This window comes from Lentzea terrae, from assembly GCF_003265345.1.
Classification (GTDB): Bacteria; Actinomycetota; Actinomycetes; order Mycobacteriales; family Pseudonocardiaceae; genus Lentzea; species Lentzea terrae.
This window is the reverse complement of the sequence record NZ_QFWW01000007.1, coordinates 84,036-140,580: the sequence shown is the minus strand read 5'-3', so window position 1 is coordinate 140,580 and position 56,545 is coordinate 84,036. Positions and strand designations below refer to the sequence as shown.

57 protein-coding genes and 2 pseudogenes (1 of these 59 running past the window's edge) are annotated in these 56,545 nt (G+C 68.0%); 35 read left to right on the top strand and 24 right to left on the bottom strand.

The window, feature by feature from the left end; translation table 11 throughout:
• Positions 1-37, top strand: the end of a protein-coding gene (locus DI276_RS12600) for a hypothetical protein (protein WP_157984673.1). Its footprint begins 428 nt before the window's first position; only the last 37 of its 465 coding nucleotides appear in the window; the start codon falls outside the window, past its left edge; the stop codon is at positions 35-37.
• A gap of 46 nt (positions 38-83) precedes the next feature.
• Here DI276_RS12600 and DI276_RS12595 read toward each other — a convergent pair whose 3' ends face one another.
• The 4 genes from DI276_RS12595 to DI276_RS12580 all read right to left on the bottom strand — a co-directional run bounded on the left by DI276_RS12595 (position 84) and on the right by DI276_RS12580 (position 3,325).
• Positions 84-941: an amino acid ABC transporter permease gene (locus DI276_RS12595; protein ID WP_112263485.1), complete on the bottom strand. Its 858-nt coding sequence runs from the start codon at positions 939-941 to the stop codon at positions 84-86.
• A complete protein-coding gene (locus DI276_RS12590; protein ID WP_112263484.1) occupies positions 938-1,585 on the bottom strand; it encodes an amino acid ABC transporter permease in 648 nt (215 codons plus the stop codon). The genes DI276_RS12595 and DI276_RS12590 overlap by 4 nt, the downstream gene beginning before the upstream one ends.
• Positions 1,586-1,663: 78 nt before the next feature.
• A complete protein-coding gene (locus DI276_RS12585; protein ID WP_112263483.1) occupies positions 1,664-2,557 on the bottom strand; it encodes a glutamate ABC transporter substrate-binding protein in 894 nt (297 codons plus the stop codon).
• A 39-nt stretch (positions 2,558-2,596) separates the two neighbouring features.
• The gene (locus tag DI276_RS12580; protein ID WP_198680630.1) at positions 2,597-3,325 is read right to left on the bottom strand and encodes an amino acid ABC transporter ATP-binding protein; all 729 of its coding nucleotides are present in this window, start codon (positions 3,323-3,325) and stop codon (positions 2,597-2,599) included.
• Positions 3,326-3,484: 159 nt separating this feature from the next.
• Here DI276_RS12580 and DI276_RS12575 point away from each other — a divergent pair, with 159 nt between their 5' ends.
• Together DI276_RS12575 and DI276_RS12570 are read left to right on the top strand one after the other, a co-directional pair.
• Positions 3,485-4,159: a response regulator transcription factor gene (locus tag DI276_RS12575; RefSeq protein WP_112263482.1), complete on the top strand. Its 675-nt coding sequence runs from the start codon at positions 3,485-3,487 to the stop codon at positions 4,157-4,159.
• A gap of 54 nt (positions 4,160-4,213) precedes the next feature.
• The gene (locus tag DI276_RS12570) at positions 4,214-5,599 is read left to right on the top strand and encodes a sensor histidine kinase (RefSeq protein ID WP_112263481.1); all 1,386 of its coding nucleotides are present in this window, start codon (positions 4,214-4,216) and stop codon (positions 5,597-5,599) included.
• A gap of 23 nt (positions 5,600-5,622) precedes the next feature.
• Here DI276_RS12570 and DI276_RS12565 read toward each other — a convergent pair whose 3' ends face one another.
• On the bottom strand, positions 5,623-6,537 hold the full coding sequence (locus tag DI276_RS12565; RefSeq protein ID WP_232836620.1) for a TAXI family TRAP transporter solute-binding subunit: 915 nt from the start codon (positions 6,535-6,537) through the stop codon (positions 5,623-5,625).
• A gap of 57 nt (positions 6,538-6,594) precedes the next feature.
• Here DI276_RS12565 and miaB point away from each other — a divergent pair, with 57 nt between their 5' ends.
• Both miaB and DI276_RS51955 read left to right on the top strand, forming a co-directional pair.
• The gene (gene miaB / locus DI276_RS12560) at positions 6,595-8,061 is read left to right on the top strand and encodes a tRNA (N6-isopentenyl adenosine(37)-C2)-methylthiotransferase MiaB (protein ID WP_112263479.1); all 1,467 of its coding nucleotides are present in this window, start codon (positions 6,595-6,597) and stop codon (positions 8,059-8,061) included.
• Positions 8,058-8,525 carry an Rv2732c family membrane protein gene (locus DI276_RS51955; RefSeq protein ID WP_232836619.1) on the top strand — a complete coding sequence of 156 codons (468 nt, stop codon included), beginning with the start codon at positions 8,058-8,060 and terminating at the stop codon, positions 8,523-8,525. Before miaB ends, DI276_RS51955 begins: the two co-directional genes overlap by 4 nt.
• Before the next feature lie 96 nt (positions 8,526-8,621).
• Here the strand turns inward: DI276_RS51955 and DI276_RS51950 are convergent.
• The 3 genes and pseudogenes from DI276_RS51950 to DI276_RS53380 all read right to left on the bottom strand — a co-directional run.
• Positions 8,622-9,188 (bottom strand): annotated as a pseudogene (locus DI276_RS51950) (tetratricopeptide repeat protein); the annotation flags it as partial.
• Positions 9,189-10,163: 975 nt separating this feature from the next.
• Positions 10,164-10,607, bottom strand: coding sequence for an AAA family ATPase (locus tag DI276_RS12545; protein ID WP_232836618.1), 444 nt, complete (start codon positions 10,605-10,607; stop codon positions 10,164-10,166).
• Positions 10,608-10,624: 17 nt separating this feature from the next.
• A pseudogene (locus tag DI276_RS53380) lies at positions 10,625-10,807 on the bottom strand (helix-turn-helix domain-containing protein); the annotation flags it as partial.
• Between the two features lie 118 nt (positions 10,808-10,925).
• Here DI276_RS53380 and DI276_RS12540 point away from each other — a divergent pair.
• A complete protein-coding gene (locus DI276_RS12540; protein ID WP_112263475.1) occupies positions 10,926-11,402 on the top strand; it encodes a DUF2690 domain-containing protein in 477 nt (158 codons plus the stop codon).
• A gap of 46 nt (positions 11,403-11,448) precedes the next feature.
• On the opposite strand, the gene DI276_RS12535 is transcribed toward DI276_RS12540, so the two are convergent.
• A complete protein-coding gene (locus DI276_RS12535) occupies positions 11,449-12,783 on the bottom strand; it encodes a DUF349 domain-containing protein (RefSeq protein WP_112263474.1) in 1,335 nt (444 codons plus the stop codon).
• A 170-nt stretch (positions 12,784-12,953) separates the two neighbouring features.
• On the opposite strand from DI276_RS12535, the gene DI276_RS12530 reads away from it, so the two are divergent.
• From DI276_RS12530 to dapF, 3 genes are read left to right on the top strand one after another with little or no spacing between them, the layout of a single operon-like run.
• On the top strand, positions 12,954-13,634 hold the full coding sequence (locus tag DI276_RS12530; RefSeq protein ID WP_112263473.1) for a class III extradiol dioxygenase subunit B-like domain-containing protein: 681 nt from the start codon (positions 12,954-12,956) through the stop codon (positions 13,632-13,634).
• On the top strand, positions 13,631-14,539 hold the full coding sequence (miaA, locus tag DI276_RS12525; RefSeq protein WP_198680600.1) for a tRNA (adenosine(37)-N6)-dimethylallyltransferase MiaA: 909 nt from the start codon (positions 13,631-13,633) through the stop codon (positions 14,537-14,539). Before DI276_RS12530 ends, miaA begins: the two co-directional genes overlap by 4 nt.
• Positions 14,527-15,321: a diaminopimelate epimerase gene (gene dapF, locus DI276_RS12520; protein WP_112263472.1), complete on the top strand. Its 795-nt coding sequence runs from the start codon at positions 14,527-14,529 to the stop codon at positions 15,319-15,321. Before miaA ends, dapF begins: the two co-directional genes overlap by 13 nt.
• Positions 15,322-15,336: 15 nt before the next feature.
• Here dapF and DI276_RS12515 read toward each other — a convergent pair whose 3' ends face one another.
• Entirely contained in the window at positions 15,337-16,575 is a 1,239-nt protein-coding gene (locus tag DI276_RS12515) for an MFS transporter (RefSeq protein WP_112263471.1), read from the bottom strand.
• Between the two features lie 54 nt (positions 16,576-16,629).
• Between DI276_RS12515 and DI276_RS12510 the strand changes: the two genes are divergently transcribed.
• The 3 genes from DI276_RS12510 to DI276_RS12500 are packed head-to-tail and all read left to right on the top strand — an operon-like array spanning position 16,630 to position 19,566.
• Complete coding sequence (locus tag DI276_RS12510) at positions 16,630-17,130, top strand: ArsR/SmtB family transcription factor (protein WP_269814254.1); 501 nt, start codon at positions 16,630-16,632, stop codon at positions 17,128-17,130.
• 25 nt (positions 17,131-17,155) lie between these two features.
• The gene (gene hflX, locus DI276_RS12505; RefSeq protein ID WP_112263469.1) at positions 17,156-18,616 is read left to right on the top strand and encodes a GTPase HflX; all 1,461 of its coding nucleotides are present in this window, start codon (positions 17,156-17,158) and stop codon (positions 18,614-18,616) included.
• Positions 18,617-18,651: 35 nt separating this feature from the next.
• Positions 18,652-19,566, top strand: a complete 915-nt coding sequence (locus DI276_RS12500) for an SdiA-regulated/phytase-like domain-containing protein (protein WP_232836617.1) — start codon at positions 18,652-18,654, stop codon at positions 19,564-19,566.
• 282 nt (positions 19,567-19,848) lie between these two features.
• Here DI276_RS12500 and DI276_RS12495 read toward each other — a convergent pair whose 3' ends face one another.
• Entirely contained in the window at positions 19,849-20,958 is a 1,110-nt protein-coding gene (locus tag DI276_RS12495) for a cytochrome P450 (protein ID WP_232836616.1), read from the bottom strand.
• Positions 20,959-21,067: 109 nt separating this feature from the next.
• Between DI276_RS12495 and DI276_RS12490 the strand changes: the two genes are divergently transcribed.
• Positions 21,068-21,805, top strand: a complete 738-nt coding sequence (locus DI276_RS12490) for a GbsR/MarR family transcriptional regulator (protein ID WP_198680598.1) — start codon at positions 21,068-21,070, stop codon at positions 21,803-21,805.
• Here the strand turns inward: DI276_RS12490 and lexA are convergent.
• On the bottom strand, positions 21,780-22,457 hold the full coding sequence (gene lexA, locus DI276_RS12485; RefSeq protein WP_408610539.1) for a transcriptional repressor LexA: 678 nt from the start codon (positions 22,455-22,457) through the stop codon (positions 21,780-21,782). The genes DI276_RS12490 and lexA overlap by 26 nt on opposite strands.
• A gap of 234 nt (positions 22,458-22,691) precedes the next feature.
• Here lexA and DI276_RS12480 point away from each other — a divergent pair, with 234 nt between their 5' ends.
• The 5 genes from DI276_RS12480 (at position 22,692) to DI276_RS12460 (ending at position 27,745) form a co-directional block, all read left to right on the top strand.
• Complete coding sequence (locus tag DI276_RS12480) at positions 22,692-22,964, top strand: hypothetical protein (RefSeq protein WP_157984670.1); 273 nt, start codon at positions 22,692-22,694, stop codon at positions 22,962-22,964.
• 260 nt (positions 22,965-23,224) lie between these two features.
• Positions 23,225-23,695: a transcriptional regulator NrdR gene (gene nrdR, locus DI276_RS12475; protein WP_030464916.1), complete on the top strand. Its 471-nt coding sequence runs from the start codon at positions 23,225-23,227 to the stop codon at positions 23,693-23,695.
• A 64-nt stretch (positions 23,696-23,759) separates the two neighbouring features.
• The gene (locus tag DI276_RS12470) at positions 23,760-26,579 is read left to right on the top strand and encodes a vitamin B12-dependent ribonucleotide reductase (RefSeq protein WP_112263465.1); all 2,820 of its coding nucleotides are present in this window, start codon (positions 23,760-23,762) and stop codon (positions 26,577-26,579) included.
• A gap of 69 nt (positions 26,580-26,648) precedes the next feature.
• Positions 26,649-27,176, top strand: a complete 528-nt coding sequence (locus DI276_RS12465) for a hypothetical protein (protein ID WP_112263464.1) — start codon at positions 26,649-26,651, stop codon at positions 27,174-27,176.
• A 17-nt stretch (positions 27,177-27,193) separates the two neighbouring features.
• Entirely contained in the window at positions 27,194-27,745 is a 552-nt protein-coding gene (locus tag DI276_RS12460) for a hypothetical protein (RefSeq protein WP_112263463.1), read from the top strand.
• Here DI276_RS12460 and DI276_RS12455 read toward each other — a convergent pair.
• The gene (locus DI276_RS12455) at positions 27,720-28,508 is read right to left on the bottom strand and encodes a LysR family transcriptional regulator (RefSeq protein ID WP_112263462.1); all 789 of its coding nucleotides are present in this window, start codon (positions 28,506-28,508) and stop codon (positions 27,720-27,722) included. The two genes, DI276_RS12460 and DI276_RS12455, sit on opposite strands and share 26 nt — an antisense overlap.
• Before the next feature lie 70 nt (positions 28,509-28,578).
• Between DI276_RS12455 and DI276_RS12450 the strand changes: the two genes are divergently transcribed.
• Both DI276_RS12450 and DI276_RS12445 read left to right on the top strand, forming a co-directional pair.
• Positions 28,579-29,256 (top strand): SDR family oxidoreductase, encoded by a 678-nt coding sequence (locus DI276_RS12450; RefSeq protein WP_112263461.1) that lies wholly within the window; start codon positions 28,579-28,581, stop codon positions 29,254-29,256.
• 33 nt (positions 29,257-29,289) lie between these two features.
• Entirely contained in the window at positions 29,290-30,171 is an 882-nt protein-coding gene (locus DI276_RS12445; protein WP_112263460.1) for an ADP-ribosylglycohydrolase family protein, read from the top strand.
• On the opposite strand, the gene DI276_RS12440 is transcribed toward DI276_RS12445, so the two are convergent.
• Entirely contained in the window at positions 30,168-30,626 is a 459-nt protein-coding gene (locus tag DI276_RS12440; protein WP_157984669.1) for a CGNR zinc finger domain-containing protein, read from the bottom strand. The two genes, DI276_RS12445 and DI276_RS12440, sit on opposite strands and share 4 nt — an antisense overlap.
• 45 nt (positions 30,627-30,671) lie before the next feature.
• Here DI276_RS12440 and DI276_RS12435 point away from each other — a divergent pair, with 45 nt between their 5' ends.
• Genes DI276_RS12435 through DI276_RS12425 form a run of 3 tightly spaced genes read left to right on the top strand, consistent with a single transcriptional unit; the run spans position 30,672 to position 34,713 of the window.
• On the top strand, positions 30,672-31,508 hold the full coding sequence (locus tag DI276_RS12435; RefSeq protein ID WP_112263458.1) for an alpha/beta fold hydrolase: 837 nt from the start codon (positions 30,672-30,674) through the stop codon (positions 31,506-31,508).
• Positions 31,509-31,559: 51 nt separating this feature from the next.
• Positions 31,560-34,046 carry a PEP/pyruvate-binding domain-containing protein gene (locus DI276_RS12430; RefSeq protein WP_112263457.1) on the top strand — a complete coding sequence of 829 codons (2,487 nt, stop codon included), beginning with the start codon at positions 31,560-31,562 and terminating at the stop codon, positions 34,044-34,046.
• A gap of 10 nt (positions 34,047-34,056) precedes the next feature.
• Positions 34,057-34,713, top strand: coding sequence for an EcsC family protein (locus DI276_RS12425; RefSeq protein WP_112263456.1), 657 nt, complete (start codon positions 34,057-34,059; stop codon positions 34,711-34,713).
• On the opposite strand, the gene DI276_RS12420 is transcribed toward DI276_RS12425, so the two are convergent.
• Entirely contained in the window at positions 34,710-35,468 is a 759-nt protein-coding gene (locus tag DI276_RS12420; protein WP_112263455.1) for a bestrophin-like domain, read from the bottom strand. The genes DI276_RS12425 and DI276_RS12420 overlap by 4 nt on opposite strands.
• Positions 35,469-35,782: 314 nt before the next feature.
• Here DI276_RS12420 and DI276_RS50850 point away from each other — a divergent pair, with 314 nt between their 5' ends.
• The 3 genes from DI276_RS50850 (at position 35,783) to DI276_RS12410 (ending at position 37,659) form a co-directional block, all read left to right on the top strand.
• The gene (locus tag DI276_RS50850) at positions 35,783-36,736 is read left to right on the top strand and encodes a DUF6923 family protein (RefSeq protein WP_198680597.1); all 954 of its coding nucleotides are present in this window, start codon (positions 35,783-35,785) and stop codon (positions 36,734-36,736) included.
• A gap of 189 nt (positions 36,737-36,925) precedes the next feature.
• A complete protein-coding gene (locus DI276_RS49880) occupies positions 36,926-37,087 on the top strand; it encodes a hypothetical protein (protein WP_157984668.1) in 162 nt (53 codons plus the stop codon).
• A 143-nt stretch (positions 37,088-37,230) separates the two neighbouring features.
• A complete protein-coding gene (locus DI276_RS12410) occupies positions 37,231-37,659 on the top strand; it encodes a CBS domain-containing protein (RefSeq protein ID WP_112263454.1) in 429 nt (142 codons plus the stop codon).
• A 201-nt stretch (positions 37,660-37,860) separates the two neighbouring features.
• On the opposite strand, the gene DI276_RS12405 is transcribed toward DI276_RS12410, so the two are convergent.
• Complete coding sequence (locus DI276_RS12405) at positions 37,861-38,397, bottom strand: SRPBCC domain-containing protein (protein ID WP_157984667.1); 537 nt, start codon at positions 38,395-38,397, stop codon at positions 37,861-37,863.
• Positions 38,390-38,737 carry an ArsR/SmtB family transcription factor gene (locus DI276_RS12400; RefSeq protein WP_332874639.1) on the bottom strand — a complete coding sequence of 116 codons (348 nt, stop codon included), beginning with the start codon at positions 38,735-38,737 and terminating at the stop codon, positions 38,390-38,392. Before DI276_RS12400 ends, DI276_RS12405 begins: the two co-directional genes overlap by 8 nt.
• Positions 38,738-38,904: 167 nt before the next feature.
• Here DI276_RS12400 and DI276_RS12395 point away from each other — a divergent pair, with 167 nt between their 5' ends.
• Genes DI276_RS12395 through DI276_RS12385 form a run of 3 tightly spaced genes read left to right on the top strand, consistent with a single transcriptional unit; the run spans position 38,905 to position 41,277 of the window.
• Positions 38,905-39,675, top strand: a complete 771-nt coding sequence (locus DI276_RS12395) for a Tat pathway signal sequence domain protein (protein ID WP_112263452.1) — start codon at positions 38,905-38,907, stop codon at positions 39,673-39,675.
• Positions 39,675-40,640, top strand: a complete 966-nt coding sequence (locus DI276_RS12390; protein WP_112263451.1) for a DUF3500 domain-containing protein — start codon at positions 39,675-39,677, stop codon at positions 40,638-40,640. Before DI276_RS12395 ends, DI276_RS12390 begins: the two co-directional genes overlap by 1 nt.
• Entirely contained in the window at positions 40,618-41,277 is a 660-nt protein-coding gene (locus DI276_RS12385; protein ID WP_232836615.1) for an endonuclease V, read from the top strand. Before DI276_RS12390 ends, DI276_RS12385 begins: the two co-directional genes overlap by 23 nt.
• Here the strand turns inward: DI276_RS12385 and lspA are convergent.
• From lspA to DI276_RS12360, 5 genes are read right to left on the bottom strand one after another with little or no spacing between them, the layout of a single operon-like run.
• Positions 41,243-41,728, bottom strand: a complete 486-nt coding sequence (lspA, locus tag DI276_RS12380; RefSeq protein ID WP_112263450.1) for a signal peptidase II — start codon at positions 41,726-41,728, stop codon at positions 41,243-41,245. The genes DI276_RS12385 and lspA overlap by 35 nt on opposite strands.
• 39 nt (positions 41,729-41,767) lie before the next feature.
• Complete coding sequence (locus tag DI276_RS12375) at positions 41,768-42,238, bottom strand: YybH family protein (protein WP_157984666.1); 471 nt, start codon at positions 42,236-42,238, stop codon at positions 41,768-41,770.
• Between the two features lie 37 nt (positions 42,239-42,275).
• Positions 42,276-45,269: an alpha-mannosidase gene (locus tag DI276_RS12370; protein ID WP_112263448.1), complete on the bottom strand. Its 2,994-nt coding sequence runs from the start codon at positions 45,267-45,269 to the stop codon at positions 42,276-42,278.
• Positions 45,259-46,554, bottom strand: coding sequence for a 6-phospho-beta-glucosidase (locus tag DI276_RS12365; RefSeq protein ID WP_112263447.1), 1,296 nt, complete (start codon positions 46,552-46,554; stop codon positions 45,259-45,261). Before DI276_RS12365 ends, DI276_RS12370 begins: the two co-directional genes overlap by 11 nt.
• Entirely contained in the window at positions 46,551-47,309 is a 759-nt protein-coding gene (locus DI276_RS12360) for a DeoR/GlpR family DNA-binding transcription regulator (RefSeq protein WP_112263792.1), read from the bottom strand. The genes DI276_RS12365 and DI276_RS12360 overlap by 4 nt, the downstream gene beginning before the upstream one ends.
• A 99-nt stretch (positions 47,310-47,408) precedes the next feature.
• On the opposite strand from DI276_RS12360, the gene DI276_RS12355 reads away from it, so the two are divergent.
• The 5 genes from DI276_RS12355 to DI276_RS12335 all read left to right on the top strand — a co-directional run bounded on the left by DI276_RS12355 (position 47,409) and on the right by DI276_RS12335 (position 53,253).
• Complete coding sequence (locus DI276_RS12355; protein WP_112263446.1) at positions 47,409-48,284, top strand: carbohydrate kinase family protein; 876 nt, start codon at positions 47,409-47,411, stop codon at positions 48,282-48,284.
• Positions 48,281-49,486, top strand: coding sequence for an ABC transporter substrate-binding protein (locus tag DI276_RS12350; protein ID WP_112263445.1), 1,206 nt, complete (start codon positions 48,281-48,283; stop codon positions 49,484-49,486). The genes DI276_RS12355 and DI276_RS12350 overlap by 4 nt, the downstream gene beginning before the upstream one ends.
• Complete coding sequence (locus DI276_RS12345) at positions 49,483-50,349, top strand: carbohydrate ABC transporter permease (protein ID WP_112263444.1); 867 nt, start codon at positions 49,483-49,485, stop codon at positions 50,347-50,349. The genes DI276_RS12350 and DI276_RS12345 overlap by 4 nt, the downstream gene beginning before the upstream one ends.
• The gene (locus DI276_RS12340; protein ID WP_198680596.1) at positions 50,346-51,149 is read left to right on the top strand and encodes a carbohydrate ABC transporter permease; all 804 of its coding nucleotides are present in this window, start codon (positions 50,346-50,348) and stop codon (positions 51,147-51,149) included. Before DI276_RS12345 ends, DI276_RS12340 begins: the two co-directional genes overlap by 4 nt.
• Before the next feature lie 79 nt (positions 51,150-51,228).
• Positions 51,229-53,253 carry a helicase gene (locus tag DI276_RS12335; RefSeq protein WP_332874638.1) on the top strand — a complete coding sequence of 675 codons (2,025 nt, stop codon included), beginning with the start codon at positions 51,229-51,231 and terminating at the stop codon, positions 53,251-53,253.
• Here the strand turns inward: DI276_RS12335 and cutA are convergent.
• Together cutA and add are read right to left on the bottom strand one after the other, a co-directional pair.
• The gene (cutA, locus tag DI276_RS12330; RefSeq protein WP_112263443.1) at positions 53,236-53,550 is read right to left on the bottom strand and encodes a divalent-cation tolerance protein CutA; all 315 of its coding nucleotides are present in this window, start codon (positions 53,548-53,550) and stop codon (positions 53,236-53,238) included. The two genes, DI276_RS12335 and cutA, sit on opposite strands and share 18 nt — an antisense overlap.
• The gene (gene add / locus DI276_RS12325) at positions 53,547-54,548 is read right to left on the bottom strand and encodes an adenosine deaminase (RefSeq protein WP_332874637.1); all 1,002 of its coding nucleotides are present in this window, start codon (positions 54,546-54,548) and stop codon (positions 53,547-53,549) included. The genes cutA and add overlap by 4 nt, the downstream gene beginning before the upstream one ends.
• 107 nt (positions 54,549-54,655) lie before the next feature.
• On the opposite strand from add, the gene DI276_RS12320 reads away from it, so the two are divergent.
• Positions 54,656-56,455 (top strand): Xaa-Pro dipeptidyl-peptidase, encoded by a 1,800-nt coding sequence (locus DI276_RS12320; protein WP_112263442.1) that lies wholly within the window; start codon positions 54,656-54,658, stop codon positions 56,453-56,455.
• Positions 56,456-56,545: the final 90 nt, after the last annotated feature.

The window sequence follows — 56,545 nt, the reverse complement described above, 5'->3', positions numbered from 1 at the left end:
CGTGGCGAACAACTGCGAGTCCGTGCGCTGGAAGTAAAACGGGGCGTGTCCGATGTGGACACGCCCCGTTCCTGTCGTTCACGTCAGACCGGCGCCATCTCGGGAATGTCGTCGGCATCCACGTGGATGACCTTCTTGTTGCGGCGGTTGCGCTTCTCGAGGTAGTTCGCGAGCCACGCCAGCAACAGGCACAGTCCGATGTAGATCGCGGCGACCACGATCATCACCGAGATGATCGGCCGGCCGAAGTTCACCGCGTCACCACCGATGCGGGTACCCCACCTCAGCAGCTCCTCGAAGGTGATCAAGAAGCCGAGCGCCGTGTCCTTCAGCAGCACCACGAGCTGGCTGATGATGGTCGGCATCATCGCCCGCAACGCCTGCGGCAGCAGCACGAACGTCATCACCTGCGTCTTGCGCATGCCCAGCGCGTACGCCGCCTCGCTCTGCCCCTTGGGCAACGAGTTGATGCCCGCGCGGAAGATCTCCGCGAGCACCGAGCCGTTGTAGAGCATCAGGCTCAACACGACCGCCGTGAACGCGCTCAGCTTCACCCCGGCCACGGGCAGGCCGTAGTAGAAGAAGAACATCATGATCACGAGCGGGATCGCGCGGAAGATCTCGACGATCACCGCCGCGGGAGCGCGCACCCACGCGTGGTCGGACAGCCGGGCCGCCGCGAAGATCGCACCGAACGCGAGCGCCAGCACCGCGCCTGCCGCGAACGCGCTGAGCGTGTTGCCGATCGCCTCGACGAGCGACAGCTGGATCTGCTTGTAGTTGATCCAGTCCAGCCTGCGCTCGGAGAACTGGTCGGTGGCGATGAACCGCCAGGCGACGTACGCCACCCCGGCGAGCACGGCCGCGATGCCGATGACCGCCATGACCTTGTGACGTGCGTGGGCCTTCGGGCCGGGGACGTCGAACAGCACCATGCTCATCGGGCCACGCTCCACCGCTTCTCGAAGACCTGCTGGGCGTACGTCAGCGGCATCACCAGGATGACGAAGCCGAGCGCGACCCACAGGAGTCCGAGCAGGACGTTCTCACCCTGCTCCGACAGCGACTCGCGGATGTTGCCGGCCTGGACGACGGCGAACCCGGACGCGACGGTCGTGTTCTTCAGCAACGCGATCATGGTGCTCGTCATCGGCGGCACCACCGAGCGCAACGCCTGCGGCAGCACCACGTTGCCCAGCATCTGCACGAACGTGAGACCGAGCGCGCGGGACGCCTCGGCCTGGCCGACCGGCACCGTGTTGATGCCGGACCGCACGACCTCACAGACGAAAGCCGCCGTGTAGAGCGACAACGACACCACAGCCGCGACGTAGTTGTCGATCCTCAGGATCTCCAGCAGCGGGTACGCGAAGACGAAGAACACGAACACCAGCGTCAACGGCGTGTTGCGCAGGACCGTCACGTAGAGCGTGCCGATGCCCCGGAACACCGGCACCGGGCTGACCCGCAGCGCGGCGAGGAACGTGCCCAGCACCAGCGACAGCACAGCGGAGATCGCGAAGAGTTGCAGTGTCTGCCCGAACAGGCGCAGGAACAGATCTAGGTTGTTGGTGAGGACGCTCATCGGTTTCCTTGCCGTCGTCCGCTTTCAAAGGAACGGCCGGTGGACCCACGTGGGATCCACCGGCCACGTGCGAAACCGTCAGTACCTGTCGATCTTCGGCTTCTGGGCGGACGAGCCCGACTTGCCCAGGGTGCCGTCGTAGATCTTCTGCCAGGTGCCGTCGTCCAGCGACGCCTGCAGGATGTCGTTCACCTTGCCGCGCAGGGCGGTGTCCTCCTTGGGCAGGCCGACGCCGTACGGCTCGCTGGAGAACGTCTTGCCGACGACCTTCAGCTTGCCGTCCTCGGCGGCCGCGTAGCCCTTGAGGATCGCGTCGTCCGTGGTGACCGCGTCGACCTCACCGTTGAGCAGCTTGGTGACGCACTGCGAGTAGCCCTGGAACTCCTCGATGCTGCCGCCCGGCTCCGTGAGCTTCTCGTCGCGGATGCGCTTGGCCGGCGTCGAACCGGTCACCGAGCAGACCTTCTTGCCCTTGAGGGCTTCCTTGCCGGTGATGTCGGTGTTGTCCTTCTTCACCAGCAGGTCCTGACCGGCGACGAAGTACGGACCGGCGAAGCCGACCTTCTCCTTGCGGCCCGCGTTGATCGTGTAGGTGCCGACGTAGTAGTCGACGTCACCGTTGATCAGCGCCTGCTCGCGTGCGGCCGACTGGATCGTCTTGAACTGGATCTTCTCGGGGTCGAAGCCCAGCTTCGCGGAGATCAGTCGCGCGATGTCGATGTCGAAGCCGCTGTACTTGTTCGTCGTCGGGTCCTTGTAGCCCAGGCCCGGCTGGTCTTCCTTGACGCCGACGACGAGGTTGCCGCGAGCCTTGACCTTCTCGAACGTGGGCGAACCGTCGACCTTGACGTCCTTGGCGACCTCGAAGAGGCCGGCGGGCGCGCCGGAATCGGTCGGACTGCCCTCCTTGCCACACGCGGTCAGGGCCAGTGCGCCCGTCAGCAGCACCGCCGCAAGGGTGCGAACCCTCATCGTCCTTCTCCTGCCATTCGTTCGAAAGTGGGCTGACTTCTAGTGAGTCAGGATCTTGCCAAGGAAGTCCTTCGCGCGGTTGGACTTCGGGGCCGAGAAGAACTCTTCCGGGGTGGAGTCCTCGACGACCTCGCCGTCGGACATGAAGATCACCCGGTCCGCGGCCTTGCGGGCGAAGCCCATCTCGTGCGTGACGACCAGCATCGTCATGCCGTCCTTGGCCAGGCCCGTCATGACGTCCAGGACCTCCTGGACCATCTCGGGGTCGAGCGCGGACGTGGGCTCGTCGAACAGCATCACCTTGGGCTTCATCGCCAGCGCGCGGGCGATCGCCGCACGCTGCTGCTGCCCACCTGAGAGCTGAGCCGGGAACTTCTCCGCCTGGTTGGCGATCCCGACGCGCTCCAGCAGCTCCATCGCGGTCTTGCGCGCCTCGGCCGCCGGGGTCTTGCGCACCTTCACCGGAGCGAGCATCACGTTCTCGACGATGGTTTTGTGCGCGAAAAGGTTGAAGGACTGGAACACCATGCCGACATCGGCACGAAGGCGGGCCAGTTCCTTTCCTTCGGCGGGAAGAGGCTGCCCGTCGACCTCGATGACGCCGGAATCAATCGGCTCGAGTCGGTTGATGGTCCGGCACAGGGTCGACTTACCGGAACCCGACGGCCCCAGCACGACCACGACCTGCCCCTTCGGCACCTCCAGCTGCACGTTCTTGAGCACGTGCAACGGGCCGAAGAACTTGTCCACACCCGCCACACGAATCATCGGCGGGGCAGAGGCGGCAGTCATCCAGTCCTCCATTTGGGGTCGTCGGCGTTGGCGGAAACCTAGGTGTCCGCCACCACACCAGTCCAGGACATTGAGCAAGACTTAGGGTCTCAACTCTGTCACAGGCAGACATCGGTTGCCCGGGAGGTAGCGAAAGTGCGCGTGCTGCTCGTCGAGGACGACGACAGGGTCGCAGAGGCCTTGGTCCCAGCCCTGACCAGACGAGGTTTCCAGGTGGACCGGCAGGCCACCGGACGCGGCACGCTCGACCGCCTCACCGGCGTCGACGTGGTGCTGCTCGACCTCGGCCTGCCCGACATGGACGGCGTGACGCTGTGCCGCGCCATCCGGGCCGCCTCGGACGTCGCGATCATCGTCGTGTCGGCGCGAGGGGAGATCGACGACCGGATCCTCGGCCTGCACGCCGGGGCCGACGATTACCTGGTCAAGCCCTATGACGTGGGCGAACTGGTCGCGCGTGTGCACGCCGTCCGGCGCCGGCGCGGAGCCGATCCGGTCGGGGTGGGAGCGGTGTCGACGGAGGTGTTCGAGACCGGCGACGTGCGGGTCGACCTGGGGCGTCACGAAGTCACCGTGGCGGGTGAAGCCGTCGCCCTGTCGCGCAAGGAGTTCCAGGTGCTCGCGCTGGTGATGGCGGCGGGTGGCGCGGTGTGCACACGGGAGCGGATCCTCGCCGAGGTGTGGGGACGCACGTGGTCCGGCGCCAACCGCACACTGGACGTGCACGTCGCCACGTTGCGGACGAAGCTGGGCCGTCCCGCGCTGCTGGAGACCGTGCGCGGCGTCGGGTACCGGCTGGGACAGGTGTGATCTCGAATGGGTGATCTTTCGTCGGCGTGTCGCCGTGGGGTGGGGTAACGGCTCGTGAGGTCCCGACTGCTGGGCGTGGTGCTCGCCCTGATCGTGCTGGTGCTCGTCGGTCTCGGCGTGCCGCTGGGACGCGGCGTGGCGGCCGCGGAGCAGCAGGAGATGTTCCTCGACCGCCTCACTGACACGAGCCGGTTCGCCTCGCTGGCGCAGCGGCCGTTGATCGACGACCAGCCGGACCTGATCCGGGCCGAGCTGGAGCGGTACACCGAGCTCTACGACATCGGCGTGGCCGTGGTGGCCCGCGACGCGCCAACGGTGGCTGTGGTGGCGTCCCGCAACGACCTGGCGCTCGGGGACAGCACCGTGCAGGACCTGGTCAGCAAGGCCCTGGCCGGGCGGCTGCCGGTCGCGCCGCCGTTGTTCATGCCGTGGAGCGACACCAAGCTCGTCCTCGCCGAACCCGTCCTGGTCGACGGCGAGGTGCGGGGCGCGGTGATCACGTTCTCGCCTACGTCCAAGACCCGGTTCGAGGTGCTGGCCTGGTGGGGGCTGCTGCTGGCGGCGTCGCTGCTGGTGCTGGCGCTGGCGGTGCTGCTGGCGTTGCCGGTGGTGCGGTGGACGTTGCGTCCCGTGCAGGCGTTGGACGACGCCACCGGGAAGCTCCTCGCCGCCGTGGTGGCCGGTCGGCCGGTGCCGCCGGTGGGGGCGGAGAGCGGACCGCCCGAGCTGCGGCAGCTCTCGCGGTCGTTCGACCAGATGGCCGCGAACGTGAGCGACGTGCTCGCCGCGCAACGGGCGTTCGTCGCCGACGCGTCGCACCAGCTGCGCAACCCGTTGACCGCGTTGAAACTCCGGCTGTCCAACCTGGAGGGTCACGTCGACGCGGAGGCCGAGGTGCACCAGGTCGAGGCGCTCAGCGAGACCGACCGGCTGAACCGGATTCTCGACGAGCTGCTGGCGATGGCCCGGGCAGAATCCAGCTCGGTCGACCCCGTGCCGGTCGACGTCGACAAGTCCGTGGCCGCGCGGCTCTCGGCGTGGCACGCGGCCGCGGCAGCGAAGGAAGTTCACCTCGTGCTCGACGGTCAGCGCGTCGGCATGGCCCTCGCGCCGCCGCGGGGCGTCGAGACGATCCTCGACGCGCTGCTGGACAACGCGTTGAAGTTCACCGCCGAGGGCACGCTGATCGTGGTCGACGTCCGGAAGTCCGACGGCGTCGTCCGGCTGTCCGTCGCGGACCACGGGCCCGGGTTGCAGCCCGACGAGCTCGAACGCGCCACCGACCGGTTCTGGCGCAGTCCGGCGCACCAGAACGTGCCGGGCTCCGGGCTCGGGCTCTCGATCGTGCGGCTGGTCGTCGAGCGCGTCGACGGCGCCGTCCGCCTCGAGTCGCCGGAGGACGGCGGGCTCAAGGTCGTGGTCGAGCTACCAGCCATCTAATACTGAATCTAATATATTGGATATTACACTTTGGAGTCGCGGTAGTAGCGCATCGCGCCGTTGTGCAGTGGCACCGGTGAAGTCTCGATGGCGGATCGCTGCTCTATCGTCCGCGCCGCCGAGTGGGCCTTCACGAGCTCGGGCTGCCCCTCGAACAGCTGCCGCACCAGTGCCTCGGCGACGTCGTCGGGCATCGACTCGGTGACGAGCAGGAAGTTGCGCACGACGAGCGTGATGACCGGGCCGGACTGCAGGTTGTAGGTGGACGCGGGCAGGGTCGCCGACCCGTACACGGGATATTGCTGGCGGAACTTCGTCAGGTCGTTCGTCAGGTCGAGCATCCGGACCCCGAGCGCCTTGGTGAGGTCGGTGATCCTCTTGGTCGGCAGTCCGCCGGACCAGAAGAACGCGTCGAGCTTGCCCTCCTGCATCCACTTGGCCGACTCCTCGAGGCTGAGGTTCTCGGTGCGCGGGGTGACGTTCAACGACTTCAGCAGCTTGCTCGCGATGATCTCGACACCCGAGTCCTTGGCGCCGATGGACACGCGCATCCCCGAGAGCTCGGCGAGCTTCGTCACCGGCACGTCGTTGCGCACGATCACCTGCAGGTAGTCGTCGTGCATCCGCGCCAGCGCGCGCAGTCGGTGCGCGCCCTCCATGTCCTCGAAGGCGTCCGCCTGGGAGAAGCCGACCTCGGCCTGGTTGTTGATCAGGCGGGTGACGTTGTCCCGCGACCCGTTCGTCACCACGACCTGGGGCCGCACGATGCCGAGACGTCCGCTCCAGACGTCCGCCAGGCTGTTGCCGAGGGTGAGATAGACGCCGCCCTGCGGGCCGGCGGCCATGGTGAGCTTGAGGTCTTCAAGCGTGCTGCCACAGCCCGTCAGGACCGTTGCGGCGGTCAACAGGCTCACGGCGACATGCACTCGTCCCAGCACCTGCGCATCGTGCCACGGCGGCGTTCTACGCTTGCACCCGACGAAAGGTTGGTTGCAGTGACCCGCAGTTACCAGATCCGCACGTTCGGTTGCCAGATGAACGTGCACGACTCCGAGCGGCTCGCCGGTCTGCTCGAGGACGCCGGTTACGCGCGGGCCGCCGAGGACGAGCAGGCCGACGTCGTCGTCTTCAACACCTGCGCGGTCCGCGAGAACGCCGACAACAAGCTCTACGGCACGCTCGGTCACCTCGCGCCGCGGAAGACCGCGAACCCCGGCATGCAGATCGCCGTCGGCGGCTGCCTCGCGCAGAAGGACCGCAGCGAGATCGTGCGCCGTGCCCCGTGGGTCGACGTCGTGTTCGGCACGCACAACATCGGCTCGCTGCCGGTGCTGCTCGAACGCGCGCGCCACAACGAAGAGGCGCAGGTCGAGATCCTCGAGGCGCTGGAGACCTTCCCCTCGTCGCTGCCGGCCACCCGTGACTCCGCCTACTCGGGCTGGGTGTCGATCTCGGTGGGCTGCAACAACACCTGCACCTTCTGCATCGTCCCGTCGCTGCGCGGCAAGGAGAAGGACCGCCGGCCGGGCGACGTGCTCGCCGAGGTCCAGACGCTGGTCGACGAGGGCGTGCTGGAGGTGACGCTGCTGGGCCAGAACGTGAACTCCTACGGCGTCGAGTTCGGCGACCGGCTGGCGTTCGGCAAGCTGCTGCGCGCCTGCGGTGGCATCGAGGGACTGGAGCGCGTGCGCTTCACCTCGCCGCACCCCAAGGACTTCACCGACGACGTCATCGCCGCGATGGCCGAGACGCCGAACGTGTGCCACCAGCTGCACATGCCGCTGCAGTCCGGGTCGGACCGCATGCTCAAGGAGATGCGCCGCTCGTACCGGACCGAGAAGTACCTGGGCATCATCGAGAAGGTCCGCGCGGCCATGCCGGACGCCGCGATCACCACGGACATCATCGTGGGCTTCCCCGGTGAGACCGAGGAGGACTTCCAGGGCACGCTCGACGTGGTGCGGCAGGCCAGGTTCTCGTCCGCCTTCACGTTCCAGTACTCGAAGCGCCCCGGCACGCCTGCCGCCGACCTGCCGGACCAGCTGCCGAAGGCCGTGGTGCAGGAACGCTTCGACCGGCTCGTCGCGCTGCAGAACGAGATCACCCACCAGCTCAACGTCGAACAGGTGGGCCGCACGGTCGAGGTCCTCGTCGCGACCGGCGAGGGCAAGCGCGACGCCGAGACGCACCGCATGAGCGGCCGCGCCCGCGACGGACGCCTCGTGCACTTCACGCCCGGCACCACGGCTCCGCGTCCCGGCGACGTCGTCGAGACCGTCGTGACCTACGGGGCCCCGCACTACCTCGTCGCGGACGGCGAACCGCTGTCGTGGCGGCGCACCAAGGCCGGTGACCGCTCCGAGGCGGGCATCAAGCCCAAGACCGCGGGCGTCGGCCTCGGCCTGCCGTCGTTCGGTGCCCCGGCGCCGCTGCCCGCCGTGTCGGGGTGCGCGGCCCAGTGAGCGAAGAGGAATACCTGCGCAAGGAGATCGACGCGGTGGAACAGCAGGCGGCCAAGCGCATCGATCCGGGCACCGGCGCGTTGACGATCTCGATCGCCGTGCTGGCGTTGCTGGTGTCGCTGGTGCTGCCGTGGGTCGGCGACACCACGGGCCTGAGCGTCGTGCTCGGTGAGTCGACGAGCTTCGTGCCGCGGCTGTTCTCGTTCTTCGCGCTCGGCATCGGCGTGGTCGGCTCCGGCGTCACGCTCGCGGTCCGCCGCTGGGGTCTCGCGTGGGTGTGCGCGCTAGGCCTGTTCGCCGGGTCCGTGACGGGCGTGCTGTCGATCTGGACGCAGCAGACGACCACGAGCAACAAGACGATCGGACCGGGCCCCGGCATCGGCCTGATCATCGCCGTGATCGCGGTGATCGTGCTGCTGGCGAAATGGGTCAGGATCGCGGCTTCGCGTCCGCCCCAGCTCTGACAGCCCGCGCCGGGCACGTCGTTGCTGGTCGGCGATGCCCAGTTCGCACGCGAGCGCGAGCCCGCTGCGGTAGTGGCCCTCGGCGCCGGTATCTCCCGCCGCGGCGCAGGTGTCGCCGAGGTCGATGAGGATGTGGGCGCGCAGGTCCCGCGCGTCGTGGGCGGTGGCGACGGCCAACGCCTGGTGGTGCAACCGGACGGCCTCGGTGTGGTCGCCGAGCCGTGCCCGCGCGACACCGAGCCCGGAGAGCACCCGCGCCCGCATCGCGCCGAGCGGCAGACCCGCGTCGAGCACCTGGCGGAAACAGGAGACCGCGCCGTGCGGGTCACCGCCGTACGCGCGCACCGAGCCCAGCACGGTGAGCGTGCGCAGCTCACCTGCACGGTCGCGCAACGCACGGGCCTGCCGGAGCGCCAGGCCGAGTTGCTGCTCGGCCTGACCCAGTTCGCCGGTCTTGGCGCACAGCGCGCCGAGCCCGTTGTGGACCTGGGCCTGGTGCGTGAGCGGGCCGGTGCGGTCGAGGATCGTCAGAGCTTCGGCGAACGTGTGCGCGGCCGCGTCGTCGTCGCCCTCGCGCTCGTACAGCTGGGCGAGCGCCGCCAGCGTCACGCCTTCGTCGCGGCGCAGACCGAGTGCGCCGAACAGCGCGCGGGCCTCGAGCATGCGGTCCTCGGCCAGCCGGTAGCTGCCTTCCGACAGGTGCAGCGTGCCGAGCCGGGCCAGTGCGCGGGCGCCGGCGTGCGGATCGCCGAGCGCGATCGCCGCCTCGTAGTGGTCGTGCGCTTCGGTCAACCTGCCGAGCTGGTGACACGCGGCGGCCAGGTCGACCAGCACGTGCGCCTCCGCGTCTCTGGCGCCGAGCTGACGTGCGGACGACAACGCGATGCGTTGGCAGTCATGCCGTTCCTGGGCCTGTCCGGACCGGGAATGCCACGGCACGAGCGCCTGTGCGAGTTGCCAGGCGTGTGCGTGCAAACCCGCCTGCGCGGCGGTGGAGACCGCGGCGAGCAGGTTCGCGTGTTCGTGCGACCACCAGTCCCACGCGTCGTCCTGGCTCGTGGAGACGAGGGCGTCGGCCGGTGCGAACCAGTGATACGCATCGGTTGCCTGGCCGGCGCTGGCCGTGAGCCGCAGGTAGAGGTCGAGCAACCGGCCGAGTGCCGCGCGCCGCACCGGTTCCAGCTCGCCCGCGACGATCTTCGCCGCGTACCGGCGCAACCAGGTCGTGGCAGGTGTAGCGCTCGACCGCCGACTCGCACAGGGCGGCCGTCGCTTCGGGGCTGATGTCGTTGCCCGGCAACAGACCGAGGAACCGGAACGCGAGGCGTTCCGCGGCACCGAGATGGCGATAGGACAGTTCGAACGCGCCGGCCACGCTGCGGTTGCCCACTGACAACGCGGTCAGCCGCTCCTGCTCGTCGCGCAGCCGGGCGCCGAGATCGGGCACCGTCCACGACGGACGGTTCCGCAGCCGGGTGGCGGCCAGCCGGATCGCGAGCGGCAGGTAGCCGCACAGTGCGACCACCTCCGCGATGGCGTCGTGCTCGGCTTGCCGCCGGGTGATCCGGGTGAACAGGTCGACGGCGTCGTCCTCGTCCAACGAGCCGAGCGACAGATGCGCGGCGCCGTCGAGATCGGTCAGCTTGTGCCTGCAGGTGAGCCGGGGACGAGCGGAGCGACCTGCGCGGCGTCCACCGCGTTGTCGATCACGATGAGCGTGCGTCTGCCCTTGAGCCGCGAACGCCACAACGCGATGCGGTGAGTGAGGTCCTCCGGCAGATCCGGTCCGGGCAACCCGTGACAGCGCAGCAGGTCGGCGAGAGCGGCGTTCGCGGACAACGGGTCGTGGCCGGGCGTGTGGCCGTGCAGATCCACGAAGAACTGCCCGTCGGGAAACCGGTCGGCGAGCAGGTGGGCGAGCCGGACCGCGAACGCGGACTTGCCGCTGCCCGCCATCCCGTCGATCGCGATGATCGACTCAGTGGTGGCCGGCCGGCGGCAGTGGGCGACTTCGGTCGACCGACCGGTGAAGCCGGCGAGGTCGTACGGCAGTGCCGATGGGCAGTCTCTCGGCGGTGGCACGGCGCGGCGCGGGCGTGGTCGTCCAGGCCGAGGGTGGTGGCGAGCCGTCCCACCGTGGCCTGGTGCGGGAACTGCCGCTCGCCGCGTACCAGCGCGCCGATCGCCTGGGCGCTGAGGTTCGCGCGTTCGGCCAGTGCTTCCTGCGTGAGGCCCGCGGAAAGGCGAAGGCGCCGCAGAAGTATTCCGAGCGACGTGTCCATCATTGTTCCCCCACATTCGATTGTAGGGGTCTTCTGTAGAGGTTGTCGCTGTTTGTCGACATGTCCTGGCTGTCAGTGTTTTCCCGTCCAAGCAAGGCTCTTTGAGGGCGAATCTCTGATGTTCCGAGGAAAGCTCGGTCGGGCGGCGCTCCTGGTGGCGGCGTGCGCGTCGATGATTTCGGTGCTGCCGGCCGTGGCCAGCGCCGCGCCGGTGGAGGCGGCGGCGACGTGTTCCGGCGCCGGCTGCGACAACAAGGACCCGGAGGTGACCGGATGCGCCGCTGATGCGATCACGGTGGCCTCGGTGTCGTCGCCGAAGGGGCGCGTCGAACTGCGCTACTCGCCCACGTGCGGCACGAAGTGGGTACGCATTCCGAACTACGCGGGCGGTAGTTCCCGCCCGGATGGCAAGTTGCAGATCAGGGTCTGGGACCGCCCCCGAGACGTCTACGTCAACTTCTGGGCGTCGGCGAGCGCGGGTTCCCACTGGGGCAACATGGTCTATTCGCCGGGAGCCACGAGGTGCGGCTGGGGTCAGGTTGACTGGAACGGGGGATCGGCCTGGGACGCCCAAGTCAAGGCTTCGACCTGCTGAACACGACGAAGGCCCCCTCCTCGGAGGGGGCCTTCGTTCGTTCGAACTAGCGGGTCGCCAGCGCCTGCTCAGCGGCGGCGAGCCACTCGCGCCACTGCGCGGCCTGAGCCTCGGCCTGCTCCGTGCGGCGCTTGTCGCCCGCGGCACGAGCCTTCGCGGCCTGCGCCTCGAACTGCTCCACGCGCTCGCGGAACTGCGCCACACGGGCCTCGGCCTCGGGGTCGGAGCGACGCCACTGCGCGTCAACCGCACCCCGGACCTTCTCCTCGATCGTGCGCAGCTTGCCCTCGAGCTCGCGGATGCGCTCGCGCGGCACCTTGCCGATCGCGTCCCAGCGCTCCTGGATCTTGTAGAGGTGGTTGCGCGCCGCCTCGAGGTCGGCCGACGGGTCGATCGTCTCGGCCTCGGCGAGCAGCTCCTCCTTCAGCTTCGCGTTCGCCGCGAACTCGGCGTCACGCTCGCTGAAGGCCTCGGAACGCTTCTGGAAGAACGCGTCCTGCGCGGCGCGGAACCGCTGCCACAACGCGTCGTCGGCCTCCTTGGGCGCACGCCCGGCGGCCTTCCACTCGACCATCAGCTCCTTGTAGCGACCGGCCGTGGGGCCCCAGTCGTCGGAGTCGACGAGCTTCTCGGCCTCTTCGACGAGCGCCTGCTTCGAGGCCTTCGCCACCGAGCGCTGGCGGTCGAGGTCGGCGAAGTGCGAGCCGCGACGGCGGTTGAACGCGTCGCGCGCCTTCGAGAACCGGCGCCACAGCTGCTCGTCGGTCTTGCGGTCGACGCCGCGGATGGTCTTCCACTCGTCGAGGATCTGGCGCAGCCGGTCGCCCGCGACCTTCCACTGGGTCGACTCGTTCGCGATCGACTCGGCCTCGTCGACCAGCGCCTGCTTGCGCGCCACGGACTGGGCTCGGGCGGCCTCCTTGGCCTCCTTCGCCTTCTCCATGCCCGCCTCGGCCATCGTCAGCACGTGCTCGACGCGGGCGGCCAGCGCCTTCAGGTCGCCGACCACGGCGGCCTCGGCGAGCTGCTCCTTGACGTGCTTCGCGCTGGTCAGGGCGTGCTTCGGGTCGCCGGCGCCGGACGCGAGCCGCGTCACCAGCAGCTCGACCTCGGTGCGCAGGTCGTCGAAGCGCCGCGCGAAGTGCGCGAGGCCCTCGACCGGCTCACCGGCCTGCCACGACCCGACGGCGCGCTCGCCGTCCTCGGTCTTCACGTACACGGTGCCGTCGGCGTCCACGCGCCCCCAGCGGTCAGGGTGGTCCGACGCCACGGGGACGGCCGGAGGCGTCGCCTGCGCGGTCTCCTTCGGCGTTTCCTCGACTCCACCCTCGACCGCGGCTGGCTCCACCACGGCCTCCGGTGTGCTGTCCTGCTCCGACATCGCCGGTTCCTCCCATCTGACGCCCGTGCCTGCCACGGGCGCCCCGCCACTGGCGGGGCCGATGCAATACGGGCGCTGGAGGGTCTCCCGTCCCCAGTTCCCCGCGCGCATTCAAACAGGTCAGAGCTCGACTCGGTACTGGGAGTCCACGATAGGTAGCCTGGTTCGTCGTGATCACCCGTGCCGCAGTGGTGCCGCACCCGCCTCTTCTGGTGCCAGAACTGGTCGCGGGAGCCGCCGCCGAAACCGAGTCCGTGCGCGCCGCAACCCTTGCGGCAGCAGGGAAACTGCCCGGTCCATGGGTTGCCGTCGCGGTCGACGACAGCGGTCCGGCCACGGTCGTGCCGCCGCTGTCCGGAACTTTTCTCGGATATGGGGTCGACGTACCCGTATCACTCGGCGGTGACCTGGTGCCGGACCCCCGGATTCCGTTGCCAGTGCTAATCACCGCGTGGCTGCGGGAACAGTGCGCAGTCGAAGTGTCACGCGTTGAGCTCATACCCCGTGATCTGCCACCGTCCGAATGTGTCTCGTTTGGACAACGACTTGCTCGGGAGAACGCCGGGCTCTTGATCCTCGGCGACGGATCCACCCGGCACGGGCTGCGCTCGCCGGGGTCGAACGACGAGCGTTCGGGACCGTTCGACGAGCACGTGCACAAGCTGCTGGCCGCCGCCGACGTCGACGGTCTGCTCGCACTCGACCTCGAACTCGCTCGCGAGCTGGGCGCGCAGGGCCGTGCGGCGTGGCAGGTCCTCGCCGGCGTGCCCGGACCGTGGCACTGCTCGAGCGCCGAGTTCTTCGCACCGTTCGGCGTGGGCTACCACGTCGCTGTCTGGGAGCGCCCGTGATCACCCCCATCGCTGTCGTAGGCCCCACCGCGACCGGCAAGTCCGACCTGGCCGTCGCGCTCGCGGAACGGTTCGGGGGAGAGGTCGTCAACGCCGACGCCATGCAGCTCTACCGCGGCATGGACATCGGCACCGCGAAGATGACGCTGGAGGAGCGCCGCGGCGTTCCCCACCACCTGCTCGACGTCCTCGACGTGACCGAGACCGCGTCCGTCGCGGCCTACCAACGGGAGACGCGCGCAGTCGTCGAACGCCTGCTCGCCGCCGGGCGGCCACCGATCCTCGTCGGCGGATCCGGGTTGTACGTGCAGGCGGTGCTCGACGACCTGAAGTTCCCCGGCACCGACGACGCCGTGCGGGAGCGCTACGAGGCGGAGCTCGCTTCGTCGGGTGCTGAGGCTCTGCACCGGCGCCTGCAGGAGCTCGACCCGGCCGCGGCGATCGCGATCCTGCCGTCCAACGGGCGTCGCATCGTGCGTGCGCTGGAGGTCATCGAGCTGACCGGGCAGCCGTTCTCCGCGAACCTGCCCAAGCCAGGGCCGGCGCGCTACGACACCGTCCAGATCGGCGTCGACCGCGAGGTGTCCGAACTGGACTCGCGCGTCGACCTGCGGGTGGACCAGATGTTCGCGGCCGGCCTCGAAGACGAGGTGCGGTCGTTGGTTCGGGTCGGCCTGCGCGACGGCAAGACCGCGTCCAGGGCGTTGGGCTACCAGCAGGTGCTGTCCGCAATGGACGGAGCGTGCACGATCGACTTCGCCGCGGAGGAGACCAAACGCGCCACTCGCCGGTTCGTGCGCAGGCAACGGTCGTGGTTCCGGCGTGACCAGCGCATCACCTGGTTGGACGGTGCGCGCCCGGATCTGGTGGAGGCCGCCGGTAACCTGGTCCCGTGGAGTTCGTGAAGGGGCACGGCACGGAGAACGACTTCGTCGTCCTGCCCGACCTCGATGACCAGCTGGATCTGACGGTGGCGCGCGTGCAGGCGCTGTGCGACCGGCAACGCGGTCTGGGTGCCGACGGCGTGCTGCGAGTGGTGCGGTCCGAGGGCAAGTGGTTCATGGACTACCGCAACGCGGACGGCTCCATCGCCGAGATGTGCGGCAACGGCCTGCGCGTCTTCGCCCGCTACCTCGTCGACGCCGGCCACCAGCCGCAGGGTTCGTTCGTCGTCGGCACGCGCGCGGGGGATCGCGCTGTCACGACGCACCCGGACGGCTCCGTCACGAACGACATGGGGCCCGCGCGGGTCACCGGCACGTCCATCGCGGCGGTCGACGGTCAGGGCATCGGCGGCTTCGCGGTCGACGTCGGCAACCCGCACCTGGCGTGCGTCACCGACGCCCCGGTCGAGGGCTTCGACCTCACCGTGCCGCCCGGCTTCGACCCGGTGATCTTCCCGAACGGCGTCAACGTCGAGCTGATCAACGTCATCGGCGACAACGCGCTCCGCATGCGCGTCTACGAGCGCGGCGTCGGCGAGACCCGTTCGTGCGGCACCGGTACCGTCGCGTCCGTCGCCTCGTGGCTTGCGGGGCAGGGCAAGACGACGGGCTCCGCGACGGTCGACGTCCTCGGCGGTCAGGTCTCCGTGACGATCGAGCCGACGACGTCGACGCTCACCGGACCAGCAGTGCTCGTCGCGCGCGGCGAGCTCGACAAGTCCTGGTGGGACGCGCTCCAGTAACTGATATATCGGATATCAGTGGTGCGATTCGGCGGGCGCGGTCGGCAGGTCGCGCATCGTCCGCAGCGGCGAGAGCAGCACCCACACCATCCCGGCCACCGAGCCGATCAGCGCGATCCACAGGGTCGGCACGACGCCGAGCCAGGTGCCGAGTCCGCCGCCCACCAGCGCGCCGATCGGCGTCGACCCCCACACCACCCAGCGGATCGAGGCGTTCATCCGGCCGAGCAGGTGGTCGGGGCAGATCGCCTGCCGGTAGCTCACCTGGCCGATGTTGTAGACCACGATGCCGAACATGCTCACCGCCGAGCCGAGCATCGGCAGCGCGACGCCCCAGCCAGGCGAGGCGAACGGCAGCAGCAGGATGAACGGCCAGGTCAGCAGCGGGATGAGCCAGATCATCCTGGCCTGCCCGACCAGTTGGCCGAGTTTGTACGCGACGGCCGCCCCGAGCACGCCGCCGATGCCGCCCGCGCTGAGGAACACGCCGGCCATGCCCTCGCTCAGCTCGGCGACGTTCAGCAGGAACAGGATCATCACGGCCTGCTGGATGCCGTGGAAGAAGTTCGAGGTGCCGGTGGTGGCGACGATCATGCGCAGCGTGCGGTTGCTGAAGACGAACCGCAGTCCCTCCATCACCTCGCGGCGCAGGTGCGGGTCGGGGTGACGTTCCGGCGCCGGTTCCACGGCCTTGATCCGGAACAGGAAGAACGCGGAGCTCAGGTAGCCCAGGCCGGTGGCGAGCACGCCGTTGGCCGCGCCGAGGAACTGCGCCACGTAGCCACCGATCGCCGGTCCCGACACCTCGGCGACGGACAGACTGGCTTGCAGCTTCGAGTTGCCTTCGACCAGTTGGTCACGTCCCACCAGTGACGGCAAATACGACTGGTAGGCGACGTCGAAGAAGACGGTGCACACACCGACAGCGAGGCTCACGACGATCAGTTGCGGCAGGCCGAGCCCGCCCAGCCACCACGCGAACGGCACGCTGAGCAGCAGCGCGGCGCGGGCGACGTCCATCGCGAGCATCAGCGGTTTGCGGCGCATCCGGTCGACCCAGACGCCCGCGGGCAGCCCGATCAGCAGGAACGCCATCTGGCTCGCCGCGGCCAGCAGGCCCATCTCGAACGGTGTCGCGTTCAGCACACCCGCCGCCAGCAGCGGGATGACCGTGATGCCGATCGAAGAGCCGAACTGGCTGATGGTGTCGCCGATCCACAGCCTGCGGAAGTCGTGATGCCCCCAAAGCGCCATGCCGACGAGTCTGCGCTGAGTGATTGGAAACTGTCAATCACTTAGACTGGAGGCGTGCCACTCTCCCGCAAGCGCCGTCCCGCGACGAGTGAGGAAGCCGCCGCTCTCAGCTCTGACCTGCGGTTGCGCATGATCCGCATGACGTTCGACCGGCCGCTCACCAACAAGGAGCTGGCGCAGCGGCTCGGCAAGGATCCGGCCACGACGCTGCACCACGTCCGCAAGCTCGTCGCCGCGGGATTCCTCGAAGCCATGCCGCCTCGGGCGGGCAACCGGGGTGCGAAGGAGATCCCCTATCGGTCGACTGGCCTGTCGTGGGAGCTCGACAACAGCGAAAATATGGTCGCCGTCGGCGAAGCGATGCTGCACGCTTTTCTCGGCGAGGTTGCCGACATCGGGCTCGAGGACGTGGATCAGAGCCGCCTGGTCGTCACCGTCGACCCGGAGGAACTAAAGCAGCGGCTCGCATCGTTGATGGATGAGCTGGCCGCGCAACCGGTCAGGCCGGAAGTTCCCCGTGTGGCGATCTACCTCGCGGTGTATCCGGGGGACTGACGGTCCATGGGACGATGAAGGGCAAATGACGGAAAACATCCAGAGCACAGAGTTCGACCCCGAGTACGACGCCTCCTGGGACGAGGACGACTTCTCGACGGGTGACTACGAACTCGCCGAACGCGCCGCATTGCGCCGTGTCGCGGGGTTGTCCACGGAGCTCGAGGACATCACCGAGGTCGAGTACCGGCAGCTTCGCCTGGAACGGGTCGTGCTCGTCGGGGTGTGGACAGAGGGCACGGCCGCGGACTCCGAGGCTTCCCTCGCCGAGCTCGCCCGCCTCGCCGAAACCGCCGGCTCCGAGGTTCTCGAAGGCGTCGTGCAGCGGCGCGACAAGCCGGACCCGGCGACGTACATCGGCTCCGGCAAGGTGGCCGAGCTGCGCGACGTGGTGCAGGCGACCGGCGCGGACACGGTGATCTGCGACGGTGAGCTCTCACCCGGCCAGCTGCGTCAGCTGGAGGAACGGCTCAAGGTCAAGGTCATCGACCGGACCGCGCTCATCCTGGACATCTTCGCGCAGCACGCGCGGTCCAAGGAGGGCAAGGCCCAGGTCGAGCTGGCTCAGCTGCAGTACCTGATGCCGCGCCTGCGCGGCTGGGGTGAGACGTTGTCGAGGCAGGCCGGTGGTCGTGCCGGCGGCGGCAACGGCGGTGTGGGTCTGCGCGGTCCTGGTGAAACCAAGATCGAGACCGACCGGCGCCGGATCCGCGACCGCATCGCGAAGCTCCGCCGCGAGCTCGCCGCGATCAAGGTGATCCGCGAGACCAAGCGCAGCCGCCGCGTCGCGAACGAGGTCCCGAGCGTCGCCATCGCGGGCTACACCAACGCGGGCAAGTCCTCGCTGCTCAACGCGCTGACCGACGCCGGTGTCCTGGTGGAGGACGCGCTGTTCGCCACCCTCGACCCGACGACGCGCCGCGCGCTGACGCCGGAGGGCCTGCCGTACACGCTGACGGACACGGTGGGCTTCGTCCGCCACCTGCCGCACCAGCTGGTCGAGGCGTTCCGCTCGACGCTGGAGGAGGTCGGCCAGGCCGACCTGCTCGTGCACGTGGTCGACGGCTCCGACGCCATGCCGGAGTCGCAGGTCAAGGCCGTGCGCGAAGTGCTGGCCGAGATCAACGAGGAGTCCGGCACGCCGATGCCGCGCGAGCTGCTCGTCGTGAACAAGATCGACGCGGTGGGCGACCTGGGCCTGGCCCGGCTGCGGCACCTGTTCCCGGACGCGTCGTTCGTGTCGGCGCACTCGGGCCTCGGCATCGAGGAGCTCAAGGTCCGCATCGCCGAGCTGATGCCACGTCCCGAGGTCGTGGTCGAGGCTCTCGTCCCGTACGCGCGCGGCGAGGTCGTTGCCCGCGTGCACCGCGACGGCGAGGTGCTGTCCGAGAAGCACACGGAGTCGGGCACCCTGCTCAGCGCCCGCGTGCGCCCGGACCTCGCGGGCCTGCTCGAGGAGTTCGCGACGAACGGGTCGCCTGCTTGATCCCGCCTCCACCGGTGGACGTGTGCCCGGTAGCCATGCAGGAGCTCTCCGGGCTCACGTCCGACGGCAAGCAGTTCTTCGCCGTCAGCGACAGCGACAACGGCACGCTGCGCATCCAGGTCATGGGCCGCGACTGCGTCGTGCGACGCACGATCACCGCGCCCGTCGACCCGTTCGACGTCGAAGACCTGGCGATGACGCCGGACGGCACCCTCTGGGCCGCCGACACCGGCGACAACGGCAAGTCCCGCTCCACGATCGCCCTGCACAAGGTCGCACCGTCAGGCGCCGTGGAGCGGTTCCGCGTCACCTACCCGGACGGCAAACACGACGCCGAGGCCCTCCTCCTGGACAAGTCCGGCACCCCGTACATCGTCACCAAGGAACCCCTCGGCTCCGCACTGGTATATCGCCCCACAGCCCCGCTCCGAACCGATATATCAGTCCCGCTGGAGCAGGTAGCCCGCGTGTCGCTGTCCTCAACGGACACCCCAGGCGGCCCCCTGGAAGGCACGCTGGACACCCGCCTGGTGACCGGCGCCGCCTCCACCGCAGACGGTTCGGTCATCGCCCTGCGCACCTACACCGAGGCCTACCTCTACCCGGTCCCGGACGGCGACATCGTGAAAGCCTTGTCCGGCGACCCGGTCCGCGTCCCCCTGCCCAACGAACCGCAGGGCGAGGCCATCGCCTTCGACCCGGACGGCACCCTGATCTCCGCCTCCGAAGGCGCCGGCACCCCGATCCGCGCGGTCGCTGGAGCCGCTGCCCTGGCCCAGCCACCCGCGCCGACGACCACGCCGCCACCGCCGGCAGCCGACCAACCGCAGGCGTCGCCGCAGTCGGAGTCGTCGGGCTCCTGGCAGAACTGGCCTCTGGCCCTCACCCTCGGCGGCATCGTCCTCATCGCGGCCCTGGTCATCGGCCTCCGCTTGCGCCGCCGAGCCTGACGGCCGCGCTCAGTCAGTGCTCGGTGGGATCGCGCGAAACGCCTCCTCGACATCACTCGCTGCCACCTTCGACGCGCTGCGCGCTCTCCTTCTCCAGGCCATCTGGTACCCGATCAGGTCTCGCACCCGCGCTCCGGAGAACGGCGACACCGCCGACGATTCCGGAGCCGCCCCTGCTGACCTGCCCTTTAGCAATGAGTCTTTGGACTTCGTCGTCAAAAGACTCATTGCAAGGGCAAGGGCAAGGCATGGCGGGAGCCGCTGATATATCGGTGGGGGTGGTCAGTCCCAGGCGACCGGCATGCGTTCCAGGCCGCCGATCACGAGGCTCGCGCGGTGTGGGAGGTCGTCCTCGGGAACGGCGAGGCGCAGCTTCGGGAACCGCGTGAAGAGGCCGGGAAAGGCGATCTTCAGCTCGATCCGGGCGAGGTGCTGACCGATGCACTGGTGGATGCCGTGACCGAACGCCAGGTGCCCGGCCGTCCCACGGGCCAGGTCGAGAACGTCGGGGTCGGCATAGCGGGCCGGGTCGTGGTTGGCCGAGCGCAGTTCGACGAACACGGAGTCGCCCTTGCGCACGACGACGCCGTCGATCTCGGCGTCCTCCAACGCCGTGCGCACCGTCGCGGGCGTCAAACTGATATATCGGAGCAGCTCCTCGACGGCGGCGTCGGGATTCGCCAGCATCGCCTCCACCCGCGCCGGCTCGCGCATGAGTTCCAGCGTGCCGAGCGACAGCATGTTCGTCGTCGTGTCGAGTCCGCCGCCGAGCAACGCCATGCCCATCGCGGCCATCTCGTCGTCGGTGAGGTCGCTGTCCGAGTTGACGAGATCGCTGAGCACGTCGTCTGTCGGCTGGGCACGCTTCGCCGCGACCATCTCGAGCATGAACTGCTGCAACCGTTCGAACGCGGCGAACATCGCCTCGGCCTCGCCGGCCTCCGCACCGCTCCCGCCGGTCAGCAACATCGCGTCCTGCTGGAACTCCGTGCGCCGCTCGTACGGGACACCGAGCAACTCGCAGATCATCAGGCCCGGAACCGGCACCGCGAAGTGCTCGACCAGGTCCGCGGGCGACCCCTGCGCCGCTAGCACGTCCAAGTGCGAAGCCGTGATCACTTCGAGGCGTTCGGCCAGCAGTCGCATCCGCCGGACGGTGAACTGGCCGGTGAGCTTGCTGCGGTAGCGGGTGTGGTCCGGCGGGTCGTGGTCGGTGAACGCGCCGGGCGGCGACGGCGGCGCGTCGCCGGGGCTGCCGGGGCCGAACGGGTTGTGCATCAGGTCCGGCCGGACGCTGAAGCGGTTGTCGGCGAGCACGGCGCGCACGGTCGCGTGGTCGTGCGCGCGCCAGCCGACGTGCCCGTCCGGGTACGTCATCGGGCTGAGTGGCATTGCCTCCCCCTTGCAATGAGGTCTTTCCCCTCCTTGCAAGCTAAAAACGTTTGCGGACGAAGTCAAAAGACTCATTGCAATGGCTTGGAGTGCAAGGCACCATGGCGTAGTGCCTGGCAAGCGGCTAGATGAAGAGGAACGGCAGCTCATCGCCCAGTGGCTGTGGGACGGGCTGGGGTACTCCGAAATCGGGAGGCGGTTGCAAAGGCCTGCCTCGACGATCCAGCGGGAGGTGGCCCGCAACGGGGGCCACAACAACTACCGGCCGGGTGCCGCGCACCGGGCGGCGAGTGAGCGGGCGATGCGTCGGATGCCCGCGGTGGACGACCTCGACGTCGACGAGGAGGCGTACTCGTTCGGGCGCAGTCCGGGGGAGGTGCAGGAGTTCCACCTGAGGCTGGTCGCGTCGTTCGCGCAGACCGGTATACCGAAGACAGCCGCCCGGATCCTGGCCGAGATCTTCATGGTCGACAAGGGCAGCCTGTCCGCGACCGAGCTCGTGCTGCGGCTGTCGGTCAGCCCCGGCACGGTGTCGCGGTCGACGACCTATCTGCAGGACCTCGGGTTGTTGCGCAGCGAGCGTGACGGCAAGCGCATGCGCTACTTCCTCGACGACGACATCTGGTACCGGGCGTGGCTGAGCAGCGCCGAGCGCAACTCCGTGTGGGCACACACCGCGTTGGAGGGTGCCGAGATCTTCGGTCTCGACACCCCCGTCGGCGCACGTCTGAAGGACATGGGCCAGTTCTTCGCGTTCGTCGTGGTGGACATGGAGTCCACCAGGAAGAAGTGGCTCGACTTCTTCGAGAAGAAGAAGCGGGCTAGGGGAGACGCCGCAACACCGTGACGACCTTGCCGAGGATGGTGGCCTCGTCACCGTTGATCGGCTGGTAGGCGTCGTTGTGCGGGAGCAGCCACACGTGGCCGTCCTTGCGCTTGAACGTCTTGACGGTCGCCTCGCCGTCGATCATGGCGGCGACGATCTCGCCCTGGTCGGCGGTCGGCTGCTTGCGGATCACAACCCAGTCGCCGTCGGTGATGGCGGCGTCGATCATCGAGTCACCGACGACGCGCAGCAGGAACAGCTCGCCCTCGCCGACGATCTCGCGCGGCAGCGGGAACACGTCCTCGATCGACTCCTCCGCCAGGATCGGGCCACCGGCCGCGATCCGGCCGACCATCGGCACGTACGCGGGGGTCGGCTTGGACATCGGGTCGAGACCGGGGTCGATCTCGGGGGGCAGCATGCCCACCGCGCGGGGGCGGTTCGCGTCGCGGCGCAGGAAGCCCTTCCGCTCCAGCGCGCGCAGTTGGTACGCCACCGAAGAGGTCGAGGTCAGGCCAACGGCCTCACCGATCTCGCGCACGCTCGGCGGGTAGCCGAAGCGGTCGACCCAGTCTCGAATGACGTCGAGCACCTTGCGCTGGCGCAAAGTCAGGCCGGCGTTTCCCGCGATCTCGCTCACCTCTGTCGCTACAAGAGCGGGGTCCGGGTCGATCGTCTTGCCTGCCACGGTCGCTGTCCTCCTCGCCGCCCCCAGTTCGAATGGGATTCCGGCCTCCGTCGATCTTCGTGGTCGACGGTAGTCGTGTTTGCTGCACAGATCAAACACCTGTTCGAGGTATTTGGCCGCGTGTTGTGGCGTTCGGCGAGTCGGTCTGGTAGAAATTCGCACGGACGTTCGATCGAACCCATGTTCGATCATGGTGCTTGACCTGCGATGGAGGGCGTCATGGCGGTACTCGTCGAGAAGCGGTTGCGTGTTGCCGAGGACGCGGACGTCGCAGCGGGGCGCCCACTCCGTTCGGGTCCCCGGGTCATGCCGCGGCGCCCGGCGACCAGGCCGCGTCCGGTTGCGGTGCCCTCCTCGCGCGAGTCGAGCTCCTGTGAGGTCCGGCCGAAGCGCGAGTCGATGCTCGAGCTCGTCGCCGTCGGTGTGCTGAGCGCGCTGACGGTCATCGCACTCGGCGTGCTCTACCTCCAGCAGGTGGGGGTCACGCCGTAGGGCTCCCCCTACATCTTGTGTTTCCATGCCCGCGATGACGTGAACTCTCCGTCATGGCGGGCATCTTTGTGTAATCACCGCTGATCGGCGCAACGTTCGCCCGTTCGAGTGGTGTGTCGAGTTGCGTCCGCGTCCGCAGCGATCTAGGTTCTACCCCTACATCTAGTGGTTACACCGTTGTAAGTAGTCCACAGGTTGTGGGTAACCCAACCAGTGTGGCTGCTGCGATGGGTGCTGTGCGGGGGAAGGGGTGAGGTGGCGTGCGGTGTCCGTTCTGCCGCCATTCGGACTCGCGGGTGGTGGACTCCCGTGAGGTCGACGAGGGTCAGGTGATCCGTCGTCGTCGCTCCTGCAACAGCTGCAGCCGCAGGTTCACCACGGTCGAAGAAGCGGTTCTCGCCGTGGTCAAGCGCTCCGGGGTCACGGAGCCGTTCAGCCGCGACAAGGTGGTCGTCGGCGTGCGCAGGGCGTGCCAGGGCCGCCCGGTCGACGAGGACGCGTTCCAGCAGCTCGCCCAGCGAGTGGAAGAGTCGATCCGGTCGACGGGATGTGCGGAAATCGCCAGCCACGAGGTGGGCCTCGCCATTCTCGGCCCCCTGCGCGAGCTCGACGAGGTCGCATATCTGCGCTTCGCGAGCGTTTACAGGTCCTTCTCGTCCGTCGAGGACTTCGAGAAGGAAATTCTTGATCTTCGCACTGCCAGAGCCGAGGAAGCACCGGCCGAGCAGTGATCCGCGCGCACTAAAGCGCGTGCCTACAACATCTTTCTAAGCACCAGCACGAGGGAGATCCACCGTGACCGAGACCGTCGGCGGCTCAGCCAAGAAGACAGCCGCACGGGCGGCTGCCAAGCCTGCCGCGCTGAAGGTCCAGCGCGTCTACACCACCGAGGGCCGCCACCCCTACGACGAGGTCACCTGGGAGCGCCGCGACGTCGTCATGACGAACTGGCGCGACGGCTCGGTGAACTTCGAGCAGCGCGGTGTCGAGTTCCCCGAGTTCTGGTCGGTGAACGCCACCAACATCGTCACCAGCAAGTACTTCCGCGGTGCCGTCGGCAGCGACAAGCGCGAGCAGTCGCTGCGCCAGCTGATCGACCGCGTGGTGAAGACCTACGTCGGCGCTGGCAAGGAGCACGGCTACTTCGCGGGCGAGCAGGACGCGGAGATCTTCGAGCACGAGCTCACCTACATGCTGCTGCACCAGGTGTTCAGCTTCAACTCGCCGGTGTGGTTCAACGTCGGCACGAGCTCGCCGCAGCAGGTCAGCGCGTGCTTCATCCTCGCGGTCGACGACACGATGGAGTCGATCCTGAACTGGTACCGCGAGGAGGGCCTGATCTTCAAGGGCGGCTCCGGTGCCGGCCTGAACCTCTCGCGCATCCGTTCCTCCAAGGAGCTGCTGTCCTCCGGCGGCACCGCGTCCGGCCCGGTGTCGTTCATGCGCGGCGCCGACGCGTCCGCGGGCACCATCAAGTCCGGTGGCGCCACCCGCCGTGCCGCGAAGATGGTCGTGCTCGACGTCGACCACCCGGACGTCGAGGAGTTCATCGAGACCAAGGCGAAGGAAGAGCACAAGATCCGCGCCCTGCGCGACGCCGGGTTCGACATGGACCTCGGCGGCTCAGACATCGTGTCGGTGCAGTACCAGAACGCGAACAACTCGATCCGCGTGTCGGACGAGTTCATGCACGCCTACGAGAACGGCGGCGACTTCGGCCTGCGTGCGCGCCAGACCGGTGAGGTCATCGAGCGCGTCGACGCCAGGGCGCTGTTCGGCAAGCTGGCCAAGGCGGCGTGGGAGTGCGCCGACCCCGGTATCCAGTACGACGACACGATCAACGACTGGCACACCTGCCCCGAGTCGGGCCGCATCACCGCGTCCAACCCGTGCTCGGAGTACATGCACCTCGACAACTCGAGCTGCAACCTCGCGTCGCTGAACCTGATGAAGTTCCTCGGTGACGACGGAAAGTTCGACGCTGTAACTTTCGCGAAGGCCGTTGAGCTGATCATCACCGCGATGGACATCTCGATCTGCTTCGCGGACTTCCCGACCGAGCCGATCGCGGACACCACCCGCAAGTTCCGCCAGCTCGGCATCGGCTACGCCAACCTCGGCGCACTGCTGATGGCGACCGGCCACGCGTACGACTCCGAGGGTGGCCGCGCGCTCGCCGCGACCATCACGTCGTTGATGACCGGTGTGTCCTACCGCCGTTCCGCGGAGCTCGCGGGCTTCGTCGGCGCGTACGACGGTTACAAGCGCAACGCCACGGCGCACCAGCGCGTCATGCGCAAGCACGCCGCCGCCAACGACCTGATCCGCACGTACCACGCGAACGACTCGTCGGTGCACAAGGTCGCGACCGAGGCGTGGCAGCAGGCGCTGGAGATCGGCGCGAAGAACGGCTGGCGCAACGCCCAGGCGTCGGTGCTGGCACCGACCGGCACCATCGGCCTGATGATGGACTGCGACACCACCGGTATCGAGCCGGACCTGGCCCTGGTCAAGTTCAAGAAGCTCGTCGGCGGCGGCTCGATGCAGATCGTCAACCAGACGGTGCCGCGCGCGCTGAAGGCGTTGGGCTACCAGGAAGAGCAGATCGAGGCGATCGTCGAGTTCATCGGCGAGCACGGCCACGTCGTGGACGCGCCCGGCCTGCGTCGTGAGCACTACGAGGTCTTCGACTGCGCGATGGGCGAGCGTTCCATCGCGCCGATGGGCCACGTGCGGATGATGGCGGCCACGCAGCCGTTCCTGTCCGGTGCGATCTCCAAGACGGTCAACATGCCGGAGTCCGCTTCGGTCGAGGACGTCGAGGAGATCTACTACCAGGGCTGGAAGCTCGGCCTGAAGGCGCTCGCGATCTACCGCGACAACTGCAAGGTCGGCCAGCCGCTGTCCGCGGGCAAGGGTGCGAACAAGGGCGCCGAGGCCAAGACCGAGACGGTCGTCGAGTACCGCCCGGTCCGCAAGCGCCTGCCGAAGAAGCGCCCGTCGCAGACCGTGTCGTTCACGGTCGGTGGCGCCGAGGGCTACCTGCACGCCGGTTCGTACCCGGACAACGGCCTGGGCGAGATCTTCGTCAAGCTGGGCAAGCAGGGCTCGACGCTCGCCGGTGTGATGGACGCGTTCTCGATGTCCATCTCGGTGGGTCTGCAGTACGGCATCCCGCTGGAGTTCTACGTCTCGAAGTTCCAGAACCTGCGCTTCGAGCCGGCGGGCATGACGGACGACCCGGACGTGCGGATCGCGACCTCCGTGCTGGACTACCTGTTCCGCCGCTTGGCGCTGGACTACCTGCCCTACGACAAGCGCGCGCAGCTCGGCATCTTCACGGCCGACGAGCGTTCCGCGCAGGTGGCCGGCGAGTACGGCGCGCCCGCTTCGTCCGATGTGGACCTCGAGGGACTGCGCGGCTCGGTGGAGGCGGCTCCGGCTCAGGCCGAGACCGCTGCTCCGAAGCAGGTGGGCAGCTCGACCGAGCTGCTGGAGCTGCACCTGGGCAAGGCCGCTGACGCGCCGCTGTGCATGACGTGTGGCACGAAGATGCGTCCGGCCGGGTCCTGCTACCTGTGCGAGGGCTGCGGCAGCACGTCCGGCTGCAGCTGATTCTGCTGGTGATGTGACCGGATGGGCGGCTCTGCGGGGCCGCCCATCCGGCGTTTTCTGGGGGCTTTGATGGACTTCGTGTTCGCGGGCTACCGGGTGACGTCTGTCGAGACCGGCCTGGTGTCGATGAGCGACTGCATCGTGGACGTCACCGGGGCCGACTCGTTCGGCTGGGAGACGTTCTTCGACGATCGCGCGTCAGCCGAGCAGGCTTCTGCCGCCGCGCCCGGCACGCACGTGTTCGCGGTGGGGTTCTGCCGCGACGACATTCCGGCGCTGCTGGACGACCTCCAGAAGGAGGAACCGATCGCCGCGGCCGGCATGCCGGACCGGTTGCGTGCCGCGGAACCGGTGCCCGAGGGTGACGTGCTCGGTTGTGAGCTCGTCGGGTGGGATCCCGGCTGGGGTGCGTGGCACACGTGGAGGTGCCTCGATCTGGTGGACGACGTCGGTGCGGCGACGGGCGTCGTCCCTGGTGAGCACGGGCTGATCCAGGACGTGCAGCAGACCCGGTCGGCCGCCCGCTGGCTCACCGCGTCGATGCTGGGCGATCCCAAAGTCTTTCTGTGGGTGGCCGCACTGCTGGTTCGGCACTAGCTGATAAAACAACGGGAATGCGCTCGTTCGACGATCTACGCGGTTACCTGCTCGGCCAGCTCAACGCGGCTGTCCGGCGCCCCGGCATGTACGGCGGCGAGCCGGTGATCCTCACCCTGCTCGACGCGCTGGCGTTCGCCGACGACCGCACCGACCGCTGGCAGACGGAGCTCGACGCGTTGGTGAAGCGGGGCGCGGCGAACGCGGCGATGGTGAGCGGCGCCGTGCACGAGGTGCTCGGCCACCGCAGCGAGGACGTCATGGCGTCGGTGTACGCGGACCTCGCGCACCGGCAGGGCTGGTTGTCGCTGGACGCCGACAGCCGGATTCCCGGTGTGCTGAGCGAACAGGACTGCGTGCTCGGCGACGTGATCGAGGAGTACGGCGAGCCGCCGTTGTGGCTGGGCGGCACCAATCCGAAGTACTCGAAGACGCTCGGCTATCCGGACCGGTCGGGGTCGCTCGTGTTCTTCCACTTCATGCCGGAACTGCGGCTGATGGCGACGCGGCGCGGTGACGGCGGGTTCCGCGACAGCTTCGTCTTCACACCTGCCGGGCAATCTCGATGAATTCGGCGATGAGCGGCGTGTGCCGGTGTTCGGCCCACGCCAGCGCCACCTCGTTCGGCGAGATGTCCTCGATCGGCACGTGCACCAGGTCGTCGCGCGAGTAGAACAACGCCGTCGACAGCGGCAGGATCGCCACCCCGCCGTGCATCGCCACGTGTTCGAGCTTCTCCTCGACGGACCGGAATCCCGGCGGAGCGGTGTGCTGCACGCGCCGCTCGCTCGTCAGATCCGCTTCCAGCACGCTTTCCTTGCCCGCCAACCGATGCGTCGCCGGCACCACGGCGACTCGCGGCTCGGTGAAGAGTGGCGTGACCCGCAGCCCGTCGAGCGGCACCGGCAGCCGCACGTACCCGACGTCGACGCGTCCGTCGTGGATCACCTCGACCTGGTCTTCCCACGTCGTGCGCAACACGTCGACCCGCAGTCCTGGGTGCCGTGACGACAGCAGCCGCACCGCGGGGGTGACGATCAGGCCCGGCATGAACCCGACCGTGAACGTGTCCGCCACGCCGACTCGTCGCAGCAACGCCGCGGACTGCGCGAGCAACGGACGCGCGTCGGTCAGCAGTCGCTCGCCCGCCGGGGTCAGTGCCGTGCCCTTCGACGAGCGGTCGAACAGCTGCACCTTCAGCTCGGCCTCCAGCGCGCGGACCTGCCGCGACAGCACGGGCTGCGCGATGTGCAGTGCCTCAGCCGCACGGCCGAAGTTCAGGTGCTCCGCGACCGCCACGAAGTACCGCAGCTTCCGCAGGTCCAGGTCCATACCTCCAGGGTATGGCAGACGACGCAGCAGGTCTTGGACCGCGCGACCGCCCGGCGAGCACGCTGGAACCATGAAATCCACACTGGACGGACAGCGGGTCGCGATTCTCGGCGGCTCTTCTGGAATCGGCCTCGCCACGGCCCAGGCGGCGCGCGACGCGGGCGCTGAGGTCACGATCGTCTCCCGCAAACCTCAGGCACAGCCCGGAATCGCCACCCACTCGGCCGACCTGACCGACCCGGAGGCCGTCGCCGATACGTTCCGCGAGGTCGGCGAGATCGACCACCTCGTGTACACGGCGGGGGAACCGCTCGAGCTGATGGAGATCAGCGCGCTCGACCGGGATCGCGCGAGGACTCTCTTCGGTCTCAGGTACTTCAGCGTGCTCGACGCCGTCAAAGCCGCGAACGTCACCACGTCGATCACCCTCACCACGGGCATCGCGAAGGACCGGCCAGGACCGGGCTGGGCGGTCGCGGCGAGCATCTGCGGAGCGGTCGAGGCGTTGACCAAGGCACTCGCTGTCGAATTGGCGCCGCTGCGGGTCAACGCGGTCAGTCCCGGCGTGGTGCGCAGTCCGCTGTGGGGACCGGACGCCGAGCAGCTCTACTCCGACGTCGGCAAGACGTTGCCGCTGCAGCGGGTCGGCGAGGTCGAGGAGATCGCGCAGGCGTACCTCTACCTGATGACGCAGCCGTGGGCGACCGGCACGATCCTCACGATCGACGGAGGTACCGTGATCGCCTGAATTCCATTGCGGGGCAGGGTAAAATCGCAGGTGATGCGCATAGTTCTGCATGCACGTGCGCGCCTGGACCTCGCATACGACTCGCTGAACGGGCTCTCCGTCGGCGACGCTCTGGGCGCACAGTTCTTCATGGTCGGCCGCTCGCTCTCCGACCTCGTGGCCGGCAAGCCGCCGCGAGGGCCCTGGGAGTGGACCGACGACACCGAAATGGCCTGCAACCTCGTCGCCGAGCTGCGCGATCACGGCGACATCGACCAGAACCGGCTCGCGGCTACGTTCGCCGATCGGTGCGAACCGTATCGCGGGTACGGCGCGGGAGCTTTCACCATCCTGCGCAAGATTCGCCAAGGCACGCCGTGGAAAGAGGCGGCCGGCAGCGCGTTCGACGGTCAGGGCTCGTGCGGCAACGGCGCCGCCATGCGGATCGCCCCGCTCGGCGCCTACTTCGCCGACGACCCGAAAACGCTGACCGCCAAAGCGATCCAGGCCAGCGAGGTCACGCACCAGCACCCGGAGGGCATCGCGGGCGGAGTGGCCGTGGCGCACGCTGCGGCCACCGCGGCCACAGCGCGGCTGACGGGCACCGAACAAGACCTGCTCGGTGGCGTGCTCGACCACCTCGAAGGAAACTCCTTCGTGCGCATGGGGATCGAGAAGGCGCGCAAGATCGCAACCGCTGAGGAAGCCGCGTACGTCCTCGGCAACGGCTCACGCGTGACGGCACAGGACACCGTGCCGTTCACGCTGTGGGTCGCCGCGCATCACCTCGACGACTACCGCAAAGCCATCACGACCTGCGTGCAGGCAGGGGGAGACGTCGACACGACGGCCGCGATAGTCGGCGGCATCGTCGCCACACCACCGCGGGAGTGGGTCGCGGAACGCGAAGAGCTTCCGGACTGGGTGATCCGCTAGTCCTTGTGCCGCTGGTAATACCGCGCCACCCGCACCCGGTTCCCGCACGTCGCGGGATCACACCACCGGCGTCGCGGGTGCGCGGGCACGAACAGCAGCCGGCACCCCGGCGCCTCGCACGTCTTCACCTTCCGCACGGCCGGTGACGCCAGCAACTCCGCCGCCGCACCCGCCAGCACCGCGAGCCCTCTCGCAACTTGGTCACCATCCCGCTCGCGCGAAACGACCACAGCTCCCGACCACGTGAGCACCTCGAACGACGGGGCGCCGCGCAACGCCGCGTTCAACGGCGCCAGGTCCGGCTCCACGCCGTCCCGTGCCGAGAGCACTGCGGCCTCGACCTGTCCGCGCAGCTCTCTGAAGTCCTCTGACCAGGGCAGATCCTGCGATGACAACCACTCCTCCAAGTGGTCGTCCTCGGACGTCAGCGTGTTGACGAAGTCGATCGCAAGCACGATCTAACTGTACATCACCCGAAGTACCCATTAGTCTAATGCGTCATGACGACAAAGACGCATGTGACCAAGCACAGGTATGCCGACGTCGGCGGCATCAAGGTCTTCTACCGGGAGGCAGGCGCCCCGGACGCACCCAAACTCCTGCTGTTGCACGGCTTTCCGTCCGCGTCGCACCAGTACGCGCGGCTCATCGAGGAGCTCAAGGACGACTTCCACATCGTCGCGCCCGACCACCCCGGCTCCGGCCACAGCGACGCCCCCGAGCGGCCCTACACGTTCGACTTCCTCGCCGACACCGTCGAGAAGTTCCTGGAAACCATCGGTTTCACGGGCTTCACCATGTACGTCTTCGACTTCGGGGCCCCGGTCGGCTTCCGCGTCGCGACTCGCCACCCCGAGTGGATCCAGGGCCTGATCGTCCAGAACGGCAACGCCTACGAGGACGGTCTCTCCGACCTCGCCAAGGGCTTCATCGCCAACCGCGACCCGCAGGCCGCCCGCGACCTGCTCGCGCTGGAGTACACGAAGTTCGGCTATCTCGAAGGCGCGCGCGACCCCGAGGCGATCTCGCCCGACACGTGGACCCTCGATCAGCACTACCTCGACCTGCGTCCGCAGCCTCAGGTCGACCTCTTCCTCGACTACCACACCAACGTCGCGAAGTACCCCGAGTGGCAGGCCTACCTGCGCGAGCACCAGCCGCCGACGCTGATCACCTGGGGGCGCGGCGACCCGTTCTTCCTCGAGCCCGGCGCCAAGGCGTACCTGCGCGACCTGCCCGGCGCCCAACTGCACATGTTCGACACCGGCCACTTCGCACTGGAGGAGGACCTGACCGAGATCGCGGCTCTGATCAGGCGCTTTACCCCGACGGTGTGATTTATTCATCGCGTGTTGAGTTTTTGGCCGGACGCTCGTAACCTCGCAGCCATGGACGACTACTGCGTGGATTTCGGGGCCATCGACGGCACGATGCTCGCCACGGTGGGCGGCAAGGCCGCGAACCTCGGCGAGCTCACGAGGGCGGGCCTGCCCGTGCCGCAGGGCTTCTGCGTCACCACGGACGCCTACCGCGCCGTCGCGGAAGCGGACGAGCTGGCGCGCACCACCCCGGAGAACGCCCGCAGGACGTTGCTGGAAACCCCCGTGCCGCAAGAGATCCGGGATGCGATCGGCGCCGAGTACCGCAAGCTCGGTGACAACGTTCCGGTAGCGGTGCGGTCGAGCGCCACGGCCGAGGACCTGCCGTTCGCGAGCTTCGCGGGTCAGCAGGACACGTTCCTCAACGTCGTCGGCGAAGACGAGGTCGTCGACGCGGTACGTCGTTGCTGGGCCTCGCTGTGGACCGACCGCGCGGTCAGCTACCGCGAAACGAACGGCATCGACCACGCGACCACGTACCTGGCCGTTGTGGTGCAACGGATGGTGCAGTCCGCGGTGTCGGGCGTGATGTTCACGGCGAACCCGGTCACCGGCAAGCGCGACCAGATCGTCATCGACGCGAGCCCCGGCCTCGGCGAGGCGGTCGTGTCCGGCGCGGTCAACCCGGACCACTTCGTCGTCGACGGCCGTGAGATCGTCGAGAAGCGCTTGGGGGACAAAAGGTTTCTCATCCGCTCGGTGCCCGGCGGCGGCACCGAGCACGTGGAGGTCGGCGAGAACGACGAACCGTGTCTCACCGAGGGGCAGATCCACGCGCTCGCCGTCCTCGGCCGCAAGGTGCAGCAGCACTACGGTTCCCCGCAGGACACCGAGTGGGCGATCGACGCCGACGGCGAGCTCCACCTCACCCAGGCGCGGCCGATCACGACGCTGTTCCCGTTGCCGGACAACCCCGACGGCCGCGCGCACGTCTACTTCTGCTTCAGCCTCGCGCAGGGTCTCGAACGCCCGATCACGCCGATGGGCCGCGCGGCGTTCGGCGAAGTCGCCAAGTCGGCCCTCGAAATCATCATCGGCGACCCGACGAGCCAGTCCTATGTGGAGAATGGCGAGCGGATCTTCCTCGACATCACCAAGGTGCTGCAGAGCAAGGTCGGCCGCGAGTTCATCACGCGCCTGCTCGGCGTCATGGAGGCGCGCTCGTCCGAGGTGCTGCGCGGCCTGTTCGACGACCCGCGGTTCGCGATCAGGAGCTCGTCGCCGACGCCCGCGATCAAGCGCGTGCTGCGGCTCGCCCGCCGGTTCCGCGTGCCGGTGATCGCGTGGAAGGCGTTGGTGAACCCGGAGAAGGCCGTCCGCAACACGTTGCTGATGGAACGCGAAGTCCTGGAGAAGGCCGCGAACCTCTCGGTCGAACAGGCGCTGCGGCAGTGCGTCGTCCCGGTGATGCCGCGGGTCGCGCCGACCGCGCTGATCGGGTTCGCGCTGCTCGGTCTCGTCGGCAAGGTCGTGCGGACGAAGCCGGGGGAGCTGCAGACCGTTCTGCGCGGCCTCCCGAACAACATCACCACCGAGATGGACATGGCGATGTGGGACCTCGCGCAGGAGATCAGACGTGATCCCGTTGCGCTGCAGCAGTTCCAGGACGGCGAACGCCCCGCCGCACTCGACCGCTTCCTGGCGAGGTGGGGCCACCGGGCCGTCGCGGAGATCGACCTCGGCCTGCCTCGGTGGTCCGACGACCCGACGTACGTCACCGGCGTGGTGCGCAACTTCCTGCGTCTGGAGGACGACAAGGCCGCGCCGGACGCGGTGTTCGCCCGCGGCGCAGCCGAAGCCGAAGCGATGATCGAGACACTTGCGCAGCGGGCCTGGGGCCGCGGCTGGTTCGTGCGCTTCGCGTTGCGCCGCACCAGGTTGCTCGCCGGTCTGCGGGAGTACCCGAAGTACCTGATCATCACGCTGTTCGGCGCGCTGCGGAAGCGGATCGCGGACCGCGGTGCCGAGCTGGTGAACGAGGGCAGGCTCGCCCGGGTCGACGACGTGTACTTCCTCAACTTCGAGGAAATGCGTTGCGCGGAAGGAGATCTGCGCTCGGTCGTGGCGGCCCGGCGCGAGGTCTACGACCGGGAGATGCGACGCAGGCACATCCCGCGCGTGCTGCTGTCGGACGGCACCGACGCCGAAGCCGTGCACCACGGCACCCCGGCGGAAGGCGACCTGGTCGGTACACCGGCGTCGGCGGGCACGATCACCGGCGTCGCGCGCGTCGTGATGGACCCGGTGGGCGCGCACCTCGAACCGGGCGAGATCCTCGTTGCGCCGTCGACGGATCCGGGCTGGACGCCGTTGTTCCTGACGGCGGGCGGGCTCGTGATGGAGATGGGCGGTGCGAACTCGCACGGCGCGGTGGTCGCTCGCGAGTACGGGATCCCCGCTGTGGTGGGCGTTCGGGAGGCCGTGACGCGGATCAGGACCGGTGAGCGGATCACCGTGGACGGCAGCACGGGCGCAGTCACGACGCTGGACGCGTAATCTCGGGTTTGTGGCAGAGTCCAAAGGTGAGCTGAACAAGGTCCAGCAGGGCATCGCCGACTACCTGCTGCGTGCCGGCGTGGACGGGTTCGGCCCGTTCAAGAGCGCACGCGAGGCCGCGTCCGACGCGCTGGTGAAGAAGGGCAGCGAGGCCGACGCGATCAAGCACCTCATCCGCACCCACGTGGCGCTGGCCGGCGCACAGGGCTTCGTCACGAACCTCGGCGGCCTGATCACGTTGCCGATCTCGCTGCCGTCCAACGTCGCGGCGGCCTACGTGATCCAGACGCACCTCATCGCGTCCATCGCGTCGTTGCGCGGCCACGACGTGGACAGCGAAGAGGTGCAGACGGCTATCCTGCTGTGCCTGCTCGGCAATGCCGGGACCGAGCTGTTCAAAAAGGTCGGCATCAAGCAGTTCACCAAGAAGGCCGCGTCGGCACTCATTACAAAATACGGTACAAAGAAACTCGGCACCGTCGTGGTGAAGGGTGTGCCACTGCTGGGCGGCGTGATCGGCGGTGGCGTCGACGCCGCGTCCACCAGAGCGGTCGGCGCATTCGCAAATCGCTACTTCGCCCGCACGGACGTATTGCCGAAGGTGATCGACGGCGAGGTGCTGTCCGTGGAGATCGAAGACGCGGACGGAATGACCGATTCGCGCTAGCTCAGCCGGTCCAGTGCGGCGCTGAACGCATCCGGCTGGATGTGCACACCACCGCTGAACGGGTTCTGCATCTGGTAGATGGCGAACAACAGCAGCACCAGCGTCGAACTCAGCGTGACCGTGATCAGCAGCTGCGAGATCAGGTTCGGCCCGCCGAACAGGTACGGGAACAGCAGCGACAGCCCGGTGCCGATCAGCAGCGCGAGCCACACGACCGGGTTGACCCCGTTGCCCGCCGCGTCGAGCCGCTCCTGCCTGGCCTGGTAGACCTCCCACAGCTGGTTCGCCGCCTCGGTCTTGCGGTCCTCCTGCCAGTCGCCGTCCGGTGCCGCCGTCGCGATCGTGTCCCTGAGCTGGTTCAACGTGGTCCAGCCCCGGTTGTCGACGTCCTCGCCCTCGCGCATGCGCGCCCACTCCTCGTCCACGACGGTCGAGACGTAGCTGCGGATCAGCTGCTCCACTTTGGACTTCGCGGGCTCCGGCAGCGAGTCGGACGACCAGTCGACGGCGACCAGCGCGTTGGCCTCCCGCTGCACCTGTTCCTCGGCGTTGTTGGACGCGTCGAACAGGGAGATGAGGATGAAGGCGACCAGCACGGCGTGCAGGCCGGCGACGATGCTGAACACCGAACCGCCGGCGCCGAGGTTCTTCTCGCCGACTTCCTCCGAGCCGAACCGACGTGCGATGACGACGATGATGGATGAGACGGCGGCCGCACCGAGAACCCAGAGCAGGCCGGTGACGTAAATGCTCAATTCGGCTCCTTTCTGGTGTGGGATTAGACCACGGTCTACTGTGGCCGTACAGCACGGTCTGGTGAACGAGTAATGGTCAGGTGGGAATGCGCGGCAACAGCAGAGATACCCGGTTGTCGTATTGGACTGCTCCATTCCGGTGGCGGCAGGATTTGCTTGCGATGAGCGCCATCTCGTCTCTTTTGGTGCTTTCCGCGCCGTTCACCAGCGCTGTTGCTCATGCTGCACCGCCGAACTGTGACGCGTTTCAAGTTCGTTCATCACATCGAGGCGCACTGTCGACGCTCACGAAACTCGACGTGTCATCCGGTGGGGTGACGGAGATAGCCCGCCTGGACTATGCGGTGAACGCGCTGGGGTACTCAGCGGCGTTGGGCCGTTTGGTTGGACTTACCTCCAAGGGTCACCACTGGTGGAAGAACCCGTCGCACGTCGTCCTGATCGACCAGAAGGGCGTGGTCAGCGACCTCGGACCCGTTGACGCGCACTGGTTCCGCACCGACGACGTGTCCGCCGGCGCGGTCGTCGGCACCACGTTCTACGTGCGCGACAACGCCCGCCTGCACGCGATCGACATCGACCCGGACAGCGCCTCGTACCTCAAGATCGTGCGGACCGTCGTGCTGGACTGGCCCGCTCTCGCACTCGATGACTTCACTTCCATGAGCGGCGAGCTGACCGGGGTGTCGGCGGCGGGCTGGGGGCCGGGCGAGGTCGTGTCGTTCGACCCGGTTTCCGGTCGTGTGCTGAGCAAGACGGAGATCGTGGGCCTGCCGGGCAAGTCCACGTACGGCGCCGTCGTGATCGACTCCGCCGGCACCGTCTACGCCACCAACAACGGCTACAAGGGCCGCAGCCGGGTCTACCGGATCACCGAGACCGCCGTGGAACTGTCCGAGGGCTCGCAGCTGGGCATGATCGACGCGGCGGGCTGCCTGCCGAACCCGATGCCGCCGCGCGTCGACCCGCCCGCGCCCCGCCCCGAGGTGCCGCCGCCCCCTCCGCCTCCTGCCGCGAAGCCGCCACCCCCTCCGGCCCCGGCGCCCGCTCCGGTGGTTCCGCCGCCGCCTCCTCCCGCGACGACGCCACCTTCCGTTCCGCCGCAACCGGTTCCGGTGCGGGCTGCGCGGCAGAAACCGGAGCCGCGGAGGGACCTGTCGCTGAAGGTCGAGAAGACGCCGCTGACGAAGTCCCGCAAGTGGGCGTTGGTCACGATCGTCCTGGTGATGCTGGGCGCCGGCGCGGCCGCTGCCAGAGCCCGCGGATAAATCGGTTGGCGTGCTTCGGCGGCGTCGCTACCGTTGCGGCATGTTCTTCATCTGATGGAGCCCCGCAGCGCTCTTGACGCTGCCCACGCGACCTTCGTGTTGTCGCCTTGGTGACCCTTCCGCGGGTCCTTCTCTCACGGCCGCCCTTAGCCGTGTCCTTGCACGCCCTCTTCGTGAGGAGGCTTTCGCATGCCTGCCACCACCCCGCCCGAGCCGTCCAACCGCGCTGCGCGCCGTGCGCAGAAGCGGGGCAAGAACGACCAGACCGCGCACTTCCAGCTGCCACAGCAGCGGGTGCCGTTGGTCCAGCCGCGCCAGTTCGCGACCCGCCGCCGCGGAGGATCCGCGTAGCCGACGCCGAACGAGGCGCGACACCGCAGGGGACGCATTCGAACGAGTGCGTCCCCTGCTCTCTTCGTGGATTCGATCTCCCGTTCTGTCCGGATCCGATCTAGCCTGAGGTGCTACCGGACCGACAGGATCGGAGGCGCCAGGTGAGGATCGCTGACGTTTTGCGGACCAAGGGATCGGCGGTCGCGACGATCGACCAGGACGTACCCGTGTCCGAACTGCTCAGAGCGCTAGCCGAACACAACGTCGGCGCGATCGTCGTCGTCGGCGCCGGTGGCGTCGCGGGGATCGTGTCCGAGCGCGACGTCGTGCGCCGTCTGCACGAACGGGGCGCTGACCTGTTGTCTTCACCCGTGTCGGAGATCATGACCACCGAGGTCTTCACCTGCTCCCCGGCGGACACCGTGGACAGCCTCACGGTCGTCATGACCGAACGGCGCTTCCGCCACGTGCCCGTCATCTCCGACGGGCGGCTGGTCGGGATCGTCAGCATCGGCGACGTCGTGAAGAGCAGAATCGGACAGCTGGAGCAGTCGCAGGACCAGCTGCAGGCCTACATCGCCCAGGGCTGACCGCATGGCCCGACCACGCTTGATCGGGTGAATTCTTCGACACCACGTCCACCGGGGCGCGCAACCACACGTTGCGCGCCCCGGCTGGCGTTGGCTGACCAACCAATATATCGGTTTATCAACTACCTCTGACCTGCTGCTTAGCAATGAGACTTTGGACTTCGTCGTCAAAAGACTCATTGCCAAAGCAGGATTCACGTTTCAGACGGCCTGGTCGACGCCGGGCGGTTCGGGAACGTTCTCGGACTTGGTGCTCGACGGCATCGCCCACATGAAGGCGCGCATCATCGCGTACTGGAGCTTCAGGCTGGTGCCGACGTCGCCGGACTCGACGACCTGCTTGAGCGCGGCGAGGATGCCCTTCCAGGTCGTGTCGACCTTGTCGAGGCGCTTGACGTCTGCGGGCCAACCGGAGTTGCGCAGCGTGACGCGCGTGCCGCCGTCAACCTCTTCGAGCTCCCACGAAACAACAGTCCACGGGTCGTCGCGCATGGTGAGTCGTTGCGTGTGGGAGAGCAGCCGCGGCGGGTCGACCTCGATGACACGGCCGACGACGAACACCCGCTTGCCGTCGGTCGACCGGTAGTACAGCGGCGCGCCGGGCTCCAGCTTCGAGTCGAGGACGGCGTCCATCATGGCGCGCTGCTTGCCGTCGAGTTTGGTGATCTCCGCCCACACCTTCTCGATGGGCGCGGCGATCACGATGCTGTGCAGGAGCTCGGTGCCTGGTTCAGCCAACGTCCTCATCCTCCTGTCCGGCGCTCTCGACCGCGTGCTTCAGCCCGACCAGCGCCGCTGCCCAGTTCTGCTCGTAGTGCGCGACCCACCGCTCGTGGATCTGCTGGATGGGCACGGGATTCAGGTGGTTGACCCGCTTCCGGCCCCGCGGCTCCACGAGCACCAGGTCGGCCTCGCGAAGCACACCGAGGTGCTGCATGACGACGTGCCGGCTCATCTCGAGTGCCTCCACCAGCTCGCCCGTGGTGCGCGGGCCGGTGCGCAGGACGTCGAGGATTGCGCGCCGCAGCGGGTTCGCCAGGGCGCGCCAGACGGCGTCGTCATCATGTGGCATCTTCATTACGTAATGGTTTTAACACCTATTGCGGTTACAAGTCGAGACCGTGTCTCGTGCTCTCGGCCTGAGATTGACTCCCGGGTCAGTCGATGGTGTGATCACGGCCGCACCCGAGGTGGTGCAGACCTTTTCCCTAAATCCGCCGCCATGGATGTTGGGGAGGAACGGCCGTGGAGATATCTCGGCGTTCGGCGTTGATCGGTGGGGCGGCAGCTTTTCCGCTGCTCGTGACCGGTTCCGGACTCGCGCAGGCGGCCACCTGGAAGCTCAAGTGGAGTCCGCAGGCGAACAAGGACGGACTCGGCGCCTTCGAGGGCGTCGAGGACGACCGGGCCGGCTCGCATCCGGGCACGAAGCACATCTACGCGTCGGGCAACGACTACCGGTTCGACATGCACACCCGTGACCGGGACACCTCGACCGACCGGCAGCGCAACGAGGTTCGCGGCATGAAGGCGGGCGGGCAGAACCTCGACATCGGCGACGGCGAGACGTGGAGGTGGACCTACTCCATGTTCATCCCGAGCTCGTTGAAGTCGACGACGTCGTTCACGCACATCATGCAGACGAAGATGCCCGGCCTCGGCTCCGCTCCCGTGACGGTCATGTCGCTGCGCCGCACAGGTGGTGTGCAGAAGATCGAGTTCAAGGTCACCGAGGGCAACGTGCTCGTCGGCAACGTCGACCTCGAACCGCTGCACAACAAGTGGATCGACACCGAGGTCGAGATCAAGGTCGGCAACGGCAGTGGACGCGTTCGCTGGGTCGTCCGCGAGGGAGGCCGCACCGTGCTCGACGCGACGAAGAACAACGTCGACACGTGGCTCGACGATCGGTTGCGCCCGAAGTGGGGCATCTACCGCTCGCTCGGCGACACGTCGGGTTCGCTGCAGAACTGCTACCTGCTGCTTCGCAACCTCAAGGCCTATAAGTTCGAATGATGCTGCACGACGTCGCGGACGCCACGCACCAATATATTAGTTTGCTCGGCGGTGACCAGCGCGAACACGCGATTCGCGCGGTCACCGACGATGACCTGAGACACCGCTGGGCGTATACACCCGGTGCGCGGGCCGGCCTCGTGCTCGGTGAGCTCCGGCGCGACCAGCGCAAGGCCGTACACAGGATGCTGGCGACCGTCCTCAGTCCACATGCCTACGCACAGGTCGCGGCGGTGATGGCGCTGGAAGACGTCCTCGACCACCGCGAGGGCGGCCACCGCGACCGGCACAACGGCGACTTCTGGACGGTGCTCTTCGGCACGCCCGGCGGGGACGAGCCGTGGGGTTGGCGAATCGAGGGGCACCATCTGTCCGTCAACGTCGTCGTCGCCGACGGCCGCGTCTCGGCGACCCCGTTCTTCCTCGGCGCGAACCCGGCCCGCGTCACCTACCGCGGTCACGTCGTCGGCCAGCCGCTGCGGCTAGAAGAGGAACTGGCCCGCGAGCTCCTCGACCGCATGGGCCCGACCGCACGCCGCCTGGCCGTCGTCTCGGACACCGCCCCGCACGACATCCGCAGTGGCAACTCCCCGCGCGTGAGCCCGTCCGAACCGGTCGGCGTCACGCCAGCGCAGCTCGGCAAACCGGCGGGGGAGCTGCTCGTCGACATCGTCCGCTTCTACCTCGACCGGCTCGCGTTCGAGCTCGCCGACGACGAGTTCGCGCGCATCGACCCGGAACGCCTGCACTTCTCGTGGGAGGGCTCGCTGCGCCGAGGCGAGGGCCACTACTACCGCATCCAGGGTCCGGAACTGCTCATCGAGTACGACAACACGGCCAACGAGGCCAACCACGTCCACACCGTCTGGCGTCGCCATTCGGGTGACTTCGGCGACGACCTCCTCGCCGCCCACTACGACGGGTCACGGCACACTGTCGCCCGTGGAGTGGCCCAGAACGGTTGATGACGCCGTCGCGTTGCAAGAACGCCTGCGCACCCAGGTGATCACCACTAGCGCCCCTGACCTGCGCATAGACACCGTCGCGGGCCTCGACGTCGGCTACCGTAGCAATGACACGGTTGCGGGCGTCTGCGTGGTGTTGGATGCAAAGACGCTGGTCGTCCTCGACGAGGTGGTCGTCGAGGACACGACGGACTTCCCATATATTGCCGGGCTGTTCGCGTTCCGGGAGATGCCGGTGTTGCTGCGGGCGCTCGATCAGGTGACGGTTGCGCCGGATCTGTTGGTTGCGGACGGTCAAGGCCTCGCGCACCCGCGCAGATTCGGTCTGGCGTGCCATCTCGGCGTGCACACGGGCATCCCGAGCATCGGCGTCGCGAAGAACGCGATGGGTGAGTTCGAACAACCCGGCCACGCCCGCGGGTCGATGAGCGACCTCGTCCTGGACGGCGAGGTCGTCGGCCGGGCGTTGCGGACGCAGGACGGCGTGAAGCCGGTGTTCGTGTCGGTCGGCCACAAGATCGACCTGGACCGGGCGTGCGCCGAGGTGCTACGTCTCGCCCCGCGCTACCGCCTGCCCGAGACCACCCGCCGGGCGGACACGCTCACTCGGCAGGCTGCTTCGCAGGCTGGAAGCTGAGCAGCACGAGCAGGATCGCGCCGCAGACCAGCGCGATGTCCGCGACGTTGCCGACGAACCAGCCGTTGTAGTCGATGAAGTCGACGACGTGCCCGCGCGCGAAACCCGGCGGCCGGAACAGCCGGTCCAGCAGGTGGGTCGTCGCGCCACCCAGCATCAACGCGAGCGCGGCCGCCCGCAGCTTGGTCTGCGGCTGCAGGCCGTACCGCGCTAGCAGCACGACGGCGACGGCCGCGACGATGGTGAAGACCCACGTCGAGCCCGCGCCGATCGAGAACGCGGCGCCGGGGTTGTAGAGGAGCCGGAGCTGCAGGAACTCCCCGAGCACGGGAATGGGCGCGCGACCGGTCAGCGCGCTCTCGGCCCAGTACTTCGTGGCCTGGTCCAGCAGCAGCACGAGCACGGCGATGCCCATCACGAGCGGCACGCGGCGAGAGGTGGTGGTGTCCATTTGCGGTCGAGCGTAGTTAAGGACGACGCCGCTCGGCCATCACACCCCGCAGAACGCCTCGACGTCGTCGACATCGACCGCTGACAGGAACTCCTCCTCCAGCGTTGCGGACCGTTCGTCGGTGTCGTAGTCGACGCAGATGCGCCACCGTCCGTCGGTGCGGTGCGCATATGTGTGGAAGCGGCCGTAGAACGTGCGCTCGTCGCCGTCGGCGCGCTTCGACCCGATCCGGAAGATGCCGCGCTCGCTCGCGAGGTCGTTCGACGCGATGCGCTCCACGAACCGGAACGAGATGGTCACCGAGCTGCCGCGGTCCGCGAGCTCGCCGAACCACTTCTCGATCTGGTCGGAGTAGTCCGCGAACCCGAGCACCTGCTTGGCCGGTCCGCCCGCGCGCACCAGCTCGGGCGCGTGCAGGCCGAGGAACGCGGCGGCGTCCAGCCTCGAGTAAGCGAGCCGGAACGGGTGCCAGATGTCGTCGTTGAGCTGCCGCAACAGGTCGGTGTCCACGCCGTTCGAAGCTAGCGCGGACACCGGCCGACTTCACTCAGTGTTCCGTTTTCGGGGGCTTCAACCGCACGGTCAGGATCTGGAACGGCCGCAGCTCGATGTCCTCCAGCGACACGGTTCGTTGCGGTCGTTCGAGCAGATCTGTCACTTGCGCGCGTACGCACTCGAAACCTGGTGTCAGCGTGAACCGCGCCCGTCCGCCAAGGCACTCGTACAGCCGGACGACGACGTCACCGGACCTGTCGTCCGCGAGCTTCACCGACTCCACGGCCACGGCGTCGGAGTCGATGGACACCAACGGCCGGTGGTCGGCCGTGCCCGGCAACACGCGCAACGGCAGGTTCAGCGCGTAGCCCTCCGCGAGAGTGTCGCCGACGTCCGCGCCAGGCAGCAGCGCATAGCGGAACCGGTGCACGCCCTGGTCCGCGTGCGGATCCGGGATGTGCGGCGCGCGCACGAGACTCAACCGCACGACGGTCGCGCGTCCGTGCCGTGTGATGTCGTGGCCATAGGTGGAGTCGTTGATGACGCCGACGCCAAAGCCAGGCTCGGCGACGTGGACCCACCGGTGCGCGTAGACCTCGAACCGCGCGGCGTCCCAGCTGGTGTTGGTGTGGGTGGGGCGGTGGACGTGCCCGAACTGGATCTCCGCGGCTGACCGTTCGGCGTGGACGTCCAGCGGGAACGCGGCCTTGAGGATCTTCTCCGACTCGTGCCAGTCGATCTCGGTGTCGACGTCGATCCGGTGGGAGTCGGCGTTGAGCGAGATCAGCTGGGTGATCTTGGACCGGCCGAACGAGCGGACGACCCTGACCGTGGCGCGCAGTGGGCCGTGGCTCTCGAACGTCACCTCATCTGCGTCGACGAGGTCAGTGTGCTTGCGCTTGTAGTGCGCGTCGATGTCCCAGGCGTCCCAGTAGTTCGGGAAGTCGGGGTGGAGCTGCAGCAGGTTGCCCGGTCCGGCGAGAGTTTCGCGGCCGTTCGTCACGACAGACGTCATCAGGCCGTTCTCGTCGAACTTGACGCGCACCAGGCCGTTGTCGAGCACACGGCCGTCGATGGTGACCGGGTTCGTGGGCTCGCTTTCGGAGCCGATGCCGGACGCCGGTGCCGTCACGAAGATCGGCGTGCCGTCCTGCAGCACCACCTCGGCGCGGTCGCGCGGACTGGTGTTGAACACGCCGCCGCCGAGCGACTCCTGAGCCTGGTGGGTGATCTTGGTGAGGCGGTCCGCGACGTCCGCGTAGGTCTGCTCGGCTTCCTGGTGCACCCAGGCGATGGAGCTGCCGGGCAGGATGTCGTGGAACTGGTGCAGCAGCACGACTTTCCACAACTCGTCGAGGTCGTCGTACGGGTATTCGTGTCCGTTGTGGACAGCGGCGGTGGCGGCCCAGAGCTCGGCTTCCCGCAGGAGGTGTTCGCTGCGACGGTTGCCGGCTTTGGTTCGCGACTGCGTGGTGTAGGTGGCGCGGTGCAGCTCCAGGTACAGCTCGCCCGACCACACCGGCGCGTCCGGGTACTCGGCCTGCGCCTTGCGGAAGAACTCGTGCGGCGGCTCGATCTCGACCTTGGGAGAGCCCTCGAGGTTCTGGAGGCGGCGGGCGCGTTCGACCATGTCCCTCGTGGGGCCGCCACCGCCGTCGCCGAAGCCGAACGGCAGCAACGACCGGGTGCCACGACCCTTTTCGGCGTAGTTGCGGACCGCGTGGGAGAGCTCCTTGCCGAGGATCTCCGCGTTGTAGGTGTCGACGGGCGGGAAGTGCGTGAACACGCGGCTGCCGTCGATGCCCTCCCACCAGAACGTGTGGTGCGGCAGCTTGTTCGTCTGGTTCCACGACAGCTTCTGGGTGAGAAACCACTTCGCACCCGCTAGAACCGCTAACTGCGGGAACGCTGCCGTGTAGCCGAACGAGTCCGGCAGCCACACCTCCTCGCACTCGATGCCGAACTCGTCGAGGAAGAAGCGCTTGCCGTGGGCCAGCTGACGGGCGAGGGACTCGCCGCCGGGGAGGTTCGCGTCGGACTCGACCCACATGCCGCCGACCGGCCGCCACTGGCCGTTCTGCGCGGCCTGCTGCATGCGTTCGTAGATCTTCGGCTGGTTCTCCTTGACCCACGCGTACTGCTGGGCTTGGGAGGCGGCGAACACGAACTCCGGGTACTGGGTGGCGAGCCAGGTGACGTTCGCGAAGCTGCGGGACGCCTTGCGCACGGTCTCCCGCAGCGGCCACAGCCAGGCGGAGTCGATGTGGGCGTGGCCGATCGCCGACAACGTGTGCGCGCTCGCGTGAGCCGGCCTGCTCAGGACGTCGACGAGTTCGTCGCGAGCTTGCTGCGCGGTCGCCGGGATGTCGTGCGGGTCGAGGGCGTCGAGCGAGCGCTCGATGGCGCGCAGGATCTCGTGGCGGCGTGGGTCGTCGAGCGACAGCTCCAGCATCAGGTCGCGGAGCACCTCGAGGTCGAGACTCAAGTGCCAGACGGTCTCGTTCAGCACCGCGAGCTCCGCCTTGTCCAGCCGGTACATCGGTGCCGGTGGCGCGGTCTTCTTGTCGCCGAACGGGGTGGGCTGGAAGTCGTGCTTGAGGATGTCCGGGTTCGCCGCGGCCTCGATGACGAACTCGACTGATACATCGGATACGGGGACGTGCCTGTTGCGCGGTGCCACACCCTTTATGGGCGTTCCATCCGGCGTGTACACAAGCGCTTCGGCCTGGTTGCCGGGCCAGGCGTCCTCGAAGCCGAGGTCGAAGACGGCCTCGACGCGCACCCCGCGTTGATCTTTCGGCCATTCATCCGGAACTGTCGCCGTGACGCGGAACCACGTCGTCGACCACGGCGCACCCCACCTGCCGCCGATCTCGAACGGCTCCCATTCGGCGTCTTCCATCGCCTGCGCGAACGGGATCGGCTCGTCCGGCACCCGCCACATCTCGACGGTGAACGGCACGGACGACTGATATATCGCCGGCATGATGCGGGTCGTCAACGCCCGCGACAGCCGGTCCTCGACGAGCCGCCGGTCATCGTGCACGGAAAGCTCCAGACAGGAATGGGTGAGTGTCGACGATCTTGCGAGCGACGCTGACGGAGTCGACGAGCGGATGCAACGCCAGCGCCTTCACCGCGTGCGCGCGCTCGCCGCTGATGGCCGCCTTGATGGTGGCGCGCTCGACGACCTTGAGCGCCGTGACGAGTCCGACGCCCTCCTCGGGCACCTGGCTGACCGCGACGGGCCGCGCACCGTTGGCGTCGACGAGGCTCGGCACTTCGACGATGGCGTCGGCGTCCAGGCATGACAACGTTGTCTGATTCGGCACGTTGAGGATCAGCGTGGTTCGTTGGTCAGACGCGATGGCGTGCATCAGATCGAGCGCGACCTGTTCGTAGCCACCGCCGTCGAGGTCGTCGGTGTCGCGTTCGTCGTTGCGCGTCTCGGCCATGTACGTCTGCTCGCGTTCGAGCCGCGTCCGTTCCCAGCTCTCCAACGACGGCGCCGCGTAGAACTGCTTCTGCTGCTCCAGCAAGAACGCTCCGCGCGACGCGCCCGACTCAACCGCCTCGCGCGTGAAGTAGTAGTAGTGCAGGTACTCGTTCGGGATGGCGCCCAACGTCCGCAGCCACTCCGCGCCGAAGAGCTTGCCCTCCTCGAACGACTCCAGCCGCTCGGCGTCGGCGAGCAGGTCCGGCAGCACGTCGCGCCCGTGCACGTGAACGCCCCGCAGCCAGCCGAGGTGGTTGAGGCCGGCGTAGTCGAGCCACGCGTCCTCAAGATCGGCGCCGACCGCGCGTGCCACGCGTCGGCCGAGCCCGACGGGGGAGTCGCAGATGCCGATGACGCGGTTGCCGAGGTGCGCTGACATCGCCTCGGTGACCATGCCGGCGGGGTTGGTGAAGTTGATGACCCACGCGTCCGGCGCGTGAACTGATATACGGCGTGCGATGTCGAGCGCGACGGGGACGGTACGCAGCCCGTATGCAACGCCGCCCGCGCCGACGGTCTCCTGCCCGAGCACCCCGCACCCCGCGGCGACGCTCTCGTCGGCCGCGCGCCCGTCGAGGCCGCCCACCCGGATCGCGGAGAACACGAAGTCCGCCCCGCCCAACGCCTCGTCGAGGTCGGTCGACGTCGACACCGTCGGCGCATCCGATATATCAGTCGCGAGCTCAGCCAGGACGCCGCCGACCGCAGCGAGCCGGGCGGCGTCGAGGTCGTGCAGGACGACCTCGGTGACGCGCCCAGGCGACCGGTCGGCGAGCAACGCGCGGTACACCAGCGGTACGCGGAAGCCGCCGCCGCCGAGGATGACCAGCTTCATGCTTGAACCACGTCCACTCCGGCTTCCTGCAGTGCGAGCCGCGTCGCCGGATCTGCCGACGCGGTGGTGACGACCACGTCGAGGTCGTCGGGTCCGCAAACGCGTGCGACGCCGACACCGGGGAACTTCCCGCCGTCCGCGACGAGCACGACCTGGTCCGCGGCCTTGATCATGGCGCGCTTGAGCGGCACCTCGACGAGCGTCGTGTCCATGACGGCGCCGTCGCCCCGGACCCCGCTGGTGCCGAGGAACAGCCGGCCCGCGTGCACCTGACGGAGGTTGTCCTCGGTGAGGAACCCGACCAGGGAGTGGTAGCGCCGCCGCACCACGCCGCCCAGCAGGACGAGTTCGATGTCGACGTCGTCGCGCAACTCGTCGAACACGGCGAGGTTGCTGGTGACGACGGTGATCCGCTTGCCGTGCAGGTGATGGGCGAGCCGGTGCATCGTGGTGCCGATGTCGAGCAGCACGGTCTCGCCGTCCTGAACCATCGCGGCGGCCGTGCGAGCGGCGGCGTCCTTGTCGTCGGCGCGTTCGGCGGCGACCTGAGCGAAGGGGTCGTCGACCTCATCCGCCTCCAGGGTCATCGCTCCGCCGTAGACGCGCGTCAGTTTGCCGTCGGCGTCGAGCTGTTCGAGGTCGCGGCGGATCGTCGCCTGGCTGACGCCGAGCTTGTCGGCGAGCGAGCGCACCTCGCTCGGTCCGTCCGCGCGCAGTGTGCGCAGGATCAGCTCGCGCCTGCTCTGAGGAAGCATGTTGCCACCGTACAACCAAAGTCGAGCAGAGTTGAGCAAACTCTTGCCAATCCGCGCACACCTGGCGCACGCTTTTGCGCAACCTTGGAAGGGGGCGCCGTGCACCAAGCCGGGGATGACAACGATGTCTACCTGTCCGGACTGCTCTTCTACGACCTGGTCTTCACCGGATTGCCCAAGCCGCCGACGCCGGGCGAAGAACTGTGGACCGGCGGCATGGCGAGCGGGCCGGGCGGCATCGCGAACTTCGCCGTCGCACTCGCCCGTCTTGGTATTCGCCCGGTGCTGGCCGCGGCGTTCGGCGACGACGCCCACGGCACCCTCTGTTGGGAGTTCCTCGCCAACGAGGGCGTCGACCTGACGCATTCCCGTCGTTTCGCGGACTGGACGACGCCGGTGACTGTCGCGCTGTCCTACGACGACGACCGCGCACTCATCACTCACGGCACGCCGCCGCCGGCGTTGCCCGCGACGACACCGTCGACGAAGGCGTCGATCGTTCACCTCGACCCCGTCGCCGATATATCGGATGTGGATCTTCCTGGGTTGGTCTTCGCCGACGTCGGCTGGGATCCGACGCAGCGGTGGAGGCCGGAACTGCTGCACCAGTTGGAGCACTGTCACGCGTTCATGCCGAACGAGGTGGAGGCGATGGCATACACGCGCACCGACACACCGTCGAATGCGGTGAAGAAGTTAGCCGACGTCGTTCCCATCGCCGTCGTCACGAGAGGTGCACGAGGTGCACTCGCTGCCGACAACTTGACTGGCGAGCACGCCGAGGTTGACGGAATCAACGTTGACTGCATCGACAGCACAGGCGCCGGCGACGTGTTCGGCGCAGCGTTCGTCCACGCGACGTTGACGGGCATGCCGTTGCACGAACGACTCCAGTTCGCCAACAAGGCCGCCGCGATCTCGGTGCAACGCCCCGGCGGTGCGACGGCTGCTCCTACCCTGGCCGAACTGTCATGAGGCGGCGGACGTTCCTCGCGCTGCTGGGCTTGGCGGCGGCTGGGTGCGCGACCGAGACCCGTGAGGGCATGACGCTCTGGATGTGGTCAGGCGGCCTGAGCGAGAAGTCGCTGGAGGAGGCCACCGCGAAGTTCCCCGGCCTGCGACCTCTGCAGGCCGGCTCGCAGTTCAAGACGAAACTGATGACAAACCTCGCCGGCCGCTCCCACGTTCCCGACATCACCGGCCTCAAGGGCGAGGACATCTCCGCGTTCTTCCCCAACGCCGACCAGTTCGCGGATCTGCGGTCACTGGGCGCGGACGCGTTCAAACCGCAGTACCTCGGCTGGAAGTGGCAACAGGGGATCACCGCGGAAGGCCGCATGATCGGCTTCCCCATCGACACCGGCCCCACCGGCCTCTACTACCGCCACGACGTCTTCGACCGCCACGGCGTCACCGCGGCGAGCTTCCGCACCTGGGAGGACTACTTCGACGCCGGCGTCGCGATGAAGCCGGGCGCGTCGATGGTTCTCAACCTGCGCATGGTCTACGTCATCGCGATGGCGCAGTCGAAGCGCCAGCTAGTGGACGAGAACAAGCAATATATTGGCGACGACGACCACGTCCGCCGCGCCTGGGACCTGGCGATCAAGGCACATCGACTCGGCATCACCGCCGGAATCCAGGACGGCAGCCCCGACGTCAACGCCGCCCTCACCACCGGCCAGGTCGCGAGCTTGATCGGCGCGTCGTGGGCTGCCGCCGACCTGAAGTCCGGGGCACCGGACTCGAAGGGGCTCTGGCGTGTCGCGCCGACGCCTGGTGGTGCCGCGAACTCGGGTGGGTCGTTCCTCGGCATCACCAAGTACTGCCGCGAACCCGAGAAGGCGTTCGAGATCGTCACCTGGCTGCTCAGCCCGGAGCAGCAGGTGCGGGGATTCCTCGACCTCGGCCTGTTCCCGTCCGCACCGGACGCGTTCGCGAGCCCTGATCTGCGGCAGCCGGACGAGTTCTTCGGCGGCCAGACCATCTTCGACACGTTCGCCGAGTCCGCGAAGCAGGTGCCGGTCGCCTACATGAGCCCGTGGGAACCGCGGTTGTCGCAGCTGTTTTACGACGAGCTCACCAACGTCGAGTCTGTCGGCAAACCACCCGAGGAGGCGTGGCGCGACGTGCAGCACAAGGCCCGCAGGATCGCCGACCACGTGGGGCTCACATGAGGAAGTACCTGCCGCAGTACCTCGCGATCGCGCCGTTCTTCCTGCTGTTCGGCGTGTTCGGGCTGTTCCCGATGGTGTTCCTCGGGTACCTGGCGTTCCACACGTGGGACGGCATCGGCGAGATGAGGTTCGTCGGGCTCGACCAGTTCAAGTTCCTGGTCACCGACGACATCTTCTGGCTCTCTCTCGTGAACACCCTCGAGATATGGGTGATGTCAACGGTGCCGACGCTGTTCCTCGGCCTGGTGATCGCCTACGTGCTGCACTCGTCGGTGCGGTTCACGACCTTCTATCGGATCGCCTATTTCGTGCCGAGCGTGACGTCGCTCGTGGCCGTCGCGATCGTGTTCGGGTCGATCTTCAGCAGCCACTTCGGCCTGCTCAACGCCGTGGTGGAGTGGCTCGGCGGGGGCGCGCTGCCGTGGTTGACGAGCGAGTGGGGCATCAAGGTCTCGATCTCGGTGCTGATCGTGTGGCAGTGGACCGGCTACAACGCGATCATCTACCTCGCCGGGCTGCAGGCCATTCCGAGCGAGGTGCTGGACGCGGCCACTGTGGACGGTGCGAGTCGCTGGCAGGCGTTGTGGCGCATCGTGGTCCCGATGATGAAGCCGGTGATCCTCTTCACCGCGATCGCGTCGACGATCGGCGGGCTGCAGACGTTCACCGAGGCGCAAATCCTCGTCGGCGAGGAGGGCGGGCCGGGTCAGTCCGGTCTGACGATGGTGCTCTACCTCTACCAGCAGGCGTTCAAGCACAACGACTTCGGCTACGGCGCGACGATCGGCGTCGGCCTGTTCCTGGTCGTGCTGCTGTTCTCGCTCATCAACTGGCGGCTCGTGCAGCGAGGGGAGAGGCCGTGAAGCGCCATGTCGTGCTGGTTCTGGGCGTGCTGGTGTCGCTGTTCCCGTTTTATTGGATGGTCGTCATGGCGACCAACGCGACGGAGAACATTCTCAAGTTCCCGCCCGCGCTGACGCCCGGCGGTGAGCTGCTCGTCAACGTAGGCAAGGTGTTCGAGGAGATCGACTTCTTCGGGTCGATGCTGAACACCGTGCTCGCGGCCGTCGGCGCGACGGTTCTCGTGCTGGCGTTCGACTCACTGGCGGCCTTCACGTTCGCCAAGTTCCGCTTTCCCGGCCGCAACGCGCTGTTCGTCCTGCTGCTCGGCACGATGATGATCCCGCCCCAGCTCTCGGCCATCCCGCAGTTCGTGGTGATGGCGCAGTTCGGCTGGGTCGGGTCGCTGAAAGCGCTGATCGTGCCCGCCGTGATCAACGCGTTCGGCATCTTCTGGATGCGCCAGTACATTTCGGGCGCGGTGCACGACGAATTGCTGGAGGCGTCGCGGCTGGACGGCTGCGGATTCTTCCGGCAGTTCTGGCACGTCGGGCTGCCGGTGGTGCGGCCGGCGCTCGCGTTCCTCGGGATCTTCACGTTCATCAGCGTGTGGAACGACTACCTGTGGCCGCTCGTCGTCCTGGTCGACCCGGACCAGGTGACGTTGCAGGTGGCGTTGGGCCAGCTCAACCGCACGCACGACACCGACTACGGGATGCTGATGGCGGGGACGGTGCTCGCGGTGATCCCGCTGCTGATCGTCTTCCTCATCGGCGCACGCAATTTCATCGCGGATCTCGCAAAGGGTGCCGTGCGCGGCTGAACTGTGATACAAAGAATGGCTTTGTATTTTCGGAATGAATTTTCCGGGAAGACAGAACTATTGTATCACAGGGGGCAAGGTGTTGGCGAGCGAACAGGCACGGATCACCTCTCTGTATGAAAAGCTCGACCAGGAACGGAACAAAGCGGCCGCAGACCTTGCGGCCGCGCTGCGGGACGCCACCGCCCAGAGGCTGGACCGCGAAGCCGCTGTCGACGTGCTGACCAGGGAGGTCGGGAAGTACCGCGCGGCGGAGGCGGGGCTGGTCTTCGGCCGTATCGACTCGGAGAAAGGCGAACGCACCTACATCGGACGCGTCGGCTTGTTCGACGACGAGTTCGAACCGCTGCTGCTGGACTGGCGGGCGCCGGCGGCCCGGCCGTTCTACACCGCGACCGCCGCGAACCCGGAAGGCTTGGTACTGCGGCGCCACTTCCGCGTCCGCGACCGGGAGCTGTGCGACTTCCACGACGACGAACTGCTGACCGACACGACGGCGCTGCTCGACGCCCTCAACGCGCCGCGGACCGCGACGATGCGCGACATCGTCTCGACCATCCAAGCCGAGCAGGACGAGATCATCCGCTACTCCGGACCCGGAGTGCTGGTGATCGAGGGCGGTCCCGGCACTGGCAAGACCGCCGTCGCCCTGCACCGCGTGGCATACCTGCTGTATACGCGTCGTGAACGCTTGTCGCGGCACGGTGTGTTGATCGTCGGCCCGAACACCGGCTTCCTCCACTACGTGGGCGACGTACTGCCATCGCTGGGGGAGACCGATGTCGTGTTCGCGACGCCCGGTGAGCTGTATCCCGGCGTAGTCGCCCATGTCGAGGACACCCCGTCGTTGCAACGACTGAAAGGCGATATATCAGTTCTGGACCTGCTGGCCGTCGCCGTCGCCGACCGGCAGGAGCTTCCCGACGAGCCCATCGAGATCGAGCTGGAGGACGTCGTCGTCCCGCTCGACGCACACATTGCCGCCGTCGCGCGAGAGAAGACGCGGTACTACGGCCTACCGCACAACGCCGCCCGCAAGTACTTCTTCCTCGCGCTCGCCGAGGAACTCGTCGCGCCGGCGTTGCGGCTGATCGGCGTCGACTGGCCGGAGATCGAGGAGGACGTGCGCCACGAGCTCCGCCACAGCACCGAGCTGCGCGACGCCGTCGACCGGTTGTGGCCGCAGCTCACACCGGAGCAGCTGCTTGCCGACCTGTACGCGGGCCGGTGCTTCCGGATTGGTGCGCCGGAGCTGTACCGCGAGGACGCCGACGCGTGGACGGTGCCCGACGTGCCGTTGCTCGACGAGCTCGCCGAACTGCTCGGGTCCGACGGTGCTGCCGAGCGCGCTGCGAAGCGAGAAGAGGAGGAACAGCTCGAGTACGCCCGCGGTGTCATGGACGTCCTGTCGATCGACGAACGCGCTGACGACGACGAGTACATCGTCACCGACTTCGTCAACGCGGATGTCCTGGCCGACCGGCATGAAGTGCGTGACCAACGCTCGCTGGCCGAGCGAGCCGCCGACGACCGCACGTGGACATACGGACACGTCGTCGTCGACGAGGCGCAGGAGTTGTCTGCAATGGACTGGCGCGTGCTGCTGCGCCGGTGCCCCAACAGGTCCATGACCGTCGTCGGCGACCTGGCCCAGCGCCAGGCAGCAGGCGGCGTGCGGAGCTGGGGCTCGGTGTTCGACCGGTTCACCTACCGCCGGCTGGAAGTCAACTACCGCACACCCGGCGAGATCATGGACATCGCCACCCCGGTCCTGAAGCTCGTCGACCCCGACGCGTCGGCGCCGGTGTCGGTGCGCAAGACCGGCGTCCGTCCGTGGGCCCGGCGCGTCACTGATATATCGGCGGCCGTGCGCGACGAGCTCGACGCGCACGCCGTTGCACGCAACGGGCGCACGATCGCGGTCATCGGCGGCGACTGGATGCCGCCGCGCGCGTCGAAGGGCCTGGAGTTCGACGTCGTTCTCGTCGTCGAACCGCAACGCATGTCGCCCAGCGAGCTGTACGTGGCGCTGACAAGGGCGACGCAACGGCTTGGCGTCCTGCACACCGAGCCGTTGCCGCGTCACCTACGAAGTCTCATCTGAGACCCACGCGAGGTAGTCGTCGTTGCCCCCGACCACGGGGGTGACGATGATCTCGGGCACGTCATAGGTGTGATGCGCCTTGATGTGCGCGACGAGGTCGTCGACGCGGATGGCGGACGTCTTCACGACGCACTGCCACTCCGCGTCGACGCGCACCTCGCCGTCCCACCGGTAGACGCTGCGAATCGGCACGATCTGCACGCACGCGCCGAGCCGTGCCTCGACGATGCCTTTGGCCAACGACTCCGCGGCTTCGGCGGAGTCCACGGTCGTCGTCACCACGCACGCATCACTCATAGGACGTCGATCTCCTTCAACAGCTGTTTCTTCAGCTCGTCCGGCGCGAACGACGCCCGCACCGCGGACCGTGCGAGGCCGGCGAGCTCATCGCGTCCGAACCCGAACCGCTCGTGGCACAGCAGGTACTCGCGGTCGAGGTCGGTGTGGAACATGCCGGGGTCGTCGGTGCTGATCGTCACCGGCACGCCGGCCTCCACGAGCCGCGGCAAATGGTGCTCGTCCAGCGACTTCACCGCACCGGTGCGGATGTTGGACGTCGGGCACACCTCGACGACGACGCCTTCGTCGGCGAGGTGCCGCAGCAGCTCGGGATCCTGTACCGCGCTCACGCCGTGCCCGATCCGTTCAGCGTGCAGATCGTGCAGCGCGGCCCAGATCTCGCTCGGCGGCGTCGTCTCACCGGCGTGCGGCACCATGTGCAGCCCGGCATCGCGCGCCATCGCGAACGCCTCCCGGAACTTCGCCCTCGGCGAGTCCGACTCGAACCCGCCCAGCCCGAACCCGACCAGTCCCTCCGGCCGGTACTCGGACGCGAACCGCGCACTCGTCATGCCCCAGTCGCGGTCCCAGACGCCGGGCACGTCGAAGATCCACTGCAGCGTCACGCCGTGCACGGCGAGCGCTTCCTCGCGGCCCGCCGCCAGTGCCTCGACGAGCTCGTCGGGTGCGATGCCCGCCCGCAGATGGCTCGTCGCGCTGATCGTGAGTTCTGCATATCGGATATTGGTTCGTGCGGCGTCACGGGCGTATCCGACGACGAGGGTCCGGACGTCCTCGCCGGTCGTGACGAGGTCGTTGACGATGCCGTACACGTTGATGAAATGCCGAAAGTCCGTGAACTCGTAGAACTTCCGCAGCGCGGCCTCGTCAGTCGGCACCGGCCCGTCGGGGTGGTTGCGGGCAAGTGCGAGGACGGTGTCGAGGGAAGCCGCGCCCACGAGGTGGACGTGCAGCTCGGCCTTCGGCAGCGCGTGGACGAAGTCGGAAATGTGCACGGTCCATGCTCTCAGGTCAAGAGCCGATCGACGGGTGACATGTCTTGCAGTCAAGGGGAAGGGTGCAGGGCGAATCCCGCTACCTGGCCTTGCATTGGGGGTGCCTCGTGAGGGGCGCACGAAGAGTCGCACTGCTGACAGCGGTGCTTGTCCTGCCTTTCCTGCCGACGACCGCCCAAGCCGCAGAAGGACCGGTGTTCAAGGACGGCGAGGCGCAGCCCGTCTTCGACCCGAAGGACGTGGTGAAGGAGAGCCTCTGGGTCCGCGCGCCGGTCGACAGCGACCGCGACGGCAAGGACGACGAGGTCTACACCGAGGTGGTCCGGCCGCGCGCCACCGAACGCGGTCTCAAGGTGCCGGTCGTCTACATGGTCAGCCCGTACTTCTCGGGCGGCAACGACGTCGCGAACCACAACGTCGACGTCGAGCTGTATGTCCCTGACAAGCGCGACGGCCGCTTGCTGAAGGCCTCCTCCGACGAACGCGTCGCCGCCGCCCTCGGCCCGAACCCGATCACGTCGGCTCGTTACGAGGCCTACTTCATCGCGCGCGGTTACGCCGTCGTCTACGCCGAATCGCTCGGCACCGGCAAGTCGACGGGCTGTCCGACGACGGGCGACGTCAACGAGACGATCGGTGCACGTGTCGTCGTCGACTGGCTCAACGGCCGTGCGTCGGCTCGCACGGCAACGGGCGAAGCCATCAAGGCGACGTGGTCGACCGGCAAGACCGGCATGATGGGCGTCTCCTACAACGGAACGCTGCCCAACGCCGTCGCCTCCACGGGTGTGCGCGGTCTGGAAGCAATCGTGCCGATCGCCGCGATTTCCAGCTGGTACGACTACTACCGCGCTGACGGCGCTGTGGTCGCGCCCGGCACGTTCCAGGGCGAGGACGCCGACGTGCTGGCCGAGTACGTCTACACGCGCGCGGACAGGGAGATCTGCAAGCCGATCATCGCCGAGATCGCGAAGGACCAGGACCGCATCACCGGTGACTACAGCAGGTTCTGGGACAAGCGGAACTACATGAACGACGTCCGCAAGGTCCGTGCGGCGGTGCTTGCGGTGCACGGGCTGAACGACTGGAACGTCAAGATGACGCACGTCGAGCAGTGGTACTCGGCGTTGAAGAAGGTCGGCACGCCGCACAAGATCTGGCTGCACCAGTCCGGCCACACGGACGCCGACACGCTGCGTTCGGTCGAGTGGCGGCGCACGTTGAACCGCTGGTTCACGCAGTACCTGTGGGGTCACCGCAACGGCATCGACAAGGAGCCGAAGGCGACGCTGCAGCGTGAGGACAAGACGTGGGTCGACGAGAAGGAGTGGCCGGCTCCCGGCACGTCCGACGTGCGGTTGCGGCTGTCCGCGGGCGGGTCTGCCAAGGGCGGTCTCGGGATCCGGCCGGGCCGCGGCGTGGAGAAGCTGACCGACGACGCGACGAAGACGGCGGAGTCGTTGATCGACCAGGCGTCGTCGCCGAACCGGTTGTCGTACACGACGGAGCCGACGCAGAAGCCGTTGCGGCTCTCGGGCAAGTCGACCGCGCACCTGCGGATCGCATTTGATCGTCCCGCAGCCAACGTGACGACGCTGCTCGTTGACCGCGCTCCGGACGGCAAGTCGCACGTCATCACGCGCGGCTCCACCGACCCGCAGAACCGGGAGCGGCCGGACAAGACGTCGCCGATCAAGCCGGGCAAGTTCTACGACGTCGACGTGCCGATCGTGCCGGACGACTACATCCTGAAGGCCGGGCACCGGCTCGAGTTCGTGCTGATCTCCAGTGACTACGACTACACGCTGCGCCCGAAGCCGGGTGCCGGCCTGTCGCTGGACCTCGCGTGCACGTCGGTCGAACTGCCGGTCGTCGGCGGCTGGCGGGCGGTCTTCCAGACGTTCTGACGTGATGCCGCGCTTCGGTCCGTGCAGGACCGAAGCGCGGCAACCTACCACCCACCCCCGACAAAACCCCGAGTTCGAGCAGTCCAAGAT

Excerpts from the sequence above, each read along its gene's own strand:
- DI276_RS12495 (WP_232836616.1), bottom strand. The coding sequence starts at position 20,958 with ATGCCACTCAGCCCGATGACGTACCCGGACGGGCACGTCGGCTGGCGC.
- DI276_RS12480 (WP_157984670.1), top strand. The coding sequence starts at position 22,692 with ATGGCGGTACTCGTCGAGAAGCGGTTGCGTGTTGCCGAGGACGCGGAC.
- DI276_RS12450 (WP_112263461.1), top strand. The coding sequence starts at position 28,579 with ATGAAATCCACACTGGACGGACAGCGGGTCGCGATTCTCGGCGGCTCT.
- DI276_RS12465 (WP_112263464.1), top strand. The coding sequence starts at position 26,649 with ATGGACTTCGTGTTCGCGGGCTACCGGGTGACGTCTGTCGAGACCGGC.
- cutA (WP_112263443.1), bottom strand. The coding sequence starts at position 53,550 with ATGAGTGATGCGTGCGTGGTGACGACGACCGTGGACTCCGCCGAAGCC.
- DI276_RS12400 (WP_332874639.1), bottom strand. The coding sequence starts at position 38,737 with ATGAAGATGCCACATGATGACGACGCCGTCTGGCGCGCCCTGGCGAAC.
- DI276_RS49880 (WP_157984668.1), top strand. The coding sequence starts at position 36,926 with ATGCCTGCCACCACCCCGCCCGAGCCGTCCAACCGCGCTGCGCGCCGT.
- DI276_RS12500 (WP_232836617.1), top strand. The coding sequence starts at position 18,652 with ATGCAGGAGCTCTCCGGGCTCACGTCCGACGGCAAGCAGTTCTTCGCC.
- DI276_RS12350 (WP_112263445.1), top strand. The coding sequence starts at position 48,281 with ATGAGGCGGCGGACGTTCCTCGCGCTGCTGGGCTTGGCGGCGGCTGGG.
- DI276_RS12365 (WP_112263447.1), bottom strand. The coding sequence starts at position 46,554 with ATGAAGCTGGTCATCCTCGGCGGCGGCGGCTTCCGCGTACCGCTGGTG.
- lspA (WP_112263450.1), bottom strand. The coding sequence starts at position 41,728 with ATGGACACCACCACCTCTCGCCGCGTGCCGCTCGTGATGGGCATCGCC.
- DI276_RS12580 (WP_198680630.1), bottom strand. The coding sequence starts at position 3,325 with ATGATTCGTGTGGCGGGTGTGGACAAGTTCTTCGGCCCGTTGCACGTG.
- DI276_RS12460 (WP_112263463.1), top strand. The coding sequence starts at position 27,194 with ATGCGCTCGTTCGACGATCTACGCGGTTACCTGCTCGGCCAGCTCAAC.
- DI276_RS12585 (WP_112263483.1), bottom strand. The coding sequence starts at position 2,557 with ATGAGGGTTCGCACCCTTGCGGCGGTGCTGCTGACGGGCGCACTGGCC.
- hflX (WP_112263469.1), top strand. The coding sequence starts at position 17,156 with ATGACGGAAAACATCCAGAGCACAGAGTTCGACCCCGAGTACGACGCC.
- DI276_RS12455 (WP_112263462.1), bottom strand. The coding sequence starts at position 28,508 with ATGGACCTGGACCTGCGGAAGCTGCGGTACTTCGTGGCGGTCGCGGAG.
- DI276_RS12445 (WP_112263460.1), top strand. The coding sequence starts at position 29,290 with ATGCGCATAGTTCTGCATGCACGTGCGCGCCTGGACCTCGCATACGAC.
- DI276_RS12435 (WP_112263458.1), top strand. The coding sequence starts at position 30,672 with ATGACGACAAAGACGCATGTGACCAAGCACAGGTATGCCGACGTCGGC.
- DI276_RS12390 (WP_112263451.1), top strand. The coding sequence starts at position 39,675 with ATGCTGCACGACGTCGCGGACGCCACGCACCAATATATTAGTTTGCTC.
- DI276_RS12535 (WP_112263474.1), bottom strand. The coding sequence starts at position 12,783 with ATGTCGGAGCAGGACAGCACACCGGAGGCCGTGGTGGAGCCAGCCGCG.
- DI276_RS12595 (WP_112263485.1), bottom strand. The coding sequence starts at position 941 with ATGAGCATGGTGCTGTTCGACGTCCCCGGCCCGAAGGCCCACGCACGT.
- DI276_RS12540 (WP_112263475.1), top strand. The coding sequence starts at position 10,926 with ATGTTCCGAGGAAAGCTCGGTCGGGCGGCGCTCCTGGTGGCGGCGTGC.
- DI276_RS12590 (WP_112263484.1), bottom strand. The coding sequence starts at position 1,585 with ATGAGCGTCCTCACCAACAACCTAGATCTGTTCCTGCGCCTGTTCGGG.
- DI276_RS12360 (WP_112263792.1), bottom strand. The coding sequence starts at position 47,309 with ATGCTTCCTCAGAGCAGGCGCGAGCTGATCCTGCGCACACTGCGCGCG.
- DI276_RS12345 (WP_112263444.1), top strand. The coding sequence starts at position 49,483 with ATGAGGAAGTACCTGCCGCAGTACCTCGCGATCGCGCCGTTCTTCCTG.
- DI276_RS12515 (WP_112263471.1), bottom strand. The coding sequence starts at position 16,575 with ATGGCGCTTTGGGGGCATCACGACTTCCGCAGGCTGTGGATCGGCGAC.
- DI276_RS12430 (WP_112263457.1), top strand. The coding sequence starts at position 31,560 with ATGGACGACTACTGCGTGGATTTCGGGGCCATCGACGGCACGATGCTC.